The 57671-nt window shown below is 57.0% G+C and carries 49 protein-coding genes and 1 tRNA gene (2 of these 50 running past the window's edge); 26 read left to right on the top strand and 24 right to left on the bottom strand.

Annotated features, from left to right (window positions below; translation table 11 throughout):
- A protein-coding gene (locus CA948_RS15225) for a sensor domain-containing diguanylate cyclase (RefSeq protein ID WP_159086142.1) crosses the window boundary here: on the bottom strand, nucleotides 1–635 show its 5' portion. Its footprint begins 814 nt before the window's first position; the window shows 635 of its 1449 coding nt (coding positions 1–635); it begins with the start codon at nucleotides 633–635; its stop codon lies off the left edge, out of view.
- Nucleotides 636–901: 266 nt separating this feature from the next.
- Entirely contained in the window at nucleotides 902–1645 is a 744-nt protein-coding gene (locus CA948_RS15220) for a class I SAM-dependent methyltransferase (protein ID WP_094198447.1), read from the bottom strand.
- Between the two features lie 120 nt (nucleotides 1646–1765).
- Here CA948_RS15220 and CA948_RS15215 point away from each other — a divergent pair, with 120 nt between their 5' ends.
- From CA948_RS15215 to CA948_RS15205, 3 genes are all read left to right on the top strand, one after another.
- Complete coding sequence (locus tag CA948_RS15215) at nucleotides 1766–2530, top strand: class I SAM-dependent methyltransferase (protein ID WP_108728444.1); 765 nt, start codon at nucleotides 1766–1768, stop codon at nucleotides 2528–2530.
- Nucleotides 2531–2677: 147 nt separating this feature from the next.
- Nucleotides 2678–3226, top strand: a complete 549-nt coding sequence (gene sodC, locus CA948_RS15210) for a superoxide dismutase family protein (RefSeq protein WP_108728443.1) — start codon at nucleotides 2678–2680, stop codon at nucleotides 3224–3226.
- Between the two features lie 36 nt (nucleotides 3227–3262).
- Nucleotides 3263–3802 carry a pyridoxamine 5'-phosphate oxidase family protein gene (locus CA948_RS15205; protein WP_094197919.1) on the top strand — a complete coding sequence of 180 codons (540 nt, stop codon included), beginning with the start codon at nucleotides 3263–3265 and terminating at the stop codon, nucleotides 3800–3802.
- A gap of 89 nt (nucleotides 3803–3891) precedes the next feature.
- Here CA948_RS15205 and CA948_RS15200 read toward each other — a convergent pair whose 3' ends face one another.
- From CA948_RS15200 to CA948_RS15170, 7 genes are all read right to left on the bottom strand, one after another.
- On the bottom strand, nucleotides 3892–4932 hold the full coding sequence (locus tag CA948_RS15200; protein ID WP_094197920.1) for an AbrB family transcriptional regulator: 1041 nt from the start codon (nucleotides 4930–4932) through the stop codon (nucleotides 3892–3894).
- A gap of 77 nt (nucleotides 4933–5009) precedes the next feature.
- Nucleotides 5010–6533 (bottom strand): tripartite tricarboxylate transporter permease, encoded by a 1524-nt coding sequence (locus CA948_RS15195; RefSeq protein WP_108728442.1) that lies wholly within the window; start codon nucleotides 6531–6533, stop codon nucleotides 5010–5012.
- Nucleotides 6530–6973 carry a tripartite tricarboxylate transporter TctB family protein gene (locus tag CA948_RS15190; protein ID WP_094197922.1) on the bottom strand — a complete coding sequence of 148 codons (444 nt, stop codon included), beginning with the start codon at nucleotides 6971–6973 and terminating at the stop codon, nucleotides 6530–6532. Before CA948_RS15190 ends, CA948_RS15195 begins: the two co-directional genes overlap by 4 nt.
- 86 nt (nucleotides 6974–7059) lie before the next feature.
- Nucleotides 7060–8052 carry a Bug family tripartite tricarboxylate transporter substrate binding protein gene (locus tag CA948_RS15185; protein ID WP_108728441.1) on the bottom strand — a complete coding sequence of 331 codons (993 nt, stop codon included), beginning with the start codon at nucleotides 8050–8052 and terminating at the stop codon, nucleotides 7060–7062.
- Between the two features lie 124 nt (nucleotides 8053–8176).
- Nucleotides 8177–9583 carry a sensor histidine kinase gene (locus tag CA948_RS15180; RefSeq protein ID WP_094197924.1) on the bottom strand — a complete coding sequence of 469 codons (1407 nt, stop codon included), beginning with the start codon at nucleotides 9581–9583 and terminating at the stop codon, nucleotides 8177–8179.
- Between the two features lie 24 nt (nucleotides 9584–9607).
- Nucleotides 9608–10291, bottom strand: coding sequence for a response regulator (locus tag CA948_RS15175; protein ID WP_108728440.1), 684 nt, complete (start codon nucleotides 10289–10291; stop codon nucleotides 9608–9610).
- Between the two features lie 66 nt (nucleotides 10292–10357).
- A complete protein-coding gene (locus tag CA948_RS15170; protein WP_094197926.1) occupies nucleotides 10358–11290 on the bottom strand; it encodes a LysR family transcriptional regulator in 933 nt (310 codons plus the stop codon).
- Between the two features lie 103 nt (nucleotides 11291–11393).
- On the opposite strand from CA948_RS15170, the gene CA948_RS15165 reads away from it, so the two are divergent.
- Nucleotides 11394–12716, top strand: coding sequence for an MFS transporter (locus CA948_RS15165; protein ID WP_238988609.1), 1323 nt, complete (start codon nucleotides 11394–11396; stop codon nucleotides 12714–12716).
- A gap of 20 nt (nucleotides 12717–12736) precedes the next feature.
- Nucleotides 12737–13687, top strand: coding sequence for a carbon-nitrogen hydrolase family protein (locus CA948_RS15160; protein WP_108728439.1), 951 nt, complete (start codon nucleotides 12737–12739; stop codon nucleotides 13685–13687).
- Between the two features lie 142 nt (nucleotides 13688–13829).
- Here CA948_RS15160 and CA948_RS15155 read toward each other — a convergent pair whose 3' ends face one another.
- The 6 genes from CA948_RS15155 to CA948_RS15130 form a co-directional block, all read right to left on the bottom strand.
- Entirely contained in the window at nucleotides 13830–14249 is a 420-nt protein-coding gene (locus tag CA948_RS15155; RefSeq protein WP_159086141.1) for a helix-turn-helix domain-containing protein, read from the bottom strand.
- Between the two features lie 731 nt (nucleotides 14250–14980).
- Nucleotides 14981–17089, bottom strand: coding sequence for a TonB-dependent receptor family protein (locus CA948_RS15150; RefSeq protein ID WP_108728437.1), 2109 nt, complete (start codon nucleotides 17087–17089; stop codon nucleotides 14981–14983).
- A 23-nt stretch (nucleotides 17090–17112) separates the two neighbouring features.
- Nucleotides 17113–17556, bottom strand: coding sequence for a CopD family copper resistance protein (locus CA948_RS15145; protein ID WP_108728436.1), 444 nt, complete (start codon nucleotides 17554–17556; stop codon nucleotides 17113–17115).
- Nucleotides 17553–18254, bottom strand: a complete 702-nt coding sequence (locus CA948_RS15140) for an ABC transporter ATP-binding protein (protein ID WP_108728435.1) — start codon at nucleotides 18252–18254, stop codon at nucleotides 17553–17555. Before CA948_RS15140 ends, CA948_RS15145 begins: the two co-directional genes overlap by 4 nt.
- Nucleotides 18247–19026 (bottom strand): ABC transporter permease, encoded by a 780-nt coding sequence (locus CA948_RS15135; protein WP_094197932.1) that lies wholly within the window; start codon nucleotides 19024–19026, stop codon nucleotides 18247–18249. Before CA948_RS15135 ends, CA948_RS15140 begins: the two co-directional genes overlap by 8 nt.
- Nucleotides 19023–20135 carry an ABC transporter substrate-binding protein gene (locus CA948_RS15130; RefSeq protein WP_238988608.1) on the bottom strand — a complete coding sequence of 371 codons (1113 nt, stop codon included), beginning with the start codon at nucleotides 20133–20135 and terminating at the stop codon, nucleotides 19023–19025. Before CA948_RS15130 ends, CA948_RS15135 begins: the two co-directional genes overlap by 4 nt.
- A 229-nt stretch (nucleotides 20136–20364) precedes the next feature.
- On the opposite strand from CA948_RS15130, the gene CA948_RS15125 reads away from it, so the two are divergent.
- The 9 genes from CA948_RS15125 (at nucleotide 20365) to CA948_RS15080 (ending at nucleotide 31446) form a co-directional block, all read left to right on the top strand.
- On the top strand, nucleotides 20365–21078 hold the full coding sequence (locus tag CA948_RS15125; RefSeq protein ID WP_108728434.1) for a Crp/Fnr family transcriptional regulator: 714 nt from the start codon (nucleotides 20365–20367) through the stop codon (nucleotides 21076–21078).
- A 233-nt stretch (nucleotides 21079–21311) separates the two neighbouring features.
- Complete coding sequence (locus tag CA948_RS15120) at nucleotides 21312–21986, top strand: TehB-like domain-containing protein (protein WP_108728433.1); 675 nt, start codon at nucleotides 21312–21314, stop codon at nucleotides 21984–21986.
- A gap of 234 nt (nucleotides 21987–22220) precedes the next feature.
- A complete protein-coding gene (fdnG, locus tag CA948_RS15110) occupies nucleotides 22221–25295 on the top strand; it encodes a formate dehydrogenase-N subunit alpha (RefSeq protein WP_159063960.1) in 3075 nt (1024 codons plus the stop codon).
- Between the two features lie 3 nt (nucleotides 25296–25298).
- On the top strand, nucleotides 25299–26216 hold the full coding sequence (gene fdxH, locus CA948_RS15105) for a formate dehydrogenase subunit beta (protein ID WP_021447214.1): 918 nt from the start codon (nucleotides 25299–25301) through the stop codon (nucleotides 26214–26216).
- Nucleotides 26209–26862 (top strand): formate dehydrogenase subunit gamma, encoded by a 654-nt coding sequence (locus CA948_RS15100; RefSeq protein ID WP_108728432.1) that lies wholly within the window; start codon nucleotides 26209–26211, stop codon nucleotides 26860–26862. The genes fdxH and CA948_RS15100 overlap by 8 nt, the downstream gene beginning before the upstream one ends.
- A gap of 77 nt (nucleotides 26863–26939) precedes the next feature.
- Nucleotides 26940–27866, top strand: a complete 927-nt coding sequence (gene fdhE, locus CA948_RS15095) for a formate dehydrogenase accessory protein FdhE (RefSeq protein ID WP_108728431.1) — start codon at nucleotides 26940–26942, stop codon at nucleotides 27864–27866.
- 79 nt (nucleotides 27867–27945) lie between these two features.
- Nucleotides 27946–29364 carry an L-seryl-tRNA(Sec) selenium transferase gene (gene selA, locus CA948_RS15090; protein WP_108728786.1) on the top strand — a complete coding sequence of 473 codons (1419 nt, stop codon included), beginning with the start codon at nucleotides 27946–27948 and terminating at the stop codon, nucleotides 29362–29364.
- Nucleotides 29361–31280 carry a selenocysteine-specific translation elongation factor gene (selB, locus tag CA948_RS15085; RefSeq protein ID WP_108728430.1) on the top strand — a complete coding sequence of 640 codons (1920 nt, stop codon included), beginning with the start codon at nucleotides 29361–29363 and terminating at the stop codon, nucleotides 31278–31280. The genes selA and selB overlap by 4 nt, the downstream gene beginning before the upstream one ends.
- A gap of 70 nt (nucleotides 31281–31350) precedes the next feature.
- Nucleotides 31351–31446, top strand: a tRNA-Sec gene (locus CA948_RS15080).
- 48 nt (nucleotides 31447–31494) lie between these two features.
- Here the strand turns inward: CA948_RS15080 and CA948_RS15075 are convergent.
- The 4 genes from CA948_RS15075 to CA948_RS15060 all read right to left on the bottom strand — a co-directional run bounded on the left by CA948_RS15075 (nucleotide 31495) and on the right by CA948_RS15060 (nucleotide 34593).
- Nucleotides 31495–32118, bottom strand: a complete 624-nt coding sequence (locus tag CA948_RS15075) for a helix-turn-helix domain-containing protein (RefSeq protein ID WP_094197942.1) — start codon at nucleotides 32116–32118, stop codon at nucleotides 31495–31497.
- A 68-nt stretch (nucleotides 32119–32186) separates the two neighbouring features.
- On the bottom strand, nucleotides 32187–32969 hold the full coding sequence (locus CA948_RS15070) for an aldolase (RefSeq protein WP_094197943.1): 783 nt from the start codon (nucleotides 32967–32969) through the stop codon (nucleotides 32187–32189).
- A 30-nt stretch (nucleotides 32970–32999) separates the two neighbouring features.
- The gene (locus tag CA948_RS15065) at nucleotides 33000–33611 is read right to left on the bottom strand and encodes a glutathione S-transferase family protein (protein WP_108728429.1); all 612 of its coding nucleotides are present in this window, start codon (nucleotides 33609–33611) and stop codon (nucleotides 33000–33002) included.
- A gap of 10 nt (nucleotides 33612–33621) precedes the next feature.
- Complete coding sequence (locus CA948_RS15060) at nucleotides 33622–34593, bottom strand: Bug family tripartite tricarboxylate transporter substrate binding protein (RefSeq protein WP_238988607.1); 972 nt, start codon at nucleotides 34591–34593, stop codon at nucleotides 33622–33624.
- 359 nt (nucleotides 34594–34952) lie between these two features.
- Between CA948_RS15060 and CA948_RS15055 the strand changes: the two genes are divergently transcribed.
- Nucleotides 34953–37211, top strand: coding sequence for a FepA family TonB-dependent siderophore receptor (locus tag CA948_RS15055; protein WP_108728428.1), 2259 nt, complete (start codon nucleotides 34953–34955; stop codon nucleotides 37209–37211).
- Between the two features lie 208 nt (nucleotides 37212–37419).
- A complete protein-coding gene (locus CA948_RS15050; protein WP_108728427.1) occupies nucleotides 37420–38508 on the top strand; it encodes a hypothetical protein in 1089 nt (362 codons plus the stop codon).
- Between the two features lie 33 nt (nucleotides 38509–38541).
- Here the strand turns inward: CA948_RS15050 and CA948_RS15045 are convergent, their stop codons facing one another.
- Nucleotides 38542–40662, bottom strand: coding sequence for a TonB-dependent siderophore receptor (locus tag CA948_RS15045; RefSeq protein WP_108728426.1), 2121 nt, complete (start codon nucleotides 40660–40662; stop codon nucleotides 38542–38544).
- A gap of 240 nt (nucleotides 40663–40902) precedes the next feature.
- On the opposite strand from CA948_RS15045, the gene selD reads away from it, so the two are divergent.
- From selD to pgi, 10 genes are all read left to right on the top strand, one after another.
- Nucleotides 40903–41937: a selenide, water dikinase SelD gene (gene selD, locus CA948_RS15040; protein ID WP_094197948.1), complete on the top strand. Its 1035-nt coding sequence runs from the start codon at nucleotides 40903–40905 to the stop codon at nucleotides 41935–41937.
- Nucleotides 41937–43031 carry a tRNA 2-selenouridine(34) synthase MnmH gene (mnmH, locus tag CA948_RS15035; RefSeq protein WP_108728425.1) on the top strand — a complete coding sequence of 365 codons (1095 nt, stop codon included), beginning with the start codon at nucleotides 41937–41939 and terminating at the stop codon, nucleotides 43029–43031. Before selD ends, mnmH begins: the two co-directional genes overlap by 1 nt.
- Nucleotides 43032–43202: 171 nt before the next feature.
- Nucleotides 43203–45458 (top strand): NosR/NirI family protein, encoded by a 2256-nt coding sequence (locus tag CA948_RS15030; RefSeq protein ID WP_094197950.1) that lies wholly within the window; start codon nucleotides 43203–43205, stop codon nucleotides 45456–45458.
- A gap of 62 nt (nucleotides 45459–45520) precedes the next feature.
- Entirely contained in the window at nucleotides 45521–47425 is a 1905-nt protein-coding gene (nosZ, locus tag CA948_RS15025) for a TAT-dependent nitrous-oxide reductase (protein ID WP_094197951.1), read from the top strand.
- A gap of 7 nt (nucleotides 47426–47432) precedes the next feature.
- Nucleotides 47433–48776, top strand: a complete 1344-nt coding sequence (locus CA948_RS15020) for a nitrous oxide reductase family maturation protein NosD (protein WP_238988606.1) — start codon at nucleotides 47433–47435, stop codon at nucleotides 48774–48776.
- Nucleotides 48760–49671 carry an ABC transporter ATP-binding protein gene (locus CA948_RS15015; protein ID WP_108728423.1) on the top strand — a complete coding sequence of 304 codons (912 nt, stop codon included), beginning with the start codon at nucleotides 48760–48762 and terminating at the stop codon, nucleotides 49669–49671. Before CA948_RS15020 ends, CA948_RS15015 begins: the two co-directional genes overlap by 17 nt.
- A 3-nt stretch (nucleotides 49672–49674) precedes the next feature.
- Entirely contained in the window at nucleotides 49675–50505 is an 831-nt protein-coding gene (locus CA948_RS15010; RefSeq protein WP_108728422.1) for an ABC transporter permease, read from the top strand.
- Nucleotides 50502–51017 carry a nitrous oxide reductase accessory protein NosL gene (locus tag CA948_RS15005; RefSeq protein WP_108728421.1) on the top strand — a complete coding sequence of 172 codons (516 nt, stop codon included), beginning with the start codon at nucleotides 50502–50504 and terminating at the stop codon, nucleotides 51015–51017. Before CA948_RS15010 ends, CA948_RS15005 begins: the two co-directional genes overlap by 4 nt.
- A 32-nt stretch (nucleotides 51018–51049) precedes the next feature.
- On the top strand, nucleotides 51050–52057 hold the full coding sequence (locus CA948_RS15000; protein WP_108728420.1) for an FAD:protein FMN transferase: 1008 nt from the start codon (nucleotides 51050–51052) through the stop codon (nucleotides 52055–52057).
- Nucleotides 52058–52146: 89 nt separating this feature from the next.
- Nucleotides 52147–53718 carry a glucose-6-phosphate isomerase gene (gene pgi / locus CA948_RS14995; protein WP_108728419.1) on the top strand — a complete coding sequence of 524 codons (1572 nt, stop codon included), beginning with the start codon at nucleotides 52147–52149 and terminating at the stop codon, nucleotides 53716–53718.
- A gap of 14 nt (nucleotides 53719–53732) precedes the next feature.
- On the opposite strand, the gene CA948_RS14990 is transcribed toward pgi, so the two are convergent.
- The 4 genes in view from CA948_RS14990 to CA948_RS14975 are tightly spaced (at most 15 nt apart) and all read right to left on the bottom strand, a layout consistent with a single transcriptional unit that may run on beyond the window.
- Nucleotides 53733–55289: an LTA synthase family protein gene (locus CA948_RS14990; RefSeq protein WP_108728418.1), complete on the bottom strand. Its 1557-nt coding sequence runs from the start codon at nucleotides 55287–55289 to the stop codon at nucleotides 53733–53735.
- Nucleotides 55279–56052: an SDR family NAD(P)-dependent oxidoreductase gene (locus CA948_RS14985; protein ID WP_108728417.1), complete on the bottom strand. Its 774-nt coding sequence runs from the start codon at nucleotides 56050–56052 to the stop codon at nucleotides 55279–55281. The genes CA948_RS14990 and CA948_RS14985 overlap by 11 nt, the downstream gene beginning before the upstream one ends.
- Nucleotides 56039–57517 (bottom strand): glycosyltransferase, encoded by a 1479-nt coding sequence (locus CA948_RS14980; RefSeq protein ID WP_108728416.1) that lies wholly within the window; start codon nucleotides 57515–57517, stop codon nucleotides 56039–56041. The genes CA948_RS14985 and CA948_RS14980 overlap by 14 nt, the downstream gene beginning before the upstream one ends.
- Before the next feature lie 15 nt (nucleotides 57518–57532).
- Nucleotides 57533–57671, bottom strand: partial view of a CgeB family protein gene (locus CA948_RS14975; protein WP_108728415.1) — the end only. The gene runs 947 nt beyond the window's last position; only the last 139 of its 1086 coding nucleotides appear in the window; its start codon lies beyond the right edge, outside the window; its stop codon occupies nucleotides 57533–57535.

The following is a 57671-nucleotide window of genomic DNA, read 5'->3' as shown; positions in this document are numbered from 1 at the left end:
TGATCCGGATTGATCTCATCAGGCTCGGGCAAGGACTGTCTGCCGGTGATCTGTGGCTGTTCGGTCACTGTCGCCACGTCCTGGGCCGTAGTTCCTATCTGACTTTGCTCCGGATGATAAATAATCGTCTGCGAGCCATCAACGATGCGAAAGTAAGTTCCTTCCTCATAGCTCAATTTATCAAGCGACTCTTGCAATGCACTGCGGCTTTGCAAGTACATACCCCCACCAATAAACCCCGCGTAGGCTCCATCAGGTGCGAAAACCGGAATAGCAACCATCGTCATCCACCGCCCTTCCCCTCCCTGAAATGCGCTTGCAACCATTGGCTCTGGCACGGCCTTGCCCTGGAACAGTTCCGGCCACAAGGGCAATGCCACATTCCGAAATACAGCGCCTGGGCTGGCGGCCAGCACTGAGCCTGACACATCAACCAAGACAAGCGCATCGAACGCCTTGGTAACCTCCATCACTTGCTTGAACTCTTCCCGTATAACGGCTACATCGAGTTGTCCTGCCGTGATATCCAAAGCAGCGCTTTTCAGTACCGCAGCCGATGAGCGAAGAAAATCATCACTGGCGTGCGCCAGCCTTTCCGCATAAGCCTGATTGACTCGTACACTTTGCTCGAACAATAGCCCCTGCTGCACCCGATAAGCGGCATGCAAACTGCTAAACAAAACCAAAAAAACGAAAGACAGGCACAACCACAAGATCAGACTTCGCAAATTAACCGACCTGCGTAGTGTGAACATTCGTCTAAAGCGCGGGATTTTTATCATTGAGAATAGCGGCAGGGCGGTGGTGGATATCCATACTATTTTACGTAAGACCATCTGAAACATGCAGATTCCGACGTCAGTCCGCATTCACAAGTAACCCAGAACGCTTTACTCAGTGCCTAGCCCCGCTGATACTGCAAGCAGCGCCCCTTGTAAGGCAACTCCTTGCCCTCGGGCGTGAAGATAGGCCGGTCACGCAAACACACTTGCCGTACCAGCTCAAAGCCGTAGTGCTCCATTTCCTGAGTGAACTTATTGCGATGCCCCCGGTCCGGATCCACCAGCCAGACTTCGGCCTGCTCTTTCGCACGTTGATTGACCAGCTCTGCCAATTGAACGGGTGTATTGCCTTCATAAAGCAGGTCGCTACCCACGATCAGATCGTAACGCTGCTTGGCAGGTATCAGGCCCAAGGAAGCCAGCAAATCGGGGCAGGACTGCTCACCCCACTGCGCATGAACATACGGCAAATCGGACAAACCGTTCAACGCCTGATTCAGCTTCAAGAAATGCGGCACCATAGGATGACAATCGCTGGCGTGAATGTTTGCGCCACGTTTATGCATCATCAAACTGGTCAGACCCAAACCGCAGCCCAACTCCAGAATGCTTTCACCCTCCCGAACCGGACGGTTTTTCAGTTTGCGCGCCAGTTGAATGCTGGATGGCCATAGCAAACCGAACAAGGGCCAGACAGCCGAGCCTATCCCCAAAGATTGTGCGTGTCCCAACGGGTCGGCGTATTGCATGTGATCGGCCAAGGAACGAATACGTAACGATTCTCTGGACGAGATTCGTATATGCTGGATACGGGTTGTTAACTTGGCGGGCGTGGATGAGGTCGAGCCATATGAGTTTGACATAGACTCATAATCGTCCATATTCACGCAAAAAGCGAATTTTTAATTATTTTGTCGTCGTTTAAACTATAGATAGCCGAATTTAAACGAATTTCCGCTTAACGCCGCTGATAAGGACCACTATTGTTCAAAGACCTGATTAACGACCTCAACGACCATTCCATCGTGGAACCTGACATCTTTCTGGACGTCCCCTTCGTCCCCAGCGATGACCAAGTCATCGACACCCTGCTGCAACTGGCTCAGACCGGGCACAAGGACATCTTGTATGACCTGGGCTGTGGCGATGGGCGTATTGTCATTGCCGCCGCCAAAAAATACCGCTGCACCAGCATCGGCATAGAACTGGACCCGCTGCGCGTTGCCGACGCCATGGAGCATGCTGGCCATGCAGGTGTGGAGTATCTGGTGGACTTTGTGGAAGAGGATCTGTTTACCGCAGACTTCAGCCAGGCCACCATCGTGACCTTGTACTTGATGGACACTATCAACGCCATCCTGCGCCCGCGCTTATTGCAAGAGCTGCGGCCCGGTGCGCGCATTGTGTCGCACGCCTTTGATATGGGTGACTGGGAAGCCGATGAGATCCTGCATGTGGGCGGCATCAAAATCTACAAATGGATTGTGCCGGCACAGGTTGCGGGTGAATGGGAGTGGGAAGGTCTGGACGGGACGGACTACCGCTTGCAGCTCAAGCAGCGTTATCAAAATGTCAGCGGGAAAATCTGGATGAATGGCAAGCCCGCGCTGCTGACCGATCTTTATCTGTCCGGCGATTGTCTGGAACTAAGCGCACAGGCCGATGCGGCCTCCCCCGTCATCAGCTCCAACCTGTACTTTGACCATCAGGAACTGCTGTCCGTAGAAGAGGTACAAGAAGAAGCCTGATCCCGCAGACCCCCTGCCGATGGCTCGTCCACTGCCTGCGCAGGCACTCACAGATTACTGACAAAGAGAAACGTCTCTTAACGGCATATCGCGCTGACAATGCTAGGCTGTTCTAACCCTTGTTTATCAAGCAAAGGAATCAGCCTTATGCGTTTTTCTTCCCTCAAAGCGCGATGCGCAATGGCCTTGGCCACCGTCAGCGCCACCCTTGCCTTGTCGGCCCCGTCACTGGCGGACGTCATTATTCCCATGAACCTGGCTACCGAAAGCGGTGCTGGCGAGCAAATCGGCCAAGTCAGCGTTCGGCAGACTGAACACGGCCTGGTTTTCACGCCAGATCTGAAAAATCTCAAACCCGGTGTACATGGTTTCCATATACATGAGAACGCCAGCTGCGCGCCCAGCGAGAAAGACGGCAAGGTAACGCCTGCCGGGGCAGCCGGTGGCCATCTGGACCCTAACAAGACCGGCAAGCACGGTTTCCCATGGGGCAATGGACACCTGGGTGATTTGCCCGCCCTGTATGTCCAGGCCGACGGCAGTGCCAGCACTCCCGTTCTGGCTCCGCGCCTGAAGTCCCTGGATCAGATCAAGGGCCGAGCCCTGATGATCCACGAAGGCGGTGACAACCACTCCGATCACCCTGCACCACTGGGCGGCGGTGCCGGACGTTTTGCTTGCGGAGTGATCAAGTAAGCGCCTTCATCCCTTTAACTTTTTCAAGGAGAGACCATGAACGAAACGATTGAATCTTCCTTTGAACAACTGCAAGAGATGATCAAGGACATTCGCTTTGCGATGTTCGTTACCCATTCGGAGGGCGGCCAGCTTCATGCCTGGCCCATGACCACGCAACAGGCCAAGATGGGTTCAAGACAGGAGGACGTTGAGCACGACAAGCTCTGGTTCTTCATGGCCAGGTCCAGCAAGGTGGTTCACAATCTGGTGGTCAACCCTCATGTCAACGTCAGCTACGCCGACCCCAAAACTGACACCTATGTGTCGGTTTCGGGCATGGCCAGCGTTGTGGACTCCATGAATCAAAAGGAGCGCTTCTGGAACACGCTGGTCGAGGCCTGGTTTGAAGAAGGCATTACCGATCCGGATGTTGCTCTGGTCTGCGTACAGATAGACAGTGCCGAGTACTGGAGCGTGCGTGAAGGCAAGCTGGCCCAGGCAGGCAAGATGCTCAAAGCAACCCTGATGGGTGAGCAACTGACAGAAATGGGGGAGCACGGCAAAATCAGCCCTGCCACCCAACCAGATCGTTGAATGTAGCCTGCTTGTTCACTGAAACCTGATGCCCGGCCTTGCGCCGGGCTTTTGCTGGCAATCTGGGGGATGCAGGCGTTCCCCCTCGGTCAACGTCCTTCCAGAAGCCGGGCAATGCGCGTGTACAAAGGCCCGGTCAGCACCAGCACACATACCATGCGAGCAACTTGGAAAGAGGTCACCATAGGCGCGCCCAACTGCAGGACTTTGGCGGTGATGGCCATCTCTGCAATGCCGCCAGGGCTGACACCCAGCACCAAAGTCGGGTAGGCAATATCAGACAGCCGATACAGGCCGTAGGCAAAGCCAAATGCCAAGGCCAGGTTGATTATATTGCTGACGGCGGCAACGCCCAGATAACGGGGTGCCCGACGGAAAAAATCCGGGCCGAACTTATCACCCAAAGCCCAGCCAATGCACAACTGCCCCAGGTTGGAAATTTCTACCGGCAAGCCCGACAAAACAATATCCTTGTACGTCAGGATGGCCACCACCAGCAACGGCCCTAACACCCAGGGATTGGGCAGGCGCAACACTTGAAAGATAAACCCTGCGGCACTGCTCAAGAGCACCAAAAGAGCCAGACCGGGCAAGTTCAGAAAGTCGGGTCTGACCACCGCCCCGGCCTGCTCACCCGAAAAACCCAAGGCCTCGAATGCAAAGGGAATAATCACCACCACCATCAACACCCGCAGGCCATGTGCAGAGGCAACCAGATCCGGGCGTGCGCCGTAACGCTCCGCCAGCCCTGTCATCTCGCTGGCCCCCCCTACCGCGCTGGCAAACCAGGCCGTACGCAGGTCCGTACCGGCAAAGCGAGTCAACATGAAGGCACCCATACAGCACAAGATCAGCGCAAACACCATGCCCATCACAATGAACACGGCATTGCTGCCAATCAGGTGAACCATGGCGGGGGTGAAATAAAGCCCTAGAGAGGCCCCAATCACCCACTGCCCTGCGTTACGCGCCAGCGGCATGCAGGCGGCCGGACTACCGGCCATTTTTGTGGCCGCCGTCAGGATCAAGGCACCCAACATCCAGGGCAAGGGCATACTCAGCCAAGCAGCCACCCAGGCCCCTATCAAGGCCACGCCAAAACCTAGGGCAATTCGAAACCAGTTAGCCATAACAAACACGACAAGACCAGGCCGCAGCCTGGCTCTCCCTCCCAATATCCCCCACCCAACCGGTGGGGGCCACCTCATTATATTTTGTCGTGTCCTTGCTTGCGGGCCGTAATACGACGCAACACGATCGGACCTACGCTAACTAAAACAGCAGCGATCCACAAGCCAATGGAAATGTTGCTCTCGAACAGAATACCGATTTCGCCATTCGTAATAGAGAGCGCACGACGCAAATTCTGCTCCATCATATTGCCCAGAACCACGCCCAGCACCATGGGCGCCATAGGCACATTCATCTTACGCAGGAAATAGCCCAGGACACCGATACCGACGACCAACAGCAGATCAAACGTCGTGCCGTTGATGGCATAAACACCGATATAGCTAATCGCCAAAATACCCGGCACCAACAAGCGCGGAGGAATCGCCAGCATGGAAGCAAATACCCGCACCATAGGCACGTTCATCAGAAACAGCATGACGTTGGCGACCATCAAGGAGGCAATCAAGCCCCAGACAATCTGTGGCTGCGACTCAAACAGCGCTGGCCCCGGCGTGATGTTGTAAAGCGTCAAAGCCCCCATCATGACCGCTGTCGTGCCCGAGCCGGGCACACCCAGCGTCAACATGGGAATAAAGGAGCCGGTTGCCGCACTGTTATTGGCCGCTTCGGGCGCAGCCAGGCCTCGCAAATCGCCCTGCCCAAACATGGCATTGGGGTCCTTGCCTTCGATGTATTTTTTCTCGTTAGCATAGGTTACTGCTGAAGCCACACTGGCCCCGGCACCGGGCAAGATACCGATAAAAAAGCCCATCACGCCCCCGCGTATGGTGCTCCACCACGTCATGCGCAACTCTCGCCAATTAAAGAGCTTGCGTTTGCTTTTAGGCACCTCAATCGACACGCCACCCAGCAGGTTCTCCAGCATCTGCAGCATCTCGGCCACAGCAAACAAACCGATCACAACAACGACAAAATCAATACCGTCTGCCAGGTTCGGAATGTCAAAACTGTATCGGTACACCCCCGAGTTCGCATCCACCCCAATCGTAGAGATGAACAGGCCCACCATGGCTGCCAGGATACCTTTGACAGGCTCATCCCCCAACAAGCTGGTCAAGGCACAAAAGGCAAAGACCATCAGTACAAAATACTCGGCAGGACCGAATGCAACCGCCCAACCCGCCAGCATGGGGGCCAGCAGCACAATCCCGCAAATGGCAATCGTGGAACCGATAAAAGACGCAAAAGCGGACAAGGACAAGGCCACGCTGGCCATGCCTTTCCGTGCCAGCGGATAACCATCCAATGTCGTCATGACCGCGGCTGCTTCGCCCGGCACATTGATCAAGATGGATGTAATACGTCCACCGTATTCAGCACCCACGTACACGGCCGCCAATAGAATCAAGGCAGACTCGGGCGGCAATTTCATTGCAAACGCAATAGGCACCAGCATGGCGACACCGTTGATGGGCCCCAGCCCCGGCAAAACGCCCACAATGGTGCCAATAAAAGCACCAATAGCGGCCACCAGCAGATTCTGGGCAGAGAACGCAACACCAAAACCGACACTTAAATAGTCAAGAATAGAGCTCATAACCACTCTCCCAGGATGCCGTACGGCAGAACCACATCCAGGCCCAGGTCAAACAACAGAAACAAGCCCACGCCCATCGCCAGCCCGCCAATAAGGGCCTGCTTCCAGGAGCCGCCAAACAAACGCCCAACCAGTGTCGCCATAATCGTGGTGGCGACAATAAAGCCCAACCATTGAAAGAGCCAGGCATAGGCCGCCAGATACGCCACCATCATCAAAATGCGGCCGTTGGCACCCGGTGGATTGGCAGCCACTTGCCCACCGCCCTTGATCATCAAGCGCAAGCCACACAGGGCGATAATCAGCGCCAGCAGCAAGGGAAAGGCTTTGGGCCCGACGGGCTCATAGGAAAAAGGGGGCTCTAGGTCGTAGCCAAAGGCGGTGATCAAGGCGGCAAGCACCAACGCACCCACGCCTAACACGCGATCATTTAGCGTCATGATGGAATCTCCGGATTCACCCGCCATGGACGGCGGGGCAAAAGGCGGTGTTCCCGATCCAAAAGACTGGGGAACACCGTACAGATTTACTTCTTGATCAGGCCGAAGGAATCAGCCAACTCGCGATACTGAACCACGCGTTGTTTGACATAGGCGTCCAGTTCGGAACCGGTCATGTTGAACGAGAACAAACCTTGCTGTGTTTGCAAGCGGGTAAATTCAGGCGTTTTCATCAGACGATCAAAGGCCTGAACCCACCATTGATACTGCTCGTCAGAGACTTTGGGACCAACGTAAAAACCGCGAATAATCGGCCATTCAATATCAAAGCCTTGCTCTTTGGCAGTAGGAACATCAGCCAAGGCACCGTCCAGTCGCTTGTCATTGAACACAGCCAATACGCGGATGGGAGCCCCCCCTTCCAACATCGTGTGTGCCTCGGCAGCGTCACCCATATAGGCCTGAACGTGACCACCTCGCAACGCTGTGATGGCTTCGCCACCGCCTTCAAACGCTACAAAACGCATTTTGCGAAAATCCACATCGGCGGCACGCGCTGTCAAGGCGGCTTTCATCCAATCCTGGCCGCCAACAGACCCGCCCGCCCCCAACACGATTTTGCTCGGGTCAGCCTTGAAGGCCTCCATCAAGGACTTCAGATCCTGATAGGGTGAGTCGTTACGTACGATAGCAACACCGTAATCACTACCTATCGATGCCAGCCAGCGCACATCTTCTACCGAATACTTGCCAAACTTGCCCTGCGCCAGATTAAGCAAGGAGCCGCCGGAGAAGGCTGCAATCGCATTGCCGTCGCCTGGGCGCTGCGCCACGATGTGGTTATACGCGACTGCTCCCACACCACCGGGCATGTAAACGGTGCGCATGGCATTTTCCAGCAACTTGGTTTCCAGAAAACCGTTGACGGCCACGCGGCAGGTCAAATCAAAGCCGCCACCGGGTTGGGCCGGAGCAATACACTCAGGTTTGGACGGTTGCTGGGCATGTACACCGCTCAAACTGCTCAGGCCCAAAATGCTGCTCGCAAGCAGCACCCGTAGTTTCGTGTGAATAGTCATTGGATCGCCTCCTGGATGATCGTCGTCGTTGTAATGGTTGCGACCTTACCGGAGCGAAGCTTTCGCCTAGCTTTCAATTACCCTGAAAACCGCCAATCTCAAGGGTATACCCTAGATTAAAAGATCAATGCTTGAGCGTCTCAAACTCCAAACGCACGATCAAGCCGCGCTGCTGTGGCCCAGCCTGCAAGCTCATGCGAGCACCATGAATTTGAGCGATGGCCTGCACAATCGCCAAACCCAGCCCCGAACCCTGCAAAGCCTTGCCCGCCTCTCCCCGCCGAAAGCGATGGCCCGCCTTGGCCATATCGTCTGCACTCATGCCCGGGCCGTCATCCTCCACTTGCAGATAACACATTCCGCCCTCTTGCCTGACAGACACGGTAATGCGAGCACCCCGTGGGCAGTACTTGATGGCATTGCTGACGATATTGCTCAAGGCCTGCTGCAACAGCCAAGCCTCTCCCGCCACTCGCACCGGCTTTGAAGGGACATCCAGCCCCAGATCCTGACGACGCGATCGAGCCAGGCTCCACAGCTCATCAACCACCAACCCGGCCTGCTGACACAGATCCACTGTTCCCAGGGCAGCACGGCTGCGCAACTGATCAGCCGCATCGCGCACCCGCGACAGGGCCACCATTTGATGCGTCATCTGGGCCGTATTATTCAAACGCGACTGAATCGCCTCCAGCACCTCTTTCATTTCTTCTGTCTTGGCCAGGGTCAGGGCAAAATCCACCTGAGTCAGCAAAACGGCCAAAGGCGTTTTCAACTGGTGAGAAGCATCATCCAGAAATTGCTGCTGCTCGCGTGACTTACGCGCATAGCGATCCATATGCAAATTAATGGTCTGCACCAAGGGACGCACTTCTCGGGGTAGGCTGGCCTCGCTGATGGGCTCCAGATTATCGGGAGAGCGATACCGTACCTCTGCGCTCAGCTTGCGCAAAGGGCGCAACGCCAGCAAGGTCCCCACCAAAATCAGCACAGTAAAAAGGCTGAGAACCGCCACATCCTGAATCAGATTCTGAATAATGACTTTACGGATGAACTCGTCACGCTCGCTCAAATTCTCGCCCGCCTGGATCAAGACACGACTGTCCTGATACGTCTGCAGCCGCCCATCCGACTCCAGCGCCACCGCCGCAATACGTAAAGGCTCTCCCAAATAGTGCGCGTCATAAAAAACAGGCTGATTGCTCACCAGCCTGCCCGGCGGCAAAGGCATGCCGGTAAACCCTATTTCCGACAAACCATCTTCGGTGGCCACCCGGAAATACACCTGACTGCTGATGGTGTATTCCATGAACTCCATCATGTAGTAGGACTGCTCCATGGCCAGCCCACCACTAATCGTCATCAAATTGGCCGACATGGATTTCAACGCCCCCGCCAAGGCCCGATCAAACGCCGCATTGACCTGATCTTTCAGTGTCATGCTGGAAATGAACAGGGACACTGCCGAAGTCAGCAAGGCCGCCGGAATCAGCATGACCAACAAAGTGCGACGCAGACTGCTCAAGGCCATAGAGGCTCCTGCAAAGACATGAACTTACGGTTCATCTTCGCTGACCGGCTCCAGGCAATAGCCTATGCCGCGCAAGGTAATGATGTGGACATCCGAGGCCTGCAGCTTTTTGCGCAAACGATGCACCAGCACCTCGATAGCCTCGATATTGATTTCATCTTCATCTTTCTCATTGAGCCGGTCCAAAATGAACTGCTTGTTCACAGGCTCACCACTACGCTGCACCAGAATGCGCAATACCTCGGCCTCACGCGGTGACACGGACAAGAGCGCACCGTCCAGCGTAAAACGCTGTGTGGACAAGTCATAGACCAGGCTGGCACACGCCATACGGGGCTTGTCCTTGCCACGGCTACGACGAATCAAGGCGTTGACGCGGGCCACCAGCTCTTCAATACGAAACGGCTTGGGCAGAAAATCGTCGGCACCACACTCCAGCGCTTCTACCCGCTCCTGCAAAGAATCACGCGCCGTGAGAATCAACACAGGAGTACGGTTATCCTCCGAGCGCAAGCGGGCCAGCAAGGTGCGCCCATCCATGCCCGGCAAACCCAAGTCCAGAACCAGCGCATCAAATTCCTCGACCTGCAGACGGTGATAGGCCACCATCCCGTCGTTGGACCACTCAACCGAAAACCCTTTCTTTTGCAAGCTGCGGGTCAGCCACAGGGCCAAGTCAGGCTCGTCTTCAATCAATAAAATTCGCATGGCGGATAGTAAAAAAGAAAACAGAACAGAAGCAATAGTACGCCGCTGGACCTTATTGACCGCGCTTTACGCGCTAATGGGTTCGGTCAGCTCCAGTACAAAACGACGTAACCAGCGACTTTGCTCATCGTGCTCTTTGTTGATATCCCAAATCATGGACACCACAAACGACGGGACACGCAACGGGACGGGAGAGACAGCCAGGCGGCTATTGCACTCGGCAAAAGAGCGGGCGGCGTAATCAGGCATGGTCAGCACCAAAGGGCTGCCAATAATCGCGTTGATCGCGCCGGAAAAATGAGTGAACGAGGCCTTGACCTTGCGCTGCAGACGCTCGGCATCAAATAGCTCATCCACAAAACCCCGCAAGCCATCAAAAGACACGCGTCCATGATGGGCATGCAGATACTCCTGCTTGCTAATAGGCGTCGAAAACTGGATGGACTCCTTATCGTATATGCAGATATATGAGGCAGGAAACAGCACTTGAGACTTGTGCATGGTGCTCAGGAATTTGGGGCTGGAACAGATCGCCAGATCCGCCCCATGCTCTTGCATGCTTTGCGGCCATAAATAGCTGTTGGTTTGATAGAAAGAAAAGCCGATCGTCCAGCCCTGCTCGTCAGCCATGCGAATCATGCGTTTGGCCAGCATATTTTCCAGATCGTCAGACAAGGCAATACGAAAAACCCGACTGGAGCGTCGTGGATCAAACTCTTGATCGGAGGTGACCAGCGCCGAAATGCTTTTCAAGGCTTCGGATATCTGCGGGGCAATCTCCAAGGCACGATGCGTAGGCGTCATTCCGTGCGAGCCACGCGTGAACAACTCGTCGTTAAAGACCACCCGCAACTTGCGCAAGGACGCACTGACCGCACCCTGGGTCAGAAACAAGGCATTGGCGGCTTTGGTGACGCTGCGCTCGTTCATCAAGCACTGAAACACCAGCAGCAGGTTCAAATCCACGCGCCTGATATTAGCAATATTAATTGAAGCCATTTTTCTAATTAGTTTGAATAATTATTTGGCTTGATTAGACTAAAAATCACCCACAACCACAATAAGGGTCAGGTATTTATCTGCCCCGCTCGAGGAGACCTCTATGGGCACTGCTACCATCGCCCCTTCACATGCCAATTCGCCCCCTCCAGGCCAGCCGGCCCTAAGTCGAAAACAAGTGCTTGCCGTGGGTATCGGCAACTTTATGGAATGGTTTGATTTCGCAATTTACGGCTACTTTGCAGCCGTTATCGGCAGCATTTACTTTCCCTCTGACGCCACGGGCGTTTCCCTCTTGTCGTCCTTGGCCGTGTTCGCGGTGGGCTTTGTCTCGCGTCCCTTTGGCGCCCTGATTCTGGGGCCCATTGGCGACCGCTTTGGCCGCAAGACCGTGCTGATGATTACCGTTTTTGGCATGGGCGTCTTTACCACCTTGATTGGTCTGCTGCCCGGCTATGCCACCATCGGCATTGCCGCTCCCATCCTGTTAGTCATTCTGCGCTTTCTACAAGGGATGATGGTGGGCGGTGAGTGGTCGGCCGCCGGTATTTTCCTGGTGGAAAGCGCCCCCGCCAATCGTCGCGCCAGCGCCGCCAGCGTGGTGACCTTCACGGCCGGTATCGCCTTTCTGGTGGGGACTGCCACGGCCGCCGCCATCAACGCCAATCTGAGCCAAGAGCAGGTTTACAACTGGGGCTGGCGTGTACCTTTCGTGTTGTCCATTGTGATGACCTTCATTGCGGTGTTTATTCGTCGCAAACTGAACGACACCCCCATCTACCACGAGCTGCAGGAAAAGAAAGCCAACAACACCCTGGAGCGCGTCTCGCCCAAGGACAAGTTCAACGCCTTTGTACTGTCCTTTGCTTTCTCCGCGCTGTTTCTGGTGTCGCTGTACTACTTCATCACCTACGCCAATAACCACCTGGTTTCCGTTCTGGGCATGGGCAAGACAAACGCTCTGTGGCTATGTAGCGCCGCGTTGGTGGTGTATTGCATTTTGCACCCGCTGGTTGGCCGTTTCTCGGACCACTACGGTCGTCGCAAACTGGCCTTGTTCGCCGCCGCTGGCCTGACCATCATGGCCTACCCGATTTTTCTCATGATGAATACCGGCAAACCGGCTCTGATCCTGTTGAGCCTGACTATCCTGGCTTTTCTAGTCGCCATTTCCGCCGTCATGAACGTGGTGCTGCTGGTAGAGGTATTCCCGGCCTCGATCCGCTCCACCGGCGCTGCCCTGGGTCACAACGTCTCGTCGGCACTGCTGGCCGGCCCAGGCCCCTTCATTGCCGCTGCCCTGATCCAGTACACCGGTAACCCGAACGTACCGGCCTGGTACCTGGCTGCCGTATCCCTGGTGTGCTTCCTGATCCTGTATACCCGCCTGCCCGAAACCAAAAACGTGGACTTGTCCGCAGGCTGACTTTTAAAGGAGAGCTAGTTATGAGCAAAGTTGCTGTTATACAAGCGGCGTCCATCCCGTTTGACTCTGCCAGCAGTGTCGAAAAAGCCGCTGCCATCTTGCAGCGCGTGGCTGCCAACGGCGCCACCCTGGCTGTCTTTCCTGAAGCCTTTCTGGGGGGATACCCCAAAGGCATCAGCTTTGGCAGCGTCATCGGCAACCGTCGTCCCGAGGGCCGGGCCCTCTACCAGATGTATGTAGAAGGCGCCGTCACCCTGGGCGGCCCTGAGCTGGAAGCACTGGCCGATGCCGTCACTCAAACCGGTGTGTACACCGTGATGGGTGTGATCGAAAAAATGGGCCGTACCCTGTACTGCACCGCGCTGACACTGGCTCCCGGCCAAGGCGTGGTGGGTATCCACCGCAAACTGATGCCGACAGGCCAGGAGCGTCTGGTCTGGGGCTTTGGCGATGGCTCCACCCTGGGTACCGTCGATACTCCCATGGGTCGCATCGGCAAGGTGATCTGCTGGGAAAACTACATGCCGGCCCTGCGTCAGACCATGTATGCCCAAGGCACCGAGCTGTACTGCACTCCCACGGCAGACGACCGTCCCACCTGGGCCTCATCCATGATTCACATCGCCGTTGAAGGCCGTGTATTTGTGCTGTCCGCCTGCCAGGCTATCCGCCTGAACAACTACCCCGAATCCTTCCAGAAAGAGTTTGCTCTACCCGGCGAATTTGCGCCAGACAGCTACGTCATGCACGGCGGCAGCATGATCGTCAGCCCCACCGGCGAAGTGCTGGCCGGCCCGGTGTTTGACGAAGAAACCGAACTGTACGCCGAGCTGGATATGGACCTACTCAAACAGGCCAATCTGGACTTTGACGTCTACGGCCACTACTCGCGCCCTGACATCTTCTCCCTGCATGTCGACACCCGCGCCAAACAGGTTGTGAAACTGCAAACCGAAGACTCGGGCGAATAAAACCACTGCATCTCGCCCCTCAAAAAAACCGGCCCCATCGCGCTTTTGACGTGATGGGGCCAGACCTGCTTCAGAGCCAAGTACAGCCTGCTCTCTGTGCCTGCTCTTTCCTGTGACAGCTTTCTTCTTTATCCCGTTGGCTCTAGCTCAAGGCCAACGGGTCCAGCACGGGCTGATACGTAGACACCTGCAACTGCGTCTCGTCCAGACCCATTCCCTGCGCCAGAAGAGCCAACATAGCCTGGCTCAACGGAACAAGACCTTTCTCGATCACGTTATATTCCGCCACACTGATCCCCAGCCGGCCGGCCAGGCGTTCGCGCTTGATCTCCAGATACTCGCGCCAGGCTCGAATCAAAGTCCAGCGATGCGTGCGCATATCCTTGAGCACCGCATACGGAATCCCTTTATCCGAACGCACAAAACGCGGTGCGACCACCAGCTTGCGCACACACTCGTCTTTCATGGCATCGCGTGTCAACAGATGGGCATACAACACCGCCTGCTCGGGCAATGTGCGAGGATCGGTATCTTCAGTGGTCAATAAATACGTGTTCATCATGGCTGACAAATCTAGGGATGTAAGGTGACGGTGAACCATGAACTTACCGGCTCGCTCCACCCTGATCTGTCAGATAATTCTGAAAGTGCCCCCTGCCCGCCCTCCCGACTGATCCTGATCAAAAAAATACGCCCACACAAACCATAAAAAATGCCCCTGAACACGTTCAGAGGCACTCGTCCAAAACACAGCACGGCGCATATCAACAACAACAACAACAGCAACAACCAAACCACACGACACCACGTCTAGATACATGAAGGCCTAGGGCCACCCAAGCACAGCGCCATAAAGCCGTGAAGTCGTGAAGTCGTGAAGTCGTGAAGTCGTGAAGTCGTGAAGTCGTGAAGTCGTGAAGTCTCCAAAGCATCGCGCAATGAAAGCCCAAATCAAAAGCCCAGAGTCAGCCCTCCTAAGGCATGAATTCCCTGAGAGCCCCTCTGGCCTGCGCCGGGGCCTTGGGGCGATTCAGAGCGCTTGCCGCAGGCGGGAGATCAGGCAGGGGTACAAGCACCCAGTTGTTTGAACCCGACGCTTGCACTTGGTCCGGGGGACCAAGTACCGGGTGAGTTCTGGGTGCGCCCTGCCTGATCTCTGGCCAAGGGGACCGGTGCGCAGCACCGGCAAGTGCTCAAGCCCCCAGGCCCCGGCGCAGGCCAGAGGGGCGTCTTCACTGAGACAATTCCTACCTAATCGTTAAGCAATCCCCAAAAACCAAAACATCAAAACGATCAGAAGTTATATTTCACCCCACCAAAAAAACTCCTGCCATTGCCCGCCAGATACGTGGGCATCGCCTCCGAAGCCGAGCGACGAATCACATAACTGCTGGCGTAAGTCTTATCAAAAATGTTATCTGCCATCAGATACGCACTCCAATGCTTGTCATGCTGATAGGCAACTTTGAATCCCCAAATGGCATACGCATTTTGATGCGTGCCTTGCACATTCTGATGATTGGTCGGCGTATCCGAAGCCAGCCAGCGCAGGTTCGGCCCAAAGCGCCAGCCACCACGGCGATACATCAGCTCTGCCCCCAGCAAATGCTTGGGCACCCCGGCAATGCGATTGCCCTCATACTCGCCCCCACGGAAACGGAAATCGCTGTAGGTATAGGACAGGCGATAGTCCCAACGTCCTGCCGCCGGAGCAGGCAAAGAACCGCTCAAACCCGCTTCCACCCCCTGGTGCCGTGTGCGATCGCCATAGTTGAACGTCACTGACGACGCCCCCGTCGCATCACTGACAGCCATCAGCTCATCTTTCACATTGCTGCGATACACAGCCAAGGACCAGTCCACCGCCGACTCGCCACTACCCAAACGCCCGGCTCCGCCCAACTCAAAAGTCGTGGCCTTTTGCACATTCAATTCCGTCAGCCCCGTCACTGCCGAACGCACATTCATGGGCTGCGGCACTTGCGCACTGATGATCTCCCAATACGTAGGCGCCTCATGACTGCGGCTGACATTGGCAAACACCCGCAAATCCTCGGACGGCTGCCACACCACGCCCAGTTTCGGGCTGGCATACGACCATTTCTGATCCAAGGTCTCGCCACCCAAACGATTGCGCGCGTCACGAATCGCCTGGCTGTACTTCACATCCCCCACCACCGTCCACTGGGGTGCCACATTCCAGCTCAAGCCCAAGAGCGCATTGCGGTTTTCAGCACGCAGGCGATAGTCCCCAAAAAACAAGGCGCGGCTGCCATTGGCGGGATTAACCGCGTACAGCTCACGATCCATATCACTGCGCGCCCAGTCCAGCGCCAAGCGATAATCCAGGCTGCCTTCACGGCCCGCTACCTGCCATTGCGCCCCATAGGTATGCCCTTTGGTGGGCGAGGACACTTGCGGATTCGTAAAAGTATCGTCCACGGTCTGCCAGTACAGGCCCACGGTCTGGTTGAACTCCTCCGTTCCCCAATAGCTGCGGTTAGCCAAGCGGAACTGCGTGGCCTTGCGATTCGGGTCACGCTTATAGACATTCGCCGCCCTGTCCTGCGGCGTGTCGTAATCACCCATCACACTGCGCGGATCGCTGTAGAGACGTTCACGCGGGACCACATTGGGAATATCAAACTTCAAATCCACATAAGACAGGTAGGTGCGGTTCTCGAACTGCCCGCGTTTGAAGCCAATATTGCCCTGCACATTCGTACGCTCGGAATCCGAGTGATGGCGATAGCCATCGGCCTTGTCATGGCTGACAGCCAAGCGCCCATCGAATTCGTCCGTCTGAAAACCCTTGGCCGCATACAAACCCAGACGCCCAAAGCTGCCGCCTTCCACGCTGATGGTGTCGCCTTGCGTGCCGCTCATGGAACGGAAATCCAGCTCACCACCCAAGGTGGTCGCACTGGCCGACAAGGCATTTGCACCTCGGCGCACACTGATCAGGGAACTGTTACGCGGTTCCAGAAAACCAATCACAAACGAGCCATCCGCCTCGTTCAAAGGCAGGCCATCTTGCAACAACAAAACACCTCGATTGACCGGATTACTTTGAATGCCCGAACCCCGGATATTGAGCCGTGGCTGATCAATGCCACCAAAAAAATCCTGCACCACCAGACCGGGCTGATAGTCCAGAGCATCGCGCAAAGTCACCAGACGCAGCTCTTCCTGCGGCTGGATCAAATTAGTACCACCAGGCACGGCATCCAAACGGGCTTTCTCTTGTCGCAGATCAGCCTGCAGCACGCTTTGCCCAACAGGCGCCTTGATGACAATGGGAGACAAGGTGGAGGTAGACGGCTCGGCCCAGGCGGCGCCCGACCACAGCCCTCCCAGCGCCAGGCTGACCGTCAGCCGACGCAATACAGGAACGTGTGACATCGTATTCTCGATAGAAAGTGAAATTACCAGTGCAGATAAAACATGGTCTTGGCCAGGATCACGATCCCGACCATGTGACAGAACACGCTTAGGTGAATGCGCTTGAAATGGATGGACTTCAGGCGTCCGGTGCGTCGCAAGGTCATGGCGGTCAGAAAGTGAGCAAAAACGCTCAGCGCCAACAGAATCTTGATGGTCAGGAACAGACCCAAAGTGTTATCAAAAGGATGGGCCAGCGCCGCGCGGTGATGCCAGGCCAAACCTATCCCGGCGCTGTACAGAACCAACAGAACCCAGGGCATGATGCGGCGGGCACGGTCACCAATCGCAATCTCCAATGTACGCATGGCCTCTCGTGGAACGTGCTTGCGTATGCCTTCCAGCATCAGGACTTCAAAGAACACCGTGCCAATAAAAAACAGGGCGGCAAACAGATGGAACAGCAAAATCACGGGATAGGCAGTCATGGCGTCAAAGCCTCCTGAGACAAGAGTTGGGCATACAAAGAATCGGCCAGATGCTCACGGGCAGCGGCATCGCCAGGGCTGGCAGGCTCAAACAGTTGGCCCTGCCCTTTTTGCAGTAGCAGGCAAGAGTCGGCCACCCGCATCAGTTCGCGAGGTTGATGGCTGACATACAGCAGTGCCGCTCCAGTTTCTTCCAGACAACGCAGGCAGACTTGGGCCAGACTATGGCGCAAGGCCGGGTCCAGGGCACTGAAAGGTTCGTCCAGCAGCAGAAGGTCCGGCTGCAAGGCAAAGGCGCGGGCCAGTGCCACCCGCTGCGCCATGCCACCAGACAACTCCCCCGGCCAGCACTGGGCAACACTGGCCAGCTCTACCTGAGCCAACCAATACATGGCACGCTCTTTGGCTTGAGCAGCCGACAGGCCCTGTGCCCTCAGCGGAATCTGCACGTTATCCAGCACGCTGCGCCAAGGCAGTAAACGAGGCTGCTGAAACACCAGCACGGGGTGACGAAACGGGTTCCAGATCTGGCCGCTATCGGGTTTGATCAGCCCTGCCACCAAACGCAGCAAGGTACTTTTGCCTTCACCACTAGGCCCCAGAACGCCCAGGCGCTGCCCGGCTTTCAAAGTGAAACTTAAATCCTGCAAAACCGGCTTTCGTCCAAACAGGACCTGGACATGGCGTAGCTCAAGCATGGCTGTCCTCCCGCCACTGTCCCAAACGACGCTGCAAGGGTTGCAGCAGAACAAATTCAATCGCGGCCACCAAGCCCAGAATCAACACCACCCAGGCATATAGCTCGGCACTGTCAAAGGTGCTGCGCGCATTGGCCAAGGCATAGCCTGCACCACTTTCTGCGCCCAGCACTTCGGCCATCACCACCAGACGCACACCGCCGCAGCAGGCAATCAACAAGGCAGCCGTCAAGGGAGCCGTTAAAGAAGGCAGATACAGGTGGCGCAGACGACGCCACCAGCCAAAACGATAAACGTGGCTCATCTCGATCAAGTCGCGGTCCACCTGCAACATGCCTTTGACCGTGTTGACGTACATGCCCGGCACCATCATCAGCACCGTCATGAAAATCACCATGCCCGAGCCCAGACCAAACCACAGCATGGCCAGCACAACGACCACCACAGGCGGGATCGCCATCAGCAGCCAGCGCAAAGGCTCCAGCAGGCCACGCAGGCGCGGGCTATGTGCCGCCAGAATCCCCAGCGTAAAACCGATGGAGCAACCCACACTGACGCCGACTGCCACGCGCAAGAGGCTGGCTCCAGCGTCATTCAGAAAGTGGCCGGACATCATCAAACGCGGAATCGCGCGGGCGGTTTCTATAGGCGAGGCCATCAACAAAGGCCCCAGAAACAGGGCGCTGATCTGCCAGCACAGCAAGATCAGCAACACACCCACAACACCCCAGACGCGTGAGCTACGGGCCGTCAAATGAGGCTTGACCTTCATGGCCCATAAAACCCGGCAGCAGGCAGACCACCCCCCAAGGCTTGGGGGTGCTGATCCGCCAGCAATTGATACAGCGCTTCCAGTTGAGGGCGGATTTCACTGGCTGGATGACTATCCAGACGGGTCTTTTCAATCGCAGTTTGAATTGCCGGAACAGGGAACTGAGGCAAATAGCCATGAACCATTTGGGCGCACGCTTGCGGTTGCTGACTGCACCAACGGGCCGACTCGGCATACGCCCGCTCCACAGCCTGATTCAGCTCGGTGTCCTGAGCCACGGTGACGTTAGCCATGACACCGGCTTGGGGCAGTGCCTGTTGCGAAGGGAAAACCTCCGCCCAGGCTTGCTCCAGGCTTTGGCCGCGATGCAGATCTACCTTCTTCTGCTCTGCCTGCCACAAGAGCAAAGAAGCGGTAGGCTCCACCAGCAAGGCCTGATCCCCCTGCCCGGTCAGCATCAAAGCAATGGCATCCTGAGCATCGCGGGTACGGCGCAAGCGCACGGCATCCTTGCCCGGCTCGGCTTGCTTGGCCAGCAAGGTATCCAGCAGAACAGCAGGCAGATCACGCTGGAATGGCACCAGCAGTTCTTTACCAGCCAGATCGCTAAAGTCCTTGACCGCCGGATCTCGGCTGACCAGCCACAAAATCCCCCAGACCGAGATATTCAATTGCTTGACGGCTTGCCCCTTGTTGAACATCAAGGCGGACAAATTGCTGGGTGCGGCGCTGTAATCCACTTCTTTTTTGGCCAGCAAAACACGCAACTGATCCGGGTTTTGCCACAGACGAAATTCCAGCTTGTCCGTGTATTGGCTCAAGGCCTGGGTTTGCGCCATATGCATCAAGGGATAGGACACCACCGCAGCGGGGCCAGCCAGAGTCAGGGACTCGTAGCGGGGCGCGGCCTGGGCACCTGCGACACACAAGGCCAAGAGCAAACCAGCCCAAACACGCCCCGAGATGCGGCGGATGACTATGCCACGGCCATCTCTTTTGGAAATACCCAGCACCGTAGCGCTAAACCGCGCCAAAACCCGCTCCTTAACTGCATCAAAAACGTGAAGCTGTTCCCCGGTTTTTAGATCAGGTTCATCCAGACGGGGCATGGCAGCATGCTTACCCGATACGCCAGCATCGATTGCCCTGGGAACAGCCTGGTTTAAAGTCAGCCCACGCGCGTGGCAGGCTATCGCCTGCTGCCCTCTGTCTGAACGGGCGTTTTTTGCCTGAGGAGCAGCCCAGCGGCAAAACCCTTGATAGCTATATGGCATGAAGATTCGTATAATGAGAACTATTATCAAATGGAAATTCTCCCATCTTCATCTCAGCGCCCAAATGACAAAAGTCAACATGCCCGGCCTGTGCCCCGCTTTGTTTGAATTACTGGCCCGCCACCGCCTCCTTCAAGGTTTGCCCATCGAGGCCATCGAGCATTTGTGCCGTGACGCCTTGGCTCAACACGCCTATCCGGGACAGATCCTGTTCGATGAAGGAGACGAGGCCCGCTATTGCTTGCTGGTCGATAGCGGCCAGGTAGAAATCCTGCGCTATAGCCAAAATGGCGACGAACGTGTTTTTCACGTGTTCGATCCCGGTCAACTGGTGGCGGAAGCGGCCATGTTCATGCCCCACGGCCGCTACCCCATGTGCGCCCGTGCAAGGGGGCCCGTGCATGTTTACAAGCTCTCACGCAGCAGTTTGCAAGAAGCCTGCCGTCGCTGGCCCGACCTGGCCATGAACATGATGGCCGGCCTGAGCAGTGCCTTATATGCACAGGTCAATAAAGTGGACTGGATTTCCGCCAGCTCAGCGGCCGAGCGCCTAGCCAACTACTTGCTGAATCTGCAAGCCCGCCAAGGGGAAAATATCCAGCTTCCCTTGAACCAGCGGCAACTGGCCTCCCATTTGGGCATACGGGCAGAAACCTTGAGCCGTTTGTTTACCGACTGGCAGGCGCGCGGCTATGTCAGTGGCAAACGCAGTGACTGGCAGGTACGCGACCAGGCGCATCTACGACGTTTAGCCAGCCCTGCACAACGCTCCTTTTAAGTAGCCTCAGGCCCATCAGCGCAACATCGTCCAAAAGCATCCATCAGCCCCTGACGCAGGGCCACAGGCCCCCTCTTTTTTAGTCGCTGCCTTAAAAACGGAGCAAGTGTTCATCGCTGCCTCAAACCAGAAGCAAATTCGCGCCGCCGCCCCATACCGTCATGACTTTTGTCATTGGAGGACCTTTCAAGCAGACCGAGAATGCCGGCTTTTAGCCCCTTTGCTTGATATCCATGACACACGCGCTGCCGCAGGCCGATTACACCGAAGCCGACATCCGCCAATTGGTGACCCAGTTCTACGCCCAGGTACGGCAAGATGCACAGCTAGGCCCGATTTTTGAACACACGGTGAAAAACTGGGACGAGCACCTGGATATGCTGTGCGATTTCTGGTCGGCCATTTTGCTGGGCACACGCCGCTTCAAGGGCGCCCCCATTGCGCGCCATGCGGCCCTGCCCACCTTATCCTGGCCCTTGTTTGAGCGCTGGCTGGCAATTTTCCACCAAACCACAGCGACGCTGGGCAAACCCGCCCTGCAAGAAAAGGCAGACGCCATGGCAGACCGCATTGCCGCCAAACTTTGGCAAACCTATCAGGCGCAAAGCAATCAAACACGCCTGCCCGACACCCTGCCCGAAGGGCTGGAACGCTACAGCCAATCCCCCGTTTTCACGCCAGACAATTTGCCCGAGGCCCTACGCCGCGCTCACAACACCAAAGTCGGCACCTGGGGGCTATTGCGGGTCCAAACCGGCGTGCTGCGTTTTGTGCTGGACCAGGAGCCCTTTACTGAAGTGGTCCTGACCGCCGGGCAATGCGTGGCGATTGAGCCCCAGGTCCTGCATCACGTGGAGTTCGAGCTGCCCGGCAGCTTCCAGATCGAGTTCTTCAAACAAGCCCGCTGAATTGAAAAAATCCCTTACAAATAGTAGGTGAATACCCGCATCACCGACTACACTTGCGGCTCTGGCGTGAAAACCTCAATAGAATCAAGATTATTCTTGGTCAATTAGACACGCCCATCAGGCTGGACCCTTACGTTCAACGCTTATACTGTTCAACTATAAACCAGGGGCACCGCTCACAAGGCGCCCCCTTCAGATTTCAAACACGAAAACACAATCCTATTGGAGAGCCGCATGGTGAACATGAATCGGCGTCAGTTCTTCAAAGTGACGGGGGCCTCGCTGGCCAGTTCCAGCATGGTTTTGCTGGGCGCTGCGCCCACCCCCGCCATGGCGGAAGTCAGGCAGTACAAACTGACCCGCATGACAGAGACGCGAAATACCTGTCCTTACTGTTCTGTAGCCTGTGGGGTGCTGCTGTACTCCCGTGGTGACGGTGCCATGAATGCCGAGCCCAGTGTGGTTCACATCGAAGGCGACGCGGATCACCCGGTCAACCGCGGCACACTCTGTCCCAAGGGCGCAGGCTTGGTGGATTTCATCAAAAGCCCCAACCGACTCAAATACCCCGAATACCGCGCCGCTGGTTCGGACAAATGGGAACGCATCTCCTGGGAAGACGCTTTCACGCGTATTGCCAAGCTGATGAAAGAAGACCGCGACGCCAACTTCCAGACCACGGCTGAAGACGGCACCGTCGTCAACCGTTGGCTGACTACGGGCATGCTGGCGGCGTCGGCAAGCAGTAACGAAGTGGGCTATATCACCCATAAAGTCATCCGCAGCATGGGTGTACTGGCGTTCGATAACCAAGCACGTGTCTGACACGGCCCGACGGTGGCAGGTCTTGCCCCGACGTTTGGCCGTGGAGCGATGACGAACCATTGGGTCGACATCAAGAACGCGGATATTGTGCTGATTATGGGCGGCAACGCAGCCGAGGCGCACCCCTGTGGGTTCAAATGGGTGACCGAGGCCAAAGCACACAACAATGCAAAACTGATCGTTGTGGATCCACGCTTTACGCGTTCGGCATCCGTGGCGGACTATTACGCACCGATACGTACCGGTAGTGACATCACCTTTCTGGGTGGCGTCATCAAATACCTGCTGGATAACGACAAGATCCAGCACGAATACGTGCGCAACTACACCGATATGCCCTTTATCGTGCGCGAAGACTTTGACTTCGAGCAGGGGCTGTATTCGGGCTACAACGAAGAAAAACGCAGCTACGACCGATCCTCCTGGGACTACGAGCTGGGCGAGGACGGCTATGTCAAAACCGACCCGACCTTGCAACACCCACGCTCGGTTTACCAACTGCTGCGCAAGCACTACGAGCGCTACACGCCCGAGATGGTGGAACGCGTCTGTGGCACGCCCAAGGACAAATTCCTGAAAGTCTGTGAAATGCTGGCCTCGACCGCTGAACCGGGTCGCGCTGGCACCATTTTGTATGCACTGGGCTGGACGCAACACACGATTGGCTCGCAGATCATCCGTACCGGCGCTATGGTGCAGTTGCTGCTGGGCAATATTGGTATTGCCGGCGGTGGCATGAACGCGCTGCGCGGACACTCCAATATTCAGGGTCTGACTGACCTGGGTTTGATGTCCAACCTGCTGCCCGGCTATCTGACCTTGCCCAACCAGGCCGAGCAAGAGTTTGACGGCTACATTGGCGCACGTGCCCTTCAACCGCTACGCCCTAACCAGCTGAGCTACTGGCGCAACTACAAGAAGTTCCACGTCAGCCTGATGAAGGCCTGGTTCGGTGATGCCGCCCAGGCCGAGAACAACTGGGCCTATCACTACCTGCCCAAGCTGGACAAGCTCTACGACATGCTGCAAGTGTTCGAGCTGATGGACGAAGGCAAGATGACGGGCTACATCTGTCAGGGCTTTAACCCCCTGGCGGCAGCACCGTACAAGGCCAAGCTGCTGCGTGGTTTCTCCAAGCTCAAGTACATGGTCATCATGGACCCGCTGGTCACGGAAACGTCAGAGTTCTGGAAGAACTATGGCGAACACAATGATGTCGATTCCGCTTCCATCCAGACCGAAGTGTTCCGTCTGCCCACCACCTGTTTCGCCGAGGAAGAAGGCGCACTGGTGAACTCGGGCCGCTGGTTGCAATGGCACTGGAAGGCAGCCAACCCTCCGGGCGAGGCCAAGAGCGACATTGAGATCATGAGTACGCTGTTCACGCATATTCGCTCGCTGTATCAGAAAGAAGGCGGCGCCTTCCCTGACCCGATCCTGAACCTGTCCTGGCCGTACTCCAACCCGGATGATCCAACCGCCGCTGAACTGGCCAAGGAATACTCGGGACGAGCACTGGTTGACCTGGTCGATCCCAAAGATCCGACCAAGATCATACGTAAAGCAGGCGAACAGCTCGATGGCTTTGCCCAATTGCGCGACGACGGCACCACGCTCAGTGGTTGCTGGATCTATGCCGGCGCCTGGACACAGCAAGGCAATATGATGGCTCGCCGAGACAATAGCGATCCAACCGGCATCGGCCAGACGCTGAACTGGGCCTGGGCCTGGCCAGCGAACCGTCGCGTGCTCTACAACCGTGCCTCCTGTGACCTGAACGGCAAACCCTTTGACCCACGCCGCAACCTGGTTCACTGGGACGGCAAGCGCTGGGGGGGTGCAGATGTCCCTGACTACAAAGCCGATGAAAACCCGGCCGATGGCATGGGACCGTTCATCATGAACCCCGAAGGGGTGGCCCGCTTCTTTGCCCGAAAAGGCATGGCAGAAGGCCCCTTCCCCGAGCACTACGAGCCCTTTGAAAGCCCGCTCAGCTACAACCCGCTCAGTCCTGACGAGCCCCGTGCCATTACCAACCCGGCCGCGCGTATCTTCAAGGACGACCTGGCCGCCATGGGTACGGTAGACAAGTTCCCTTATGTGGGCACAACCTACCGCCTGACCGAGCACTTCCACTACTGGACCAAACACGTGGAGCTGAACGCCATCGTGCAGCCTGAACAGTTTGTGGAAATTGGCGAGGAACTGGCCAAGGAAGTGGGCATCGTGCACGGCGACCGCGTCAAGGTGTCCTCCAACCGGGGCTATATCAAAGCCGTGGCGGTGGTGACCAAGCGCATCAAGGCCCTGAACGTGGATGGCAAAGTTGTCCACCAAGTGGGGATCCCGCTGCACTGGGGTTTTGTAGGTCTGGCCCGACCCGGTTTCCTGATCAATGCGCTGACACCGCCCGTCGGGGACGGCAACTCGCAAACGCCGGAAACCAAGGCCTTTCTGGTTCAACTTGAAAAGGTTAAGGAGTAAGCCATGGCCTTGCAATCACTCGATATCAAACGGCGCTCCGCAACCACCACCCCATCGCCCAGCGTGCGCGAGCCCGTGGGCGGGGAGGTGGCCAAGCTGATCGACACCAGTAAGTGCATTGGCTGTAAGGCCTGTCAGGTCGCCTGCATGGAATGGAACGATACGCGCGACGAAATCGGCCACAACGTCGGGGTGTATGACAACCCGGCCGACCTGACCGACAAGTCCTGGACCATCATGCGCTTTGCGGAGTATGAAAACCCCGCTGGCGATCTGGAATGGCTGATTCGCAAAGACGGCTGTATGCACTGCGAGGATCCGGGCTGTCTGAAGGCCTGTCCCTCGCCGGGCGCCATCGTGCAGTACACCAACGGCATTGTGGATTTCCACGAGGAAAACTGCATTGGCTGCGGCTACTGCGTGACCGGTTGTCCTTTCGATGTGCCCCGCATTTCGGAAAAGGACAAGAAAGCCTACAAGTGCACCTTGTGTTCAGACCGTGTCGCGGTCGGACAGGAACCGGCCTGTGCCAAGACCTGTCCGACCGGCGCGATTGTGTTCGGTACGAAAGAAGACATGCAGCACCACGCTGCAGAGCGTATCGAAGACCTGAAATCGCGTGGCTTTGAAAACGCCGGTCTGTACGACCCGGCTGGAGTGGGTGGCACCCACGTCATGTATGTGCTGCATCATGCCGACAAGCCCGAGCTGTACAGCGATCTGCCCAAGGACCCGCAAATCAGCCCGATGGTCTCGCTCTGGAAGGGGGTAGCCAAACCGCTGGGGGTTGCGGCTATGGCACTGACCGCCCTGATTGGTTTCTTCCACTACATCCGAACCGGTCCTAACGAGACTGACGAGGAAGACGAGCGCCGCGCCGATGAGGACGCCCGCAAGATCCAGGAGGCTCACCATGACTGATCACAACCGCAAGGGCATGATTCAGCGCTACACCACCAGTCAGCGCATTAATCACTGGATCATTGCCATGAGCTTTGTGCTGCTGGCCTTGTCCGGGCTGGCGCTGTTTCATCCGTCAATGTACTGGCTGACCAATCTGTTTGGTGGCGGCCCGTGGACACGCATTCTTCACCCGTTTATTGGCGTGGTGATGTTTGTGTGCTTTTTCCTGTTTGCAGCGCGCATGGTACGGCACAATATGTTCTCCAAGGGTGACGCGGCCTGGCTGCGTCACTTCAAGGACGTACTGAACGCCAAGGACGAGCGCATCCCCGAAGTAGGCCGTTACAACGCCGGGCAAAAGATCCTGTTTTTTGCCCTGGTGATCTTCATGATCGGCCTGCTGGCAACCGGTGTGGTGATGTGGCGCGAATACTTTTCCGCCTTCTTCCCCATCTGGGCTATCCGCCTGGCCTCCGTGCTGCATGCGGTCTGCGCCCTGCTGATGATTTGCGCGATTATCGTGCACATCTACGCCGGTATCTGGGTAAAGGGTTCGGTCAAAGCCATGACCCGTGGCACGGTCACCCGTGCCTGGGCCTGGAAACACCACCGCGCCTGGTTCCGTGAAGAAATGGAAAAAGGTCCCAGCCGTCCTGCCGAATAAGCGGGGCTCTGTTTTATCAGCAACCCGGCTGCCATGCACCATTTCGGGCATGGCAGCCTTGTTTTCAGGAGTCTGTCTTGCAACGCATCCTTCCGCGCGGCGAAATCGAAAGTCTGGACCACACTTCCATCCCCCGACTGCGCCTGCCTGTGCGAGCCAGCGTCTTTGCAGACCGGGCAGCACGTCTGCGTCAATTGTCTGCCGACAATCCCGTCGGTGCCTACCTGCTCTTGCTGGCGCATCTGGTGGACGGGCAGCACAAGCAGCTCACTGCGCTTGCCCCTGCCGAACTGCCTGCTGATGTGCTGGAAACGGCACAACGCCACGGCATGCCGCCCTTGCTGGCCTCGGGCTGGAAGCGCGATCCGCAGTGGCTCAGTATTCTGAGCAGCCTGCTCAATCACATGATCCAGACCTCGGATGTGCCTGCTGCTGCCCAAGAAGTTTGCCAGGGTCTGCTTGAAAAGGCCCAGTCCGACCCGCAAAAGCTGGAAGATCTGGCTGACGCGATTCTGGCCGAGCAATTGACTGAACAAGACGGTGCCGCCGCACCTTTTGTCATGGCCGCCTTGCAGGTCTACTGGACGCATCTGGCCTGCTCGCTGACCGAAGGCCAACTGTCGGTGACCAGCCCCTTTGGCGTATGTCCGTCCTGCGGCAGCCTGCCCGTATCCAGCGTGGTACGTGTGGGTGGTCGTGAAGATGGTTGCCGCTATATGTGCTGCCCACGCTGCAGCGTGGAATGGCATCTGGTACGTGTGACCTGCTCGCACTGCGAAAGCACGAAAAGCGTGGCTTACCACGCCATTGAAGATGGCCCGGAAGGCATCAAGGCCGAGTCCTGCGACAACTGCCATACCTACCGCAAAATCTTCTACCAGGAAAAGCAGTTGGGCATAGACCCGGTGGCGGACGACCTGGCCAGTCTGGCTCTGGACGTTTTGATGGGCGAAGAAGGCTATTCCCGCGCCAGCGGTAATCCGCTTCTTTGGCAGCAGTCTTAAGCTAAGATTCCCCTACGCCTTGTACGCAAGGCGTAGCTGACGGACCCTGCCCATAGACTCAAATGCCTGCCTTTGAATGATGAGCCCTACTCCTGAACTCTCCCCCACCCATATCCCTTCCCTGGATCGCTTACTGCGCTCGCCAGAGTTCGAGCCTTTACTAAGCCAGTTCGGTCACACACGCCTCAGTCAAAGAACTCGCGCCCATTTGCAAATACTGCGGGATGCGTTGTTCAAGGGAGCACTACGTCCTCAGGACCTGGCGCCCGCCCAGCTCGCCCAAGCACTGCAGGCCAAGCTACAAGAAGAATCCCGACTACAGCTACGCCCGGTTTTCAATCTGACCGGCACCGTGCTGCACACCAATCTTGGGCGTGCGATGCTACCGGATGAAGCCATCCAGGCTGTTGTCCAGGCCATGCGCTCGCCCGCCAATCTGGAGTTCGATCTGCAAACCGGTGGCCGAGGCGACCGGGATGACCTGATCAACCCCTTGCTTTGCGAACTGACCGGTGCTGAAGCCGCCACGGTGGTCAACAATAACGCCGCCGCCGTGCTGCTGATGCTCAGCACCCTGAGTCCCCGGCGCGAAACCGTGGTGTCGCGCGGCGAACTGGTAGAAATTGGCGGTGCCTTCCGTATCCCTGACATCATGAAGCGCGCCGGTGCCCGCCTGCATGAAGTGGGCACCACCAACCGTACCCACGCAGCCGATTACGAAAACGCCATCAACGAGCGCAGCGCCATGTTGATGAAGGTGCATTGCAGCAACTACGCCGTCAAAGGTTTCACCAAAAGCGTTTCTGTCCAGGAAGTGGCACAGATCGCCAGGAAACACGGCCTGCCCACCAGCGTGGATCTGGGCAGCGGCACCTTGGTGGATCTCAGCCAGTGGGGCCTGCCGCCCGAACCCACCGTGCGTGAAACCATCGAAGCCGGGGCCGATATCGTGACCTTCAGCGGCGACAAGCTGCTGGGTGGCCCCCAGGCCGGTCTGATCGTAGGCCGCGCAGACCTGATCGCCAAGATCAAGAAAAACCCGCTCAAACGCGCTTTGCGTGTAGGCAAAATCACACTGGCCGCGCTGGAACCGGTACTGGCCTTGTACCGTTCGCCCGAGCGCCTACCCGAACACCTGACCACCCTTCGTTTGCTGACCCGGCCATCGGCGCAGATGCGCGCCCAGGCGCTGCGTCTGGCACCTGTTTTGCAGCAATGGGTAGGAACACAATTTGCTGTCGAACCCACCGCCATGCTCAGTCAGATCGGCAGCGGTGCCTTGCCTGAAGACGTGCTGCCCAGCTTTGGATTGCGCTTTGCCTATACAGGCACAGGCCGTCCGGGTCGCCATCTGACTCAACTGGAAAAACGCCTGCGTACCTTGCCCCAACCCGTTATCGGGCGCATTGCGCAAGATGCCTTTTGGCTGGACCTGCGCTGTTTGGAAGAACAATTTGAAGCTGACTTCAGCGCACAACTGATCTGCGAGCAAGCATGATTGTTGGTACTGCAGGACATATTGATCACGGCAAAACCACCTTGATCCGCGCCTTGACGGGTGTGGATACCGACCGTCTGGAAGAGGAAAAAAAGCGCGGTATCTCCATCCAGTTGGGCTATGCCTATACGCCTTTACCCGACGGGCAGATTCTGGGATTTATTGATGTTCCCGGCCACGAGCGTCTGGTACACACCATGGTCGCAGGTGCAACCGGCATTGATTTTGGCCTGCTGATCGTGGCCGTAGATGATGGCGTCATGCCGCAAACCCACGAGCATTTGGCGGTGCTGCAACTACTGGGTTTAGACGCCGGAGCCATCGTGCTGAGCAAGGCGGATCGCGCCGATGCCGCTCGGATTGAAACCGTCAAAGCCCAGCTGCAAACACTTGTCCAAGGAAGTTTTCTGGACAATGCGCCCGTCTTCGTTGTCGATGCCCTGTCCGAGGACAAACCCGGTCTGGAAGCGTTACGCCAGCATCTGCACACACAGGCCATGCAATCCACCACACAGGATGGCCAAGGCTATTTCCGTCTGGCCATTGACCGTGTTTTCACCCTGCAAGGCCACGGCACGGTCGTGACCGGCACGGTGCACGATGGCGTACTGGATCTGGATGGCCCGGCGATGGACTTGCGCCTGATGCCACGCGGCACACCGGTACGTGTGCGCAGTATTCATGCCCAGAACCAGGCTTCGCGCCAGGCCCGCGCCGGCCAGCGTTGTGCCCTGAACCTGGGTGGAATTGATGTACAGGATATCGAGCGTGGCGACTGGCTGGCCGACGCTCGCTGCTTCATCCCCTCCACACGTATCGACGTGGAGCTGAGCCTGCTGGATAAAGATATTCCCGCCCTACGCACCTGGTCGCCCTGGCATGTCCACATGGGGGCCGCTCACCTGACGGCCCATGCCGTGCCTTTGGATGGCGAATCCTTGCAGCCCGGCCAGACCGGCAAAGTCCAACTGGTCTTTGACCGTCCCATCTGCACCGTAACGGGCGAGCGTTTTATCCTGCGTAATGCCCAGGCCAGCGAAACGGTCGGCGGCGGGATTGCGCTGGACCCGAATGCACCGGACCGCAAACGACGCTCTACGACGCGTCTTGCCTGGCTGGAGGCCTTGGCACAATGGACGCGCGGCGGACCATTGGAGGGCCTGCTGGCCCACGCACCTTACGGTCTGGACGAAGCGACACTGCTGCGTCTGTCGGGAGGATCTCAACACGGCTTGAGCGCCCCTGCCAATGCCCGCTGGCGCACCGGATCTCGCCCACAAAGTCAGCCTATCTTGCTAAGTGATGCGCGCCTGGAAACGCTGTGTCAGCACATAGAAAGCGTGGTGCTGCAGTATCACGAGCGCAATCCGGACGAACCGGGCCTGTCCATCAGCCGCTTGCGACGCATGGCCGCCCCCACCATGCCCGACGCCATCTGGCAACTGCTGACCGAGCACCTGCTGGCGGAACAGCGCTTGGCCCGCCAAGGGGCCTGGTTGCATACGCCGGGACACCGCGTCACCCTGAGTCCCGAAGATGAAGCCCTGGCTGCCGCCCTGCTGCCCTTGATCGAGGCAGGCCGCTTCGATCCTCCGTGGACACGCGATCTGGCCAAAGCAACCGAGTACCCGGAAGACCAGACTCGCAACGTGCTGCGCCGACTGGTGCGCCAAGGCGAACTGTTTCAGATCGTGCACGACCTGTTCTACCACCGTCGCCAAATCGCAGTCTTGGCCCATATCGTCAAGGAGCTGCACAGCGGCCAAGGCGTCAGCGCCGCGCAGTTCCGGGACGCAACGGGGTTGGGCCGCAAACGGGCCATTCAGATCCTGGAATTTTTTGATCGCGTCGGCTATACACGACGTGTACGTGATCGCCACGTCTTACGCGGCGAAGCCTGGACACAAGCTGACTGATGCAGCGTGTTGATCATAGGCTTGATCGTTGAAGCGTAATCGGCCCTAACGTATGATAGGGCCTCTTGAAGGAAAGCATCCGTGCCCGGTGGCACGGCCGGGCTTCAAACCCGGTTGGGGGCGTCAGACGTTCCCAGGTAGGTTCGACTCCTGCTGCTTTCCGCCAATTTCTGCAGCGGCCTCCAGCACACTGGCACGCCCCGCAGGCCCTGAACTACGGTAACGTCTGTGTGGGCTCAGCCTGCGTCTCAGGCGTTGAACGACGCCCTGCTGTTGGCCCCGAGTCAGAGCACGTCACCGCCAGTACCTGCGCTTGTTGATCCCCCAAGCTAAGCACACTGTGGGGAAGCTCCGAGTCAAAGTAAACGGAATCGCCCGTCTCCAAGGTCATGCTGTGCTCTGCAATGGTCACTTGCACTTGCCCTTGAATCACAAACAAAAACTCTTCTCCCCCATGCGGGAACGTTGGCGCAGGCTGCTGGTGATCATGCGGAGGGTAAATGACAAAGGGATCCATCAAACGAAAGCGTCGCCGCCCGGCCATGCTCTCGTAACGGTAAACGCTATGGCCAGCTACGCTGGGCAAGGGCATACGATCGTGCCGCCGCACGACACACACACTTTCGTCTTGATCCAGATCCGCCTCTCCGATCAACTGCGACACCCCCATGCCATACGCCTGAGCCAACTTGACCACAGTCGAGATGGACGGCGCACTGACGGCCCGCTCCAGCTTGGACAAATAACTTTTAGTCAGACCAGTACGCTGAGCCAATTGCTCCAGCGACAAGCCATGTTGGCGACGCAGAGCGCGCAAGCGAAAGGGAAGATGGGTCATGTGGGCTAAAAAGAGGTGTGGCGCCCGAGGCCAGCCTCAGGGCGCGTAGAAAAAAGCAGCCTCTTATTCTACTCAAAAACATCCGTATGGCGTTTCAGCGCTTTACGGGCATAGTATTCAAAGCCGATCTCGGAGCGACGCGGCCTCAAAATCCAGTCATGAGCCTCCCGACCCAATTCCGGCGCAATAGGCTGAATCTTTCCGGCGGACATCGCCAACAGTTGCATGCGCGCAGTACGCTCAAATTGCAAAGCCAGAACACAAGCCTCTTCTACTGAGGCCGCTGCCACCAACATGCCATGGTGTGACAACAAAATGGCACGTTTATCGCCTAAGGCCTCAGCAATGATCTGCCCTTCTTCATTGCCCACGGGCACACCAGGCCAATCTTTCAGAAATGCACAGTCCTCATACAAGGGGCAGTTGTCCATATGAGAGACCTCTAGCGGCACCTCCAGCATGGACAGGGCGGCCACATGCAGGGGGTGCGTATGAATGATGCAGTTCACATCGGGTCGAGCACGATACACCCAGGAGTGAAAGCGGTTTGCCGGATTAGGCATGCCGTACCCTTTCAACACGGTCAGGTCCTCGTCCACCAACAAAACATTCGTCGAGGTGATCTCATCAAAACCCAGGCCCAACTGCTGGGTAAAGTACGTGCCCTCCTGTTCCCCGCGTGCGGTGATCTGGCCAGCCAGCCCGGAGTCATGGCCACCATCAAAAAGAATACGGCAAGTCAGCGCAAGCTTTTCGGGAACACTGCGTTCAGGGATTTCAAAAATTGCCTGCATCTGACTTTGTGCCTGTTCAATCAGCACAGATTTAGACAAGCTCATGGTGTCACTCATAACCACTCCTTTTGTAAATGACAATCCTGCTCACAACAGCGGGACATAACCCGCCAGGGCCTGCATACGTTCAAGCCAACGTCGGACCGATGGATAGCAGCGCAGCTCATAACCACCTTGCTGCGCCATACAGGTATAGGGAAACAAGGCAACATCCGCGATGCTGGGCCTGTCTCCAACAAAATAGCGATGTCGCTGCAAATGCGCCTCCATATGAGCCAGAGCCTTGTTGCCCTGTTCACGCCACGCCAACACCGCAGGAGCATCCACCGCCATCGTGCCGCGCAATGTCACCCACAGTCTTGGCTGGGCAAGGTTGGCCATATGCTGCGTCTGCTCAAAAGACAACCACTGCAAAACCTGTGCCTGGGCCAGTGCATCGGCGGGCAAGAACGCCGTACCCTGTGCCAAATACCACAAGATGGCGGCCGACTCCGCCAGCCAGGGCCCCTCCCGAGTCCGCAATACCGGCACCTGTCCCCAAGGGTTGATACGCCGAAACGCCTCGGTATCCAGATCCCCCTCCACGATGGACAGGCTGCGCCGCTGTAGCGCTATACCCAGATAGCCGCACAGCAGTCGTACCTTCCAGCCATTGCCGGTATAGATCGTGTCGATAAGCTCCAGTGCCGGTTGGTTCATCGTCTGCTCCTTACTCCAGACTGATGTCTGCGGTCTGCACAATACGCTGCCACTTGCTGCGCTCGGCCGCGATAAAGTGTTGGTACTCGTCTTGGGTTCCGGTGTAGACCTGACTGCCTTGCTGCTCCAGATGAGCTTTGAACTGCGGGTCAGCCAGTGTCTTTTGCAATGCCGTCTCCAACACTGCAACGATCTGCGGTGGCGTACCGGGTGGAGCCAGCAACACGTTCCAGGAACTGATGCGCAGCTCAGGTGCCCCCAACTCCGCGCTGGAAGGGACATCAGGAGCAGCCGGGGAACGCTGGCTATCAGCCAAGACCAGGGCGTGAAGCTTGCCCGCCTTCACTTGCGGCATGATCACTGGAATGGCATCCATCACCATGTCAGCATGGCGGCCCACCACGGCGCTGACCGCTTCCCCCCCGCTCTTGAAGGGAATATGCCGCACATCAAGTTTCTCCGTTAGCTTGAATAGCTCAATCCCTAAATGTGGAGAACTCCCGACTCCTGCTGACCCAAAGTTCAGCAGACCCGGCTCCTGCCGGGCATGGCTGACCAGTTGGGCGTAGGTCTCTGTACCCAGATCCGAACGAACTGCCAGCACATACGGAGACCCCGTCACCATACCGATAGGCACAAAAGCGTGTGGGTCGTAGTTGATCTTGGAGGCCAGCAAGGGATTGACCACCTGTGTGCCTACGGTCCCCATGAACACGGTGTACCCGTCCGCCTTGGCATTTTGCGCAGCCTGAGCGGCGATCATGCCGCCAGCACCGGCCCTATTTTCAACAATCACGGTCTGATCCAACTCCTTGCCCAACTGCTGGGCAAGAAGGCGTGCCACCAGGTCTGTAATGCCTCCTGCGCCAAAGGGCACGATCAAACGCAACGGCTGGGCGGGAAACGTCGTTGCCTGCGCCGACCCCGCAATCATCATCAAGGTCGCCCACCCGGCCATCGCTAAACCAAAAATCTTTTTCATGAAGTGTCTCCTGAACTTTTTAAGTTTGAATTGTTCAGGACACATTCTCATCAAAAATGACCCGCCGTGTCAAATAAAGAAATTAATGTCCTTTAAGACTTCTATAAGGCCCAAGAAAAGAAGCGGCATGCGTATTTTCAGGACTCATACCGCTTTTCTAGACATGACAGCTTTCTGAAAAAAAACAGAATTTTTCCTATAGAACAACAATTGTCCAGACCACTATCGAAGGCTCGTCCGTGCAGCCCGTGTTTCTGACACCACACATTCGTCAGCTTTCTCGACAAGCAACACATTTTTAAACAAAATGCTGATTGCGAACAATTCTCATTATATTTATCGTTATCAGGGAAGAGATTATGAATGTATTGACGCTCCCGGCTCGCCGCCCGATCTTTGCATTAGGCCTGCTCGCCACGGCCTTGGCAGCCAGTTTCAATGCGCAGGCACAAACCTCCAGCGTGCGTGGTGGGGTCACCTCACTAGAAGAAATCCGTGTCTTGCCATCGGCAGAAGAGGCCGTCAAACAGGCTCCTGGCGTGTCCACTATCACCGCCGACGATATTGAAAAACGTCCTCCCGCCAACGATCTGTCCGAACTGATCCGCACCATGCCCGGTGTGAACCTGACCGGGAACAGCCCATCGGGCTCCTACGGCAATAGCCGCCAGATCGACTTACGCGGCATGGGTCCGGAAAACACCTTGATCCTGATTGACGGCAAGCCCGTGAGCTCTCGGGACTCCATTCGCATGGGGCGTAACGGGGAACGTAATACCCGTGGCGACAGCAACTGGGTCCCTGTCAACGCCATCGAACGCATTGAAGTGTTGCGTGGGCCGGCAGCCGCGCGCTACGGCTCCGGTGCCGCCGGTGGTGTGGTGAACATCATCACAAAAGCGCCTACCGACACCTTTTCCGGCTCGGTAACCGCCTATGGCTTAATCCCCGAGGACAGCGATTACGGCTCCACACGTCGCACCGGCTTTAACCTGTCTGGCCCCATCGCCGACAAACTGTCTTTCCGCGTCTACGGCAATATCGCCAAAACCGATGCAGACAAACCTGCCTTGAACGCTAAATCCTCCGGCATTAATGTCAGCGAAACAAACGTGCCTCCAGCAGGCCGCGAAGGTGTGCGTAACAAAGACATCAACGGCCTGGTCCGCCTGGATATCAACCGCGACCATCGCCTGGAACTGGAAGGCTCATTTAGTCGCCAAGGCAATATTTTTGCTGGCGAGCGTCTGTTCACCAACGGCAATGCCACCATCGCTTCATTGGCCGATGACGGGGCCGAAACCAACATCATGTATCGCCGCGCTGGATCGTTGAGCCACTATGGGGACTATGGCCAAGGCCGTCGTTCGCGGCTTACCTTTGCCTATGAAGGCACCACCAACTCCCGCTTGAATGAAGGGCTGGCCGGAGGTGGCGAAGGCAGTATCTCCAACCCTGGTGCAGGTTCCGTATCGGAGTTGCGTTCGTTGAACCTGTCCGGCGAATACAACACGCCCTTACAGATCGCCAACAAGCACGTGCTGATGACCGTGGGCTTTGAACACCGCGACCAACGCCTGGATGATGACTACGCCACCCGCTCTGGGCAGACCATCAACAAGAACGCTGACTCCAAAAGCAAGGCTCGCACCACTGCCGCCTATGTGGAAGGCAATATCGAGCTGACTGAAGCACTGACCGTCACCCCCGGTGTCCGCTTTGATCACCACAGCAAGTTTGGCGACAACTGGAGCCCCAGCCTGAACGCCTCCTACTTCCTGACCGACCATCTGACCCTGAAAGGTGGTATTGCCCGCGCTTTCAAAGCACCTAACCTGTACCAGTCCAACCCCAACTACCTGTACCAGACGCGCGGTAACGGTTGCCCGTACGACCCCGTAACAGGCCAACGCGTGAGCGGCCCTTGCTACATCTTCGGTAACGACGATCTGTCACCCGAGCGCAGCATCAACAAGGAAATTGGTCTGGCCTACGACAAGGCCGGCTGGGCAGCAGGGCTGACGTACTTTCAGAACGACTACAGCAACAAGATTGTGGCCGATATGGGCGACCAGACTATTCCGGATGCGGTGAACATCGGCGGCTCGCTGGTGCGTCCCTTCCAGTGGGTGAACTCCGGCAAGGCCGTGATCCGTGGTCTGGAAGGCAATCTGACCATCCCGATCCTGGGCGAGAACGGCGAGACACTGAGCCTGAGCAATAACCTGACTTACATGATCACCAACAAGTCCAAGGAAACGAATCAGCCTTTGACTGTCATTCCACGCTACACCCTGAACAGCACGCTGGATTGGCGCGTGAACGACAAGCTGTCCATGCTGGCAACCGCCACCCTGTATGGCAAGCAAAAGCCACGCTCACAGAACCTGTCCAATAACTCGACCGTCACAGGCGATGGTCTGCGTGAACGTGGTTCGTATGCCATCTTCGGCCTAAGCGGTGCTTATCAAGTGACCAAGTCCACCCATATCCGCCTGGGCGTCAACAACCTGTTCGACAAGCGCTTGTACCGTGAAGACTCCGGTAGCGGCCAAGGAGCCAACACCTATAACGAGCCTGGCCGTCAATACTACGCAACCTTGACGGCCAGCTTCTAAGGCGTCTGGCTGTACCCCGGACGCGTTCGGGAGTCCGAATGACTTCTTGTTGTATCAGCCCCTGCCCTTCCCAACGGGAGCAGCGGGGGCTGCTTCTTGCCCCGCGTTAACCCAAGTCAGCTCCCCCCGGCCCGGCCCCAACAACGCTAGACTAAAGCCTTGTTGGCCATCCGTCCGGCTACAGAACCATCACATTCGGGAGCTGATCTTGTCATACATTGAACCGGATCTCGCGATCTACGCCGGGCCTCGTGCCTATCGTCACATTCAAAACCAGGGTTTGCATGCCAAAGATATCAGCACACTAATTGGCAGCGCGGGCGGGCCCAAGGCGTTGGCCTTGACCGGGCTGGATCAGTATCTGTTTGGGGACTGGCTCAACACACATGACGAACCGCTATGGTTGTTTGGCAGCTCAGTGGCCTCCTGGCGTTTTGCCTGCGCGGCTCAACACGATCCGTACAAAGCTTTTGCGGACTTTGCCCAGCTCTATATACACAGTCCCTTTTTACCCAACTCCACGGTCGCGGACATTACCCGGTCTACCCAGACTATGCTGAAAACGTTCCTCGGGGACGCCGACTCACAAGCAGCAATCCTGAACCACCCGCGCTATCGCTTCGCCATTACCGTGGCACGCAGCAAAGGCTGGGCAGACTCCCGCAATCAAAAACAGCTTGGCGCAGCCCTGCTCGGCTGCATGGTCGGCAACTATGTGCACCCGGCCATCCCGCGCTGGTTCTTTGAGCGGGTCATCGTACACGACACCCGCAGCCCCTTGCCCATCCACGGCAAGCATCACGATCAGGCTCGCTACGCGGCACTGGATCAGCACAATCTGTTCCAAACCTTGGCCGCCAGCACCGCCATTCCAATGGTCATCGACGGTGTTGATGCCGCTCATAACTGGCCCGCCGGGCTCTACCGGGATGGGGGGCTGGTGGACTACAACTTTTGCGCACTGGATCTGGACAGCCCTGGACTGACCTTGTTTCCCCATTTCACGCAAAAAATCAGCGCCAGTTGGTTCGACAAATACCTGCCACGCTGGCAAAAGGCCCGTCGTCCCCACAGCCTGGATAATCTGATTTTGTTATGCCCTACGCCCCACTTTTATCAGCGTCTGCAAGACCACAAAATCCCCGATCGTTCCGACTACAAGCGTCTGTCTGATGCAGATCGACGTCTGGCCTGGCAACACGCCGTTGAACAAAGCCAGCGCCTGGGCGAGCAGTTTGCACAGTGGGTCGCTGCGGACCAGCTTGCCCAGGTGGTGCGTCCCCTGCCCTTCCCATAACTGGCGCTTGCAAAGCCAAAAGGACAAGTCAGCTCAAAACTGATAGCGCAAGGACGCCATCACATTACGCGGGGCGCCGTAGGTATGACTGCTGTACGCCAGGCGATAGGTTTTGTCGAAAATATTATTGAAATTGACGGTCAGATCCGCCCGAGGCGTAATGGCATATCGCGCCATCAGATCCACCACCGCATAGGCTTTCTGTGTGTTGGTTTCACGGGCTACGCCGGTCAGTTGATTATCAAAGATCTTGCTTTGCCATTGCACAGAGCCTCCTACTGTCAACTTATGCCACGCACCGGGCAAGCGATAAGTCGTAAACAACTTGACCTGATCAGCCGGGATATCCGTCTTGATCTTCTCGCCATCAGCACCACGGAAGCGGTAATGGGTATAGCCGGCGCCCATTTGCCAGCCAGGGGCAAGCTCGCCATTGATCTCGAACTCAATCCCCTCAGAGCGCGTATTGCTGGCAGCGGTGTACGCCTGGGCACCGCTAGGCGTCAGTTCTTTGCCATCGACGACAGCCAGATTGTCCTTGCGAGTCTGAAACACCGCCAACGATGCGGACGCCGCCTCCCCAGGGAACAAATACTTAACCCCTACCTCGTAGTTAGTACCTTGTTCAGGATCCAGATAATTACCGTCTCTGTCCTGGCTGGACTGAGGATTGAAGATTTTCGTATAGCTGGCATAGCTGGCCCACTGCTCATTCCAGTCGTAAACCAGACCGGCATACGGAGTAAACACACCATTCTCTTTGCGTAATCTCGCATTGGAGTGATCCTTCCAGTTGGTGACTCGTCCACCCGCAATCAAGGCCAATTTGTCCGTCAAGCGCAGGCGCGTTGCGGCATAAGCCCCCCACTGTCGCGCACGCTGATTATCCGGTCCGGTAATTTTCAAGTCCGGGCGCGGCACGTTACGGTCAAAGTCTTTGATCTGCGCAATAGGGATACGCTGACGCGCATAAGCCGTGTCATGCCGGGAAAGCTCGTAGTAATTGGCGCCCAGCATAACGTCATGCCCTTGTCCCCACGCCTGAAACCGCCCTGTAATGGTTATGTCGGCCGTATCTTGAGTCGGTGTTTTTTCGTTGAAACCCGCCGTCATGGAACCGCGTCCCTGCGGGGTCGGTGCCGGAGCGGCCACACCATACAACTGCTCGTTATTCAGCCAAGAACGCCCCATCGCCATTTGAATGGACCAGTCGTCGTTGAATTCGTGTTCAAGTTGAGCAAACGCCATCGTTCGGCGCTGTTTGCTGTACGCCCATGCTGCCGTCGCAGAATCGCTGCGATCCCACTGCACCAGATTTCCGGCCGTATCCGAGACACTGAATGCGTGCATGCTGGATCCATCGTAACGATTATCCATGTGCTCAATGCCTAATCTGGCTACCGTTCGCGCCCCCAGATCCGCTTCGATCACACCATAGAAAACATCCCGTTTACCCTTGTAGCCTTCCTTCCAGGAACGAGACTGATCATAGGCTGCAACCAGGCGTCCCCGCACAGAACCACTCTCGTTGAGCGGACCTGAAAGATCCGCCATGCCCCGATACCGGTCCCAGGTCCCCACCCCTGCTGAAACCTGTCCTTGAAACTCGGCTGTTGGCCGTTTGCGCTGCATCATGATGGATGCCGACGGCTCTCCGGCTCCACTGAGCAGGCCGGTCGCACCACGCACAATGACGACATTGTCATAAATGGCAGTGTCCATGACACTGACCCCGCCATAACCTTGCAAGGCAGCAGCCGTCGTAGGCACCCCATCAATCACGTAATTCGTGATGTTGAAGCCACGCGCCTGAAATGAGGTGTAGCCTGCGCCGTCATCACCATATTGCTGGCGACTGACACCGGGACTTTGCTCCATGACCTGCCCCAAGGTATCCAAACCTTGGTCTTCGATACGTTGTCGCGTAATAACCGTTGCAGACTGAGGCAGCTCCTGTAGTGTCATTGGCAGCTTCAGAATCTGAGGAACGGCCTGCTGCTGATAGCTGCCTGTCCCCTCTGACTTCTCATTTTGAGCCCGCACTTTGATGGATGACAGGGTGGATACCTCTTGAGGCGTTTCCTGAGCCTGCGCCGCGCTCATCAAAAGCCCCAAAACCATAGAGTACCCGCCAGCCCAAACCACTACTTTCATGACTTCCCCTATTAATTAAATACGAATTGTTCTCATTATTGTAATGCGAACAAATTATTTTAAAACACGAACATTCGTAAAAAACAGGAAGGTACTCAGACACGAAGTCACCTCGTTCTCAAGACACAACCACTCTCAGGAGACAAACCCGTCGGTCGGTCCATGACGTCCAGACCTCGCTTAAGTGCATTTATCGATTTACCATGACAAGTTCCGATCACAACCTCCCCCCCGAGCACTATGGATACTCCTATTCGTCTGACCCAATACAGTCATGGAGCCGGTTGCGGCTGCAAGATCTCTCCCAAGGTACTGGACATTATCCTGGCCGGCAGTGGTGCCCAAAACGTAGACCCGAATCTGTGGGTAGGCAATACCTCGCGTGATGACGCGGCTGTCTACGGTTTGAATGAGGAAACGGGCGTTGTCTCGACCACCGACTTTTTCATGCCCATCGTGGACGATCCCTATGACTTTGGCCGCATTGCCGCGACCAACGCCATCAGCGACATTTACGCTATGGGCGGCAAGCCCATTATGGCGATTGCCATTCTGGGCTGGCCCATCAATGTGCTGTCTCCCGAAGTTGCCCGTGAAGTGGTGCGTGGCGGTCGTGCTGCTTGCGATGCCGCTGGCATCACCCTGGCCGGTGGCCACTCCATTGACGCACCCGAGCCTATTTTTGGTCTGGCTGTAACCGGCGTGGTCAATAAAGGCCAGTTAAAGCGTAACGACACGGCCACCGAAGGGTGCCAGCTCTATTTGACCAAGCCGTTGGGCATTGGCGTGCTGACCACCGCCGAGAAAAAGGCCAAACTGCGTCCCGAAGATCAAAACCTGGCGCGCGACTGGATGTGTACGCTGAACAAACCTGGCAGCCGCTTTGCACAACTGTCTGGCGTCAAAGCCATGACGGATGTAACCGGCTTTGGTCTGCTGGGCCACCTGATCGAAATGGCAGACGGCAGTGGCCTGACGGCCCGTTTGAACCTGGACCGTGTGCCCCTGCTGCCTGGCATCGAATACTACCTGGAGCAAGGCTGCGTCCCCGGCGGCACACAACGTAACTTTGACAGCTACGGCCACCGCATCGCCCCCATTAGCCAGGAACAAATCAATATCCTGTGCGACCCGCAAACCAGCGGCGGTTTGCTGGTCGCGGTAGAACCTTCTGCCACCGCCGAATTTATAGCCACGGCTGCCGAACTAGGCCTGCAACTGCAAGCCATCGGGGAGTTCATCCCTGCCAAAACCCACGCCGTCGAAATCGCTTGATGCGCCCTGATACCCACCACTACCGCGAGCTGTTCCTGAATAATGCGCCTTTGATGGACGCTCGCGCTCCCATCGAGTTCAGTAAAGGGGCCTTTCCTGGCGCATTGAACCTGCCACTAATGAACGATGAAGAACGTCATCAAGTAGGAATCTGCTACAAGCAACATGGTCAGGAAGCGGCTATTGCATTGGGCAACAAGCTGGTCAGCGGCCAGATCAAGGAAGAACGCCTGCAAGCCTGGGCGCAGTTCACGCAAGCCCATCCCGACGGCTACTTGTATTGTTTTCGGGGTGGTCTACGCAGCCAGATCACACAAACTTGGCTACGCGAAGAAGCAGGCATTCGATACCCCCGTGTCATAGGTGGCTACAAGGCCATGCGCGGCTTTTTGCTGAACAATCTGGAGCAGACTGTCAGCAGCGCCCGCTTTCAGATTCTGGGGGGCATGACAGGCACCGGCAAAACCGATGTGTTGCAGCAGCTTGATCACAGCCTGGACTTGGAAGGCTACGCCCACCATCGCGGCTCCAGCTTTGGTAAACATGCCACTGCTCAACCCAGTCAGATCAACTTTGAACACCGCCTGTCCATTGCCATGCTCAAGAAAACAGCGCAAGGGCATCAAGGCTTTGTGCTGGAAGATGAAAGCCAGACCATAGGTCGCTGCAGCCTGCCGCTGAACCTGTACCGAGGGATGCAGCAGTGGCCCCTTATCTGGCTGGAAGACAGTCTGGAAAACCGCATTACCCGCATTGTGCGCGACTACGTCCAGAATCTGCACGCGGAATTCACACAGCAGTCCAACCCGCAAACCGGCTTTGCCCTGTTTGCCGAGCAACTGCGACAAAGCCTGTCCCGAATCACCAAGCGATTGGGTCATCAACGCTACCAGCAGTTGGCAGCCATCATGGATGCCACCTTACAGGAACAGGAACGCAGTGGTGCGCTGGACGGCCACCGGGACTGGATTAGAGGCTTGCTGACGCAGTACTACGACCCCATGTACAGCTACCAACGTGAACAAAAAGCCGATCGGGTCATTTTTCAAGGTGATGCCGACGCAGTCCTGAATTATTTGCGTCGCCACGGCTAAATCACACCTTAGGCCCAGCCCACCAGGCTTGCCATCATTTATCGCAGATCAGCGACAGACTGACACTGGCCCGCACCCACTCTTGTCAGAATCTGTCCTTGCTCTGACACAAAGAGCAAACAAAGGGTAACCCCTACCATCTCGCAAGAATCTTGTTGCAGGTGGTAAGAAATGACGTCCCTCAATCGCTTGGCCCGGCATGTCCAGTTGCGTACTATCTGGCTCCTGCTTTTCCTGCTGGCAGCCTGTCTAAGCAGCACTTCCGCACACTCCAGTTCGCGCATTGCCCACTTCCTGCCGGACATTGCCCTCAACGAGATCTTCCCCACTGCCACCCACACCAGCGAGCCCGCAGGCACACTGCCTGTTGCCAAGGTGTTTAAAGATCAGGAGCAGCTAGGGTATGTGTATGTAACGACCGATATCGTCAACACGCGCGGTTACTCCAGCTTCCCCATCGACACTCTGGTCGCCATGAGCATGGATGGCAGCATCGTCGCCGCCAAGCTGCTGGAACACCATGAACCCATTGTGTTGATCGGTATCCCGGAATCCCGGGTCGAAGCCTTTATCCAAGGCTATATCGGCCAGAACTACATCAAGAACCGTCCCAAGCCCGGCGCACCGCCACCCGTCGATATCATCAGCGGTGCCACGGTGACCTTGATGGTGGTGGGCGACAGCATCATGCGCTCCTCCCAATTGGTGGCCCGGCAAGAGGGCATAGGCCAGCCTGCCGCCCCCGCCACAGCACCCGTGGCAATCAAACGCAGCATCGATACCAGCAATCACACGATTTCCAGCTGGGACGAGTTGCTCCAAAACGGTGCCATCCAACGCCTGCACGTCAGCGTGGCCGACATCAACCAGGCTTTTATTGATAATGGCCGTACAGAAGCTGCCGCCCATCCGCAGGAAGGCGATCCGCAAGACACCTTTATTGATCTGTACGCCGCCTTGGTCAGCGTGCCTAGCATCGGGCAAAGTCTTTTGGGCGAGGCCGACTACAACTATCTGCAGCAAGAGCTAAAACCCGGCCAGCAAGCGATGCTGGTGTTGGGCAATGGGCTGTATTCCTTCAAGGGATCGGGCTATGTGCGCGGCGGGATTTTTGATCGCATCGAAATCATCCAGGATCTGGACAGCTTTCACTTCACTGACCTGGACCACCAACGCCTGCCCGGCGTAAAAGCCGCCAACGCGCCGGATTTCAAAGAAGCCGCCCTGTTCAAGATCCCGGCTACCGCCACCTTTGATCCTGTCCTGCCCTGGCGACTGCAACTGCTGGTACAACGCGTCCTGAGCGTCAAAGACAAAGCCTTTGTCACGCTGAGCCTGAACTACCAGCTTCCTGATGCCTATTTGACGGCGCCCCCTCCCGCTGCAGTTGCCCCGGAAGCCGCAGAGCACGATGAGCTGGAAACCGCCAACCAGCCTTTGTACAAGCAAATCTGGGCCGGCAAGAAAGTACAGATTGCCGTGCTACTACTGTCCTTGCTGACCCTGGGTGGCGTCTTTTTCTTCCAGGACACGCTGACCAAACACGAAGTGTTCTACCAGCGCTTTCGCATCGGTTTTCTGCTGTTCTCCCTGGTATGGATTGGCTGGTACGCCTCGGCCCAGCTATCGGTAGTGAACGTACTGACGTTCTCCCACGCCCTGCGCACCGATTTCCGCTGGGAATACTTCCTGATGGATCCACTGGTCTTCATCCTATGGATTGCCACCGCCATCTCTCTGATTTTCTGGAATCGGGGCGCTTTCTGTGGCTGGCTCTGTCCCTTTGGGGCGCTACAAGAACTGGCCAACAAGCTGGCCCGCTTCCTGCGTATTCCCCAGATCAAGGTAGCTTACAGCGCCCATAAACGCTTGGTTTCCATCAAGTACGTGATTTTCATTGTGCTGTTTGGCGTTGCCCTGTACGACATGGCCGTAGCCGAAAAGATGGCCGAAGTCGAACCCTTCAAGACCGCCATCATCCTGAAATTCATCCGCGACTGGCCCTTCACGATCTTTGCCGTACTGCTGCTGATTGCCAGCCTGTTTATCGAACGCTTTTACTGCCGCTACCTCTGTGCGCTAGGTGCAGCCTTGGCCATCCCCGCCCGCCTGCGCATTTTTGACTGGCTGCGGCGCTACCCCATGTGTGGCAATCCCTGCCAGCGTTGCGCGACCGACTGCCCCGTACAAGCCATCGAACCCGAAGGCCCGATCAATCCCAATGAGTGCATCCAATGTCTGAACTGCCAGATGCTGTATCACCACGAGAAAAAATGCCCGCACCTGATTCAAAAGATCGCCAAACGCAAGCGAGATAAGCCGGCTCCCGTCGCCGTTGCCAGCTCGCTGCAAGACGATGCTGCTGCCCGCCCTACCGTGCGTCCACGCAGCGTAGACAGTACTGATTCCACCCCCGCCACGCCGTGAGACGTCTGGGCGCGTCCCAGCGCCAAGTCGGTCACGTCATCACACACAAGGAAAATCACACCATGTCCGAGAACAAGCAGGATAAACAAGGTTTGAGCCGCCGCGCCTTTCTGGGCACCGCCGCCTTATCCGGCGCTGCTGTGGTCAGCGCCACCCACATTGGCAATGCCTTGGCCGATACCAAAAAAGCGCCGAACGGGCAAAATGCTCACATCGAGCCAGGCGAGCTGGACCAGTACTACGCCTTTAACTCCGGCGGTCAGTCTGGCGAGATCCGCATCATGGGGCTGCCCTCCATGCGCGAGCTGATGCGCATCCCGATCTTCAATATTTGTAGCGCCACCGGCTGGGGGATTACCAACGAAAGCCGCCAGATCATGCGCGCCAACCTGACGCCTGAAACCCTGGCGTTTGCCGATACCTTGGGCGGCATTCTGCCTAACGGCGATGCTCACCATCCCCATATGTCCTTTACCGACGGGACCTACGACGGGCGCTTCATCTTCATCAATGACAAGGCCAATAACCGCGTGGCTCGCGTGCGCTGCGATGTCATGAAGTGCGACAAAATTATTGAAATTCCCAATGCCGACGGTGTACACGGCCTGCGTCCCCAACGCTACCCCCGCACCGGCTATGTATTCTGCAATGGCGAGCACATCGTCCCTCTGCCCAATAACGGCACGATCTTTGGCAACCCCAAGGAAAACTACTTTTCTGTCTTTACCGCCATTGATGGCGACACCATGGAAATCGCCTGGCAGGTGATCGTAGACGGCAACCTGGACAACTGCGACGCCGACTATCAAGGCAAGTACGCCTTCTCCACCTGCTACAACTCCGAAAAAGGAGTGGATGTCGGCGAGATGAGTGCCAACGAGCAAGACTGGGCCGTGGTGTTCAACCTCAAGGCCATTGAAGACGGCGTCAAGAAAGGCGATTTCAAGGAGATCCAGGGAGTCAAAGTGCTGGATGGCCGCAAAGGCTCACGCTACACCCGCTATATCCCCGTGCCCAACTCCCCGCACGGTTGCAATGCCAGCCCCGACGGCATCCATGTGGTCTTTAACGGCAAACTCTCGCCCACTGTCACCATGATTGATGTGCGCCGCCTGGACGACCTGTTTGCCGACAAGATCAAGGCACGCGACTGCGTCGTGGCAGAACCTCAACTGGGCCTGGGCCCGTTGCACACCGCCTATGATGGCCGTGGCAATGCCTACACCACCTTATTCATCGACAGCCAGATCGTAAAGTGGAACATTGCCAAGGCGATTGAAGCCTACCAGGGCAAGGACGTCGATCCCATCATCCAGAAGCTGGACGTGCACTACCAACCCGGTCACAACCACACCACCATGGGCGAGACCAAAGAGGCCGATGGCAAGTGGCTGGTGTCACTGAACAAGTTCTCCAAAGACCGCTTCCTGAACGTAGGTCCACTCAAACCAGAAAACGATCAACTGATCGATATTTCGGGCGACGAGATGAAGCTGGTTCACGACGGCCCAAGCTTTGCCGAACCGCACGACATGCTACTGGTTGCCGCCGAGAAGGTACGACCCAAGCGCGTCTGGACCCGCGACGACCCCTGGTGGGATGGTGCGCGGAAAATGGCCGAGAAAGATGGCGTCACCCTGGAAGGTGCCTCCAAAGTCATCCGTGATGGCAACAAGGTACGGGTCTACATGACCGCCGTAGCGCCCGTGTTCTCCGTGCCCAGCTTCGAGGTCAATCAGGGCGATGAAGTCACCGTTGTCGTCACCAATATGGAAATGATCGAGGACTTGACCCACGGCTTCACCTTGTCCGGCTACGGCGTAGCCATGGAAATTGGACCGCAGCAAACCAGCTCGGTCACCTTCACGGCCTCCCGCCCCGGTGTGCATTGGTACTACTGCCAGTGGTTCTGCCACGCCTTGCACATGGAAATGTCCGGTCAGATGAATGTGAAACCCAAAGCCTGACGGTGACATGACGTCTTTTCACCTGCTCCCCACCCGTACACGGTGCTTGTGCCCAGCCTCTGGGCGCAAGCTGGCCTTCAAGCGGTTGACGGTCCTGGCCCTGGCGGCCAGTGCCCTGGCTGCCGTTCAAGCGGCCACCATTGAAGTGCCTGCCGATACCGCGCTGCAAACCGCCATCGATGCTGCCCAGCCCGGCGACATCCTGGTGTTGGCCCCCGGCACGTATCAGGGCAATATCATCGTGAACAAACCTTTAACGCTTCAAGGCCCCAGCAACCGGCAAGCCGTGTTGATGGGCGAACGTGAAGGCCGCACGGTGTGGGTGCAGGCGGAAGATGTGCAGATACGTCAGATTACCGTGCGTAATTCCGGCTTGAGCCTGCCCGACATGGATGCGGGCATCTTCCTGGATAAACCCGCCCATAACGCCCTGATCGAACACAACGACATTCTCGACAATCTGGTGGGGGTTTACGTTTGGGGGCCCCATAACGCACTGGTGCAACACAACACCATCGTGGGCAATAAAGAGCTGCGTTTGAACGAGCGCGGCAATGGCGTGACGGTCTGGAACTCCCCCGGCTCACGCATTTTGCACAACGATATCTCCTGGGGTCGCGACGGGATTTTTTCCAATGCCAGCCGCGACAATGTCTTTAGCCATAACCGCTTTACCCAACTGCGCTATGCGGTGCACTACATGTACACCAATAACAGCGAAGTCAGCAGCAATGTCTCCATCGGCAATGACATTGCTTATGCCCTGATGTTTTCGCAGTTCCTGACGGTACGTGAAAACATCAGCATCAATAGCACGCATCAGGGCTTGATGCTCAACGCCGCCCAGCAATCGACTATTACCGACAATATCGTGGACGGGGCCGAGAAAGGCGTTTTTCTCTACAACGCCAACTTCAACAAAATCTCCGGCAACCTGGTTCAGAACACCCAGATCGGGGTGCACTACACCGCCGGTTCCGAAGGCAATGAAATCACGGAAAACGCCTTCATCCAGAATCAGAACCAGGTGAAGTATGTCGGCACCCGCTACCTGGAATGGTCCAGCAAGGACCGGGGTAATTACTGGAGCGATCACAGCGCCTTTGACCTGAACGGTGACGGCATCGGTGACACCGCTTATCGCCCCAATGGCCTTGTTGAACAACTGGTCTGGCGAGCTCCTTCGGCCCGCGTGCTTTTGAACAGCCCTGCCGTCTCTATTGTGCGCTGGGCGCAAACCCAATTTCCCGCCATTTTGCCCGGCGGCATCATCGATAGCGCACCACTGATGCGTGCACCCGACAATCCCGTCTGGGAGCGTTACAAGGCCAACCATGACTCCATCCAATAACGGTCCCGCTCCGGTCGCGCTGGCCAATGTCAGCAAGCTGTACGGCCAGCAGCGCGCCGCCAACGCGGTGAACTTCGAGCTTTATCCCGGCCAATGCACCGTGCTGGCTGGCCACAATGGTGCGGGCAAAAGTACCGTCATCAAGTTGATTCTGGGTCTGATCCGCGCCGATGAAGGCAAGGTCACTTTGCTGAACCACGACGCCAGCTCGTCCCAGGCTGCCCGGCTGCGAACCCATATCGGCTACTTGCCCGAAACCGTCGCCCTGCACCCTGCCTTGACCGGCACCGAAACCCTGGCGTTTTACGCCCGCCTGAAAGGGCTACCTACCCGTGACAACCAGGCTTTACTGGCCCGTGTCGGCATTGCCCAGGCTGCTCACAAGCGCGTGGGCACCTATTCCAAAGGCATGCGCCAACGACTGGCACTGGCCCAGACCTTGCTGGGCAAACCCCGTGTGCTCTTACTGGACGAACCTACAACAGGCCTGGACCCAGCCTCCCGCCTGCTGTTCTACGAAATCGTGCAAGAACTGCGCGATGCCGGTGCCACCATCCTGCTCAGCACTCACGCCCTAGCCGAAATGGAGCGTCTGGCAGACCGCATCATCGTGATGCAGCAGGGGAGCAAGATTGCCGATGGCACCTTGTCCGAACTGCGCCAACACGCGGGCTTGCCGGTACGTATTCGCCTGACTGTGGAACAAATCCCCGATCCTGTTCCGCAACACTGGGATGTCATCGGTTCCCAGCGCCTGGAGCGTCACTGCACCGAAGCCGAAAAAATCCAGATCCTGCGCCAGGCCCATGCCATTGCAGGATTGACCGACCTGGAGCTGGAGTCCCCCGGTCTGGACGAGCTGTATGCGCACTTTTTAAAGCGCGAGGATTACTAAGCCATGAACCCTGTCCTGATCATCATCCAAAAGGAAGTGCGCGACGGACTGCGCAATCGTTGGGTGCTAGCGGTCACCCTCTTGTTGGCGGCACTGGCTTTGTCTCTGGGCTTTCTGGGCAGTGCCCCCACGGGCAGCGTCAAGGTAGACCCGCTTACGGTTACCGTGGTCAGCCTGTCCAGCCTGTCCATTTTCCTGATCCCGCTGATTGCCATGCTGCTGTCCTACGACGCCATTGTGGGCGAAATCGAACGCGGCACCATGTCCTTGTTGCTGAGCTACCCCGTCCATCGCTGGCAGGTTCTGGTCGGTAAATTTCTGGGCCATGTCCTGATCCTGAGCCTGTCTACCGTCGTGGGCTACGGTCTGGCAGGGGTCACGTTGCAGGTGGCGCATGGCGGCCTGGACTTCAGCGTCTGGACGCCCTTTCTGGCCATGATGGGCGCCAGCATTCTGCTTGGTGCCAGCTTCTTGTCCTTGGGGTATTTCATCAGCACCTTGGTCAGAGAGCGTGCCACTGCGGCCGGGTTGGCCATCGGTATCTGGCTGTTTTTTGTAGTGATTTATGACATGGCGCTACTGGGTATTCTGGTCGCTGACCAAGGTGCCATGATCACCGCCTCCTGGCTGAACATCATCCTGCTGTTCAACCCTACGGACGTGTACCGCTTGCTGAATCTGACCGGCTACGAAAATGTTGCCATGTTTGCCGGCATGGCCGGTTTAAGCGAACAGGCTCGCCTACCTGCCAGCGTCTTGATGAGCGTTCTGCTGCTGTGGATCGCCGTGCCTTTTAGTCTGGCCAGCCTGGCCTTCAACAAAAAAGCATTATGAAAAAACTGCACACCCTACTCTTGCTGTGTCTGGGCCTGATACTGGCTGCCTGCGGTCAGCCCGAGCCCATACAAGCCCCACCGCCACCCGTCGTTCAGATTCCCCAAACCGCCGTGGGCCACTACTGCGGCATGTACTTGTTCGAACATCAAGGCCCCAAAGGGCAGATTCTTCTGCGCGAACGCGAAGCGCCACTCTGGTTCACCACCATACGCGAGGTTTTCGCCTACACCTTATTGCCCGAAGAATCCAAAGCGATTGCCGCCACCTATGTCCAGGACATGGCCCAGCGCGATCAGGACGGCCTGTTTCCCGAACAAGCCTGGATACCGGCACAAGAGGCCTGGTATCTGATCTACAGCCGCTATACCGGCGGCATGGGCACTATCGATGCCCTGCCCTTTAGCCAGGAGCAGGCCGCCAAGGACTTCCAGCAACAACATGGCGGCCAACTGGTTCGCTTTGCCGACATGCCGGAGAACTACATCTTTGGTGCGGTCACACTGCCCTGAAACGCTTATCTTCCTGATCCCAGGTACTTGCCATGACTTCTACTCCTGTTTCCCGTCGTCGTTTTATCGGCATTGTAGCCACGACCAGCGCCCTGACTGGTGTGCCATGGGCCGCCAAAGCGATGCAAGCGGCCACTACCCCGCTCAGTTCCTGGCAAGGGGTGGCCTTGGGTGCGGACGCACAACTGCATATCCATCACCCCGACCCCGCGTTTGCACAGTTGCTGATAGACCAGGCCCTGTCCGAAGTCCAACGTCTGGAGCGAATCTTCAGCCTGTATCAAAAGGACAGCGCCTTGCGCCGCTTGAACCGCGACGGCTATCTGAAGCACGCTCCCGGTGATCTGACACGACTGCTGCTGGAGTCAAAGCGCATTAGTGAACTCACGGATGGGGCCTTTGACCCGACCGTGCAGGTGCTTTGGGATCTGTATAGCCAAGCGGCTCAACGCAGCGACACGGCTTCCATTCCCGACGCTGCCCAGATCAAGCAAACGCTGCAGCAGGTTGACCACCAAGCCATTCACATTCAAGACGACACTATTGAACTACAACGTCCTGGCATGGCCTTGACGCTGAACGGGATTGCCCAAGGCTACATTACCGATCGCATCACCGAGCAGTTGAAGCAGGCAGGCCTGGAACACGCCCTGGTTGATATGGGCGAGATACGTGGCCTGGGTATGGCTCCGGGTAATCGTCCCTGGCGCGTCGGCCTGGCAGGCGATCAAACAGAGCCTGTCAGCTTGTTGCGACTGGATGTGCACAATCAGGCGGTCAGCACCTCGTCTGGATCAGGCACGGCACTTAGCCGCGATGGCACTGTTACTCATCTGCTCAACCCTGCCAATGGTCAGGCCCGACCTTTGTATCGCAGTGTCTCTGTCGTAGCGAGAAATGCCACCATTGCCGACGCCCTGTCCACGGCCTTCTCCTGGATGTCGCCACAAGAGATTACGCGGGTTCTGGCAAGCGACCCCAGTTTACGGGCATGGGTACTGCCCTACGATGGGAATCAACTGGTCGCCCTGCACTCGTAAACACCAAGACAAACCCGCTTACCGGCAGACGCTCAAGCCCGATAAAGCCTCGTACAATGGCGGTTTCGTCTACTGCAGGCTAAATCTCCATGTCCGTGAACTCTCCAAACCTTCCCTGTGCTGCCCCTTTACCCGGTCTGCCAGAATGGGCCGGTTTTTGCGAGGCAGCACGCCGGTCCGACCATTACGCGCTGGACCTGCATTGCCTGAAGGCCGCAGGCCTGCAAGTAGACTTGAGTGGACAGCGGCATTCACCAGAATTACAGACGGCAGGAGCCGCCCTTTTGGCGGCTCGCCACTTCGACACGGCACGTCAACAACTGCTTAACGGCGGCATCGTCAACAGCACAGAACAACGTGCCGCCTGGCACAGCGCCCTGCGTGCGCCCGCCCCCACGGCGGAAGTCGCCAAGGAACGCGAGCGCATGAACGAATTCGTGCGCGTAGCGGATTCCGAGCGCCGCTGGCGCAACATCATTCATATTGGTATTGGTGGCAGCGACTGGGGCGTGCGCCTGTCCCTGGCAGCCTTTGGCTATCGCCACAGCTGGCGCAATGTACGCTTTCTGGCCAACATCGACGGCCATGCGCTGGAGCATGCCTTGTCCGGCATGGACCCTCACGACACCTTGATCGTGATCGCCTCCAAATCCTTCACCACAACCGAAACCCTCAAAAACGGCCAGCGCGCCCTGGAATGGCTGCAAGCCGCTGGCGTTGCCAACCCCTACGAGCAAATCGTTGCCGTCACCGCCCGCCCTGACACTGCCTCCAACTGGGGCGTGCCACAAAAACAAATCTTCCAGTTCTGGGATTGGGTCGGTGGCCGCTTTTCCCTATGGTCTGCCGTCAGCCTGACCACTGCCCTGGCCGTCAGCAGTGATGTCGTCGCTGGCATGCTGTCCGGCGCTGCCGCGATGGACCAACACTTTCAGGAAACCCCCATCGCCACCAACGTGCCCGTACAAATGGCACTGGCCGGCGTGGTCAATCGAAGTGTGCTGGGCTATGGCTCATTGAATATCTCGCCCTACGATTTCCGCCTGGGCAACCTGGTCCCCTATATACAGCAACTGGATATGGAGTCTCTGGGCAAGTCCGTCACCACCAGTGGCGAACCCGTTGGCTTAGCCACCGGCGCCGCCGTCTGGGGGCTGGCTGGAACAGACGCACAACACACCTTCTACCAATGGCTGCACCAAGGCAGCGATGGCGCTCCAGTGGACTTTATTGTGTGCCAGCAGGCGGATCACAATCAGGCCGAGCACCATAATCTGCTGCTGGCGAACTGCCTGGCCCAACGCGAAGCCCTGATGCGCGGCAAGACCTATGAGCAAGCCTTGGCCGAATGCGAAAAACAAGGTCTGGGCGAACAGGCATCCAAACTGGCCCACCACCGCGTGCACTCGGGCGGACGCCCCAACACGCTGATCGTATTGCCCCGCCTGAATCCCTTCTCGCTAGGCGCCCTGCTGGCCTTGTATGAGCACAAGATTTTTGTGCAGGCCTTGATCTGGGGGATCAACCCCTTTGACCAATGGGGGGTGGAGTACGGGAAAGTATTGGCGAACGGGATTTTGCAGGAACTGTCGGGAGAGAAAGAAACCTCTGCTGAGCATGATGCGTCTACTCGGCATTGGATAGACGTTTTCAAAGCTTGAATCCAGGCCGGCGCTTACAACGCTTGCCTAAACATCACCCCACTTGAGCACATCCACTCCCGCGCCAGGTCATGAATCGCCGCATCCCGATGCGGCGTTTTTGTCTGACCTCCAGTGGAGTTCCAGATAAAGTAATCCACATCCCCACACGGCGTCCCCAGAGCTGCGTAGACCGAGGGCATGATGGGAACGTGGTCACCATACCAGCACAGGCTGGTTGGCCTATCTGAAGAGCTCAAGGCCCCGCGCAGACGGGTCAGCATGGCATCAGCATTACGGATATGACGCAAGTAAATCGTCAGATCCTCGCAGCCTGGCGGGGGGGCTTGCTGATACAAGGCCTGGATATCCCCCGCTGCAACTTTTTCCAAGTGCAAAGGCCCGTGGTTCTCCATCGTAATCACGTGAATGAATACCGGCCCTGTGGCCTGCTCCAGCACACTGGCAACTTTCTCCGCCACCGCCAGATCGCCGATATAAGGGCCTGTACGCTCTACATCGGCAAAGGCCTTGATGTCCAGAAACTCGTCAAAGCCAAATAGTGGAAACACGCGATGGCGTTGGTAAAAGCTGGCGGGATAAGGGTGAATGCAGATCGTGCGGTAACCCTGCTGCTTCAACCAGGAAGCCAAAGTCGCCACGGACCATCCCGCGCATACTGCGCGATAAGGATTAAAGCGGTGCACACCCAACGCACGGTTTTCTATACCGCTTAAGAAGGAAAACTCCGAGCGCACCGTGTTGGCTCCCCAGGCGGGAACCTGCAGATATCCGCTGGCAACTGCTTCGGATTTGAAGCGATCAAACTCCGCCAGAATCTCTGGCCGAATCCTGTCAGAAATTCGCCGGGCATCAAAGAAAGACTCGCTTTGCACGGAAACCAGATGAGGCAGATCAGCCAAAGCATCAGCACTGGTCAGAACAGACGTAGTCTTCGGAGCTGCATTTTCAAAAGGGGAAGACAAACTTGGACGTTCTCGGCCTTGCTGCCAATAACGCCAGAAGCTGGCTAACAGCCCCAGGGCTTGCACGTCCTGCTCCGGTGCAATCTGCACCATCAAACGCGCCCTATTGCCCCACAGCAACAAACCCAGGCTAAGCGCAGCAAGCAACGCCAAGGCGCCCCATTGCCCTGTCCAGGCCGCCCGCAAGGCGGGCACGGCTTCCAGCCATAAACCAATCGTCAGGGCAGCAATAAAACCCGCTGCCGCCAAAAAGAATTTGCCCCATCCCAGAAAAGGAATATAAAGCCGAGGGTGACGGATCGCATCCGTAAAATATTCGTAATCCTGAAACACAAAGGCTTCACGCAATGCCTTGAACTTGGCATTGCTGACCACAACCAGCAGCAGGAAAAACGCGCACAGCAAGGCCGTGGCAAAGATAGGCCGCCCCAGCACAAAAACCAGTACGACATACGCCAGGCCATACAGCCCCATATGCAAAGCCCAGGCCGCTGCAGGACGACGCCAGCGGGCTGCCGTTTGCAAAAAGCGCTCCAGCCCCACTGTCAGAGCCAGCCCCGACAACGCAGCCAGGATTGCAGTCCAGAATCCCGGCTCAAGCGTCATAACCGATCTTGCTCAGAATAAAGACGGACACCCGAGCGGGCAGCACGGCCAGAAACCAGCAACCCAGATTCAATGGAAACGGAAAGCTGATGCGCGCTTTATTGGCTTTGAGACCACGGGCAATACGACGAGCCGCTTTGTTCGGAGTCCACAAGAACGGTTTAGGGCCCGGCATGGCATCGCACATGGGCGAGCTAACGTAGCCTGGCATCACCACATTGACCTTGATCCCCTCCGGCGCCAACCAGCCACGCAGGCCTTCGCCATAGGCTTTGACAGCTGCCTTGCTGGCGCTATAGGACGGTGTCGTTGGCAAACCAAAATAGGCCGCCAAGGAACTCATCAAAGCGATCTGTCCGCGCCCTCTCGCCCGCATGGCAGGCAGCACCGATTGCACGACTCGCAGCGAAGCCTTCACATTGATATCCAGCAGCAGCTCGGTATCTTCCCAGGCCTCCGGCTCGCCATTGGGGCCAACATGAATATTCATGCCCGCATTCACGATGACAAGATCAAACGCGGCACATTGCGACAAGCAGGCATGCAAGGCATCCAGATCACGCAAATCCAACTGATACGTCTTTACCTGCGCGCCCGCTAGCCGGCAGCGCTCGGCCAAAGGCTCCAGAATCGCAGCATTGCGACCATGCAAAGTCAGCTCTGTACCGGGCTTGGCATAGTGAAGCGCCAGCTCGCCACCAATAGCACTGGTAGCTCCGGTAATCAGAATTCGCTCCTGCCCTGCGGGTTCAGCTACGCCCACGCGCTCTCCTTTCTTGAAAGGACCAGTACAAAACCATGCCAAAACCGACACACACCGTCGCATTCAAGGGAACCAACAAGTAGTTGCCCATACGTATGGCCACATACAGAGCCAATGCGGAATACAGGAAGGTGAACACTTCACCAATCAGCAAATACAGATTGATGCGGGGCTGTCTTGCTGCCTTCTCGCCCTCGCCTTTGGGCGTGCGGTTAAATTCCCCGTAGACCTTGAAGGCGGCTCGGACGCCACCGACAAAATAATACCAAGCCATGGGCGGGAACATGGCGACATACAAGTAGGTATGCCACAGAGTGCCCAATACACCCGGCCTGTCATCGAAACGCGCGCCCTTGCGAGCCCCAAAGGCATTATTCAAGGCCCAGACAGCGACCAGCAAGAAGAACAGCGGTGCGCCCCACAGCAAGACCACATGGTCGAAATCCAGCAAATAATTCAGCGGCAGGCTTAACAAAATCAAGGCGTAAATAGACGCCAGCATGACCGATGAAAACATCATGGAGAAGGCATGCATGCGCTTCATCAAGGGCATATCCTGCTGCCACATCTGGCCCAGGTGCTTGAAGGCGCTGTGTATCAGCCCTCGCCCCCAACGCTCCCGCTGCACACGGAAGGCGCTGATGTTCTCGGGCAAGGTGGACATGGACACCACATCGCGCAGATAGGCGTACTTCCAATCCCCAAACTGGGCCCGATAACCCAGGTCCACGTCCTCGGTAATGGTGGAGGCATTCCAGCCGCCCAGTGCCTCCACGCAAGCGCGCCGCCAGACACAGGAGCTGCCACTTAAAGAGGCCATATCCCCGTCTTCACTCAGCCCCACCGTCACATATTGCTGGTGGCCCATTTCCATGGCCTGAAAGCGGGTCAGGAAAGAATGGTCGCGGTTTTCATAACCAATACCTGTCTGCAAAAAACCCAGCTTCGCGTCCTTGAAAGGCGGAATGGTTCTTTGCAAAAAATCAGCGGGCGGCAAAAAATCTGCATCGAAGATCGCAAAAAACTCGCCCTGGGAATGCTGAATGCCATGCACCAGATTCCCGGCCTTATAGCCCGTACGATCAGCACGCTGAATGCGGCGAATCGGCACACCCTGACTGGCCAGTTGATTCACCTTGTTTTGGGCCAACAGCGCCGTCTTATCTGTTGAGTCGTCCAGCACCAGAATTTCCAGCGCAGATACCGGGTAATCCAGACGACAAGCCGCATCGATCAGACGCTCGACAACGGCAGCCTCGTTATAAATCGGTAGTAGAACACTGACCTTGGGATACCAGTCTTGCTGCACGGACGCAGACGTTTGCACCAGCTCACTTAGCTTGCGTCGTTCCACCCGGCGCGAGATCAACAGTACCCGTAGCTCCAAGACTACGTACAGGGCAAAGGCCCCGACAACCAGCAAGAACAGCGCCTGAATCAGGTACGCAAAAATGCTCACAATCATGGAAACAAGCGCACCCTAGAAGCCGACCACATCAGCCAACTCCTGGAGGCGATGCTCCCAAGTGTGGAACTGGCGTACATAAGCCGCCCCCGCCGCCGCACGCTCGCAGTCCTGTGCAGAGGGGCCTTGGCGCAGACGAGAAAACAATTCACTG

Origin of the sequence: Alcaligenes aquatilis, assembly GCF_003076515.1 — a bacterium.
Classification (GTDB): Bacteria; Pseudomonadota; Gammaproteobacteria; order Burkholderiales; family Burkholderiaceae_B; genus Alcaligenes; species Alcaligenes aquatilis.
This window is presented reverse-complemented; position numbering and strand designations above follow the sequence as displayed.

What these genes read in the sequence shown, in the direction of transcription:
- CA948_RS15170 (WP_094197926.1), bottom strand. Translation starts at nt 11,290, where the DNA reads ATGGCTTCAATTAATATTGCTAATATCAGGCGCGTGGATTTGAACCTG.
- CA948_RS15130 (WP_238988608.1), bottom strand. Translation starts at nt 20,135, where the DNA reads ATGCCCCGTCTGGATGAACCTGATCTAAAAACCGGGGAACAGCTTCAC.
- CA948_RS15000 (WP_108728420.1), top strand. Translation starts at nt 51,050, where the DNA reads ATGACTTCTACTCCTGTTTCCCGTCGTCGTTTTATCGGCATTGTAGCC.
- CA948_RS14990 (WP_108728418.1), bottom strand. Translation starts at nt 55,289, where the DNA reads ATGACGCTTGAGCCGGGATTCTGGACTGCAATCCTGGCTGCGTTGTCG.
- CA948_RS15120 (WP_108728433.1), top strand. Translation starts at nt 21,312, where the DNA reads ATGACACACGCGCTGCCGCAGGCCGATTACACCGAAGCCGACATCCGC.
- mnmH (WP_108728425.1), top strand. Translation starts at nt 41,937, where the DNA reads ATGCGCCCTGATACCCACCACTACCGCGAGCTGTTCCTGAATAATGCG.
- CA948_RS15125 (WP_108728434.1), top strand. Translation starts at nt 20,365, where the DNA reads ATGACAAAAGTCAACATGCCCGGCCTGTGCCCCGCTTTGTTTGAATTA.
- CA948_RS15010 (WP_108728422.1), top strand. Translation starts at nt 49,675, where the DNA reads ATGAACCCTGTCCTGATCATCATCCAAAAGGAAGTGCGCGACGGACTG.
- pgi (WP_108728419.1), top strand. Translation starts at nt 52,147, where the DNA reads ATGTCCGTGAACTCTCCAAACCTTCCCTGTGCTGCCCCTTTACCCGGT.
- CA948_RS15135 (WP_094197932.1), bottom strand. Translation starts at nt 19,026, where the DNA reads ATGAAGGTCAAGCCTCATTTGACGGCCCGTAGCTCACGCGTCTGGGGT.
- CA948_RS15220 (WP_094198447.1), bottom strand. Translation starts at nt 1,645, where the DNA reads ATGTCAAACTCATATGGCTCGACCTCATCCACGCCCGCCAAGTTAACA.
- CA948_RS15165 (WP_238988609.1), top strand. Translation starts at nt 11,394, where the DNA reads ATGGGCACTGCTACCATCGCCCCTTCACATGCCAATTCGCCCCCTCCA.
- nosZ (WP_094197951.1), top strand. Translation starts at nt 45,521, where the DNA reads ATGTCCGAGAACAAGCAGGATAAACAAGGTTTGAGCCGCCGCGCCTTT.
- CA948_RS15145 (WP_108728436.1), bottom strand. Translation starts at nt 17,556, where the DNA reads ATGACTGCCTATCCCGTGATTTTGCTGTTCCATCTGTTTGCCGCCCTG.
- CA948_RS15150 (WP_108728437.1), bottom strand. Translation starts at nt 17,089, where the DNA reads ATGTCACACGTTCCTGTATTGCGTCGGCTGACGGTCAGCCTGGCGCTG.
- CA948_RS15100 (WP_108728432.1), top strand. Translation starts at nt 26,209, where the DNA reads ATGACTGATCACAACCGCAAGGGCATGATTCAGCGCTACACCACCAGT.
- CA948_RS14980 (WP_108728416.1), bottom strand. Translation starts at nt 57,517, where the DNA reads ATGATTGTGAGCATTTTTGCGTACCTGATTCAGGCGCTGTTCTTGCTG.
- fdxH (WP_021447214.1), top strand. Translation starts at nt 25,299, where the DNA reads ATGGCCTTGCAATCACTCGATATCAAACGGCGCTCCGCAACCACCACC.
- selA (WP_108728786.1), top strand. Translation starts at nt 27,946, where the DNA reads ATGAGCCCTACTCCTGAACTCTCCCCCACCCATATCCCTTCCCTGGAT.
- CA948_RS15030 (WP_094197950.1), top strand. Translation starts at nt 43,203, where the DNA reads ATGACGTCCCTCAATCGCTTGGCCCGGCATGTCCAGTTGCGTACTATC.
- selB (WP_108728430.1), top strand. Translation starts at nt 29,361, where the DNA reads ATGATTGTTGGTACTGCAGGACATATTGATCACGGCAAAACCACCTTG.
- CA948_RS15070 (WP_094197943.1), bottom strand. Translation starts at nt 32,969, where the DNA reads ATGAGTGACACCATGAGCTTGTCTAAATCTGTGCTGATTGAACAGGCA.
- CA948_RS15200 (WP_094197920.1), bottom strand. Translation starts at nt 4,932, where the DNA reads ATGGCTAACTGGTTTCGAATTGCCCTAGGTTTTGGCGTGGCCTTGATA.
- CA948_RS15180 (WP_094197924.1), bottom strand. Translation starts at nt 9,583, where the DNA reads ATGGCCTTGAGCAGTCTGCGTCGCACTTTGTTGGTCATGCTGATTCCG.
- CA948_RS15190 (WP_094197922.1), bottom strand. Translation starts at nt 6,973, where the DNA reads ATGACGCTAAATGATCGCGTGTTAGGCGTGGGTGCGTTGGTGCTTGCC.
- CA948_RS15005 (WP_108728421.1), top strand. Translation starts at nt 50,502, where the DNA reads ATGAAAAAACTGCACACCCTACTCTTGCTGTGTCTGGGCCTGATACTG.
- CA948_RS15195 (WP_108728442.1), bottom strand. Translation starts at nt 6,533, where the DNA reads ATGAGCTCTATTCTTGACTATTTAAGTGTCGGTTTTGGTGTTGCGTTC.
- CA948_RS15140 (WP_108728435.1), bottom strand. Translation starts at nt 18,254, where the DNA reads ATGCTTGAGCTACGCCATGTCCAGGTCCTGTTTGGACGAAAGCCGGTT.
- CA948_RS15205 (WP_094197919.1), top strand. Translation starts at nt 3,263, where the DNA reads ATGAACGAAACGATTGAATCTTCCTTTGAACAACTGCAAGAGATGATC.
- CA948_RS15160 (WP_108728439.1), top strand. Translation starts at nt 12,737, where the DNA reads ATGAGCAAAGTTGCTGTTATACAAGCGGCGTCCATCCCGTTTGACTCT.
- CA948_RS15175 (WP_108728440.1), bottom strand. Translation starts at nt 10,291, where the DNA reads ATGCGAATTTTATTGATTGAAGACGAGCCTGACTTGGCCCTGTGGCTG.
- CA948_RS15045 (WP_108728426.1), bottom strand. Translation starts at nt 40,662, where the DNA reads ATGAAAGTAGTGGTTTGGGCTGGCGGGTACTCTATGGTTTTGGGGCTT.
- CA948_RS15155 (WP_159086141.1), bottom strand. Translation starts at nt 14,249, where the DNA reads ATGATGAACACGTATTTATTGACCACTGAAGATACCGATCCTCGCACA.
- CA948_RS15015 (WP_108728423.1), top strand. Translation starts at nt 48,760, where the DNA reads ATGACTCCATCCAATAACGGTCCCGCTCCGGTCGCGCTGGCCAATGTC.
- selD (WP_094197948.1), top strand. Translation starts at nt 40,903, where the DNA reads ATGGATACTCCTATTCGTCTGACCCAATACAGTCATGGAGCCGGTTGC.
- CA948_RS15020 (WP_238988606.1), top strand. Translation starts at nt 47,433, where the DNA reads ATGACGTCTTTTCACCTGCTCCCCACCCGTACACGGTGCTTGTGCCCA.
- CA948_RS15060 (WP_238988607.1), bottom strand. Translation starts at nt 34,593, where the DNA reads ATGAAAAAGATTTTTGGTTTAGCGATGGCCGGGTGGGCGACCTTGATG.
- CA948_RS15185 (WP_108728441.1), bottom strand. Translation starts at nt 8,052, where the DNA reads ATGACTATTCACACGAAACTACGGGTGCTGCTTGCGAGCAGCATTTTG.
- CA948_RS15055 (WP_108728428.1), top strand. Translation starts at nt 34,953, where the DNA reads ATGAATGTATTGACGCTCCCGGCTCGCCGCCCGATCTTTGCATTAGGC.
- CA948_RS15065 (WP_108728429.1), bottom strand. Translation starts at nt 33,611, where the DNA reads ATGAACCAACCGGCACTGGAGCTTATCGACACGATCTATACCGGCAAT.
- CA948_RS15075 (WP_094197942.1), bottom strand. Translation starts at nt 32,118, where the DNA reads ATGACCCATCTTCCCTTTCGCTTGCGCGCTCTGCGTCGCCAACATGGC.
- sodC (WP_108728443.1), top strand. Translation starts at nt 2,678, where the DNA reads ATGCGTTTTTCTTCCCTCAAAGCGCGATGCGCAATGGCCTTGGCCACC.